43 protein-coding genes and 1 tRNA gene (1 of these 44 running past the window's edge) are annotated in these 57,671 nt (G+C 71.0%); 27 read left to right on the top strand and 17 right to left on the bottom strand.

All coding sequences use genetic code 11. The features are described from left to right. Nucleotides 1–602, bottom strand: partial view of a lysine N(6)-hydroxylase/L-ornithine N(5)-oxygenase family protein gene (locus EF387_RS27645; RefSeq protein ID WP_128379320.1) — the beginning only. The gene continues 754 nt to the left of window position 1, outside the view; the window shows 602 of its 1,356 coding nt (coding positions 1–602); it begins with the start codon at nt 600–602; its stop codon lies beyond the left edge, outside the window. Between the two features lie 123 nt (nt 603–725). On the opposite strand from EF387_RS27645, the gene argB reads away from it, so the two are divergent. Next, nucleotides 726–1,679: an acetylglutamate kinase gene (argB, locus tag EF387_RS27640; RefSeq protein ID WP_238431739.1), complete on the top strand. Its 954-nt coding sequence runs from the start codon at nt 726–728 to the stop codon at nt 1,677–1,679. A gap of 330 nt (nt 1,680–2,009) precedes the next feature. Here the strand turns inward: argB and EF387_RS27635 are convergent, their stop codons facing one another. Continuing rightward, a complete protein-coding gene (locus EF387_RS27635) occupies nt 2,010–2,909 on the bottom strand; it encodes a hypothetical protein (RefSeq protein WP_128379319.1) in 900 nt (299 codons plus the stop codon). A 476-nt stretch (nt 2,910–3,385) separates the two neighbouring features. Here EF387_RS27635 and EF387_RS27630 point away from each other — a divergent pair, with 476 nt between their 5' ends. From EF387_RS27630 to EF387_RS27605, 6 genes are all read left to right on the top strand, one after another. Continuing rightward, nucleotides 3,386–3,634 carry a CBS domain-containing protein gene (locus tag EF387_RS27630; RefSeq protein ID WP_128379318.1) on the top strand — a complete coding sequence of 83 codons (249 nt, stop codon included), beginning with the start codon at nt 3,386–3,388 and terminating at the stop codon, nt 3,632–3,634. 638 nt (nt 3,635–4,272) lie between these two features. Beyond that, nucleotides 4,273–4,965 (top strand): nucleotidyltransferase domain-containing protein, encoded by a 693-nt coding sequence (locus EF387_RS27625; RefSeq protein ID WP_128379317.1) that lies wholly within the window; start codon nt 4,273–4,275, stop codon nt 4,963–4,965. A 196-nt stretch (nt 4,966–5,161) separates the two neighbouring features. Continuing rightward, nucleotides 5,162–6,445 carry a protein phosphatase 2C domain-containing protein gene (locus EF387_RS27620; protein ID WP_128379316.1) on the top strand — a complete coding sequence of 428 codons (1,284 nt, stop codon included), beginning with the start codon at nt 5,162–5,164 and terminating at the stop codon, nt 6,443–6,445. 23 nt (nt 6,446–6,468) lie between these two features. After that, nucleotides 6,469–7,668, top strand: coding sequence for a hypothetical protein (locus EF387_RS27615; protein WP_128379315.1), 1,200 nt, complete (start codon nt 6,469–6,471; stop codon nt 7,666–7,668). Nucleotides 7,669–7,819: 151 nt separating this feature from the next. Further along, nucleotides 7,820–8,524 (top strand): vWA domain-containing protein, encoded by a 705-nt coding sequence (locus EF387_RS27610; protein ID WP_238431738.1) that lies wholly within the window; start codon nt 7,820–7,822, stop codon nt 8,522–8,524. Nucleotides 8,525–8,537: 13 nt separating this feature from the next. Further along, nucleotides 8,538–9,104: a hypothetical protein gene (locus tag EF387_RS27605; RefSeq protein ID WP_128379314.1), complete on the top strand. Its 567-nt coding sequence runs from the start codon at nt 8,538–8,540 to the stop codon at nt 9,102–9,104. A 31-nt stretch (nt 9,105–9,135) separates the two neighbouring features. On the opposite strand, the gene EF387_RS27600 is transcribed toward EF387_RS27605, so the two are convergent. Beyond that, nucleotides 9,136–11,124: an outer membrane protein assembly factor BamB family protein gene (locus EF387_RS27600; RefSeq protein WP_128379313.1), complete on the bottom strand. Its 1,989-nt coding sequence runs from the start codon at nt 11,122–11,124 to the stop codon at nt 9,136–9,138. Between the two features lie 366 nt (nt 11,125–11,490). Here EF387_RS27600 and EF387_RS27595 point away from each other — a divergent pair. The 3 genes from EF387_RS27595 to EF387_RS27585 all read left to right on the top strand — a co-directional run bounded on the left by EF387_RS27595 (nt 11,491) and on the right by EF387_RS27585 (nt 15,423). Then, nucleotides 11,491–11,564 (top strand) — tRNA-Pro (locus tag EF387_RS27595). Between the two features lie 151 nt (nt 11,565–11,715). Then, nucleotides 11,716–12,378 carry an NUDIX domain-containing protein gene (locus tag EF387_RS27590; RefSeq protein ID WP_128379312.1) on the top strand — a complete coding sequence of 221 codons (663 nt, stop codon included), beginning with the start codon at nt 11,716–11,718 and terminating at the stop codon, nt 12,376–12,378. A 231-nt stretch (nt 12,379–12,609) separates the two neighbouring features. Next, complete coding sequence (locus EF387_RS27585; protein WP_128379311.1) at nt 12,610–15,423, top strand: beta-L-arabinofuranosidase domain-containing protein; 2,814 nt, start codon at nt 12,610–12,612, stop codon at nt 15,421–15,423. Nucleotides 15,424–15,477: 54 nt separating this feature from the next. Here the strand turns inward: EF387_RS27585 and EF387_RS27580 are convergent, their stop codons facing one another. Together EF387_RS27580 and EF387_RS27575 are read right to left on the bottom strand one after the other, a co-directional pair. Then, nucleotides 15,478–16,116 carry a response regulator gene (locus tag EF387_RS27580; protein WP_128379310.1) on the bottom strand — a complete coding sequence of 213 codons (639 nt, stop codon included), beginning with the start codon at nt 16,114–16,116 and terminating at the stop codon, nt 15,478–15,480. Then, nucleotides 16,113–17,303: a sensor histidine kinase gene (locus EF387_RS27575; protein WP_128379482.1), complete on the bottom strand. Its 1,191-nt coding sequence runs from the start codon at nt 17,301–17,303 to the stop codon at nt 16,113–16,115. The genes EF387_RS27580 and EF387_RS27575 overlap by 4 nt, the downstream gene beginning before the upstream one ends. Nucleotides 17,304–17,610: 307 nt before the next feature. On the opposite strand from EF387_RS27575, the gene EF387_RS27570 reads away from it, so the two are divergent. The 3 genes from EF387_RS27570 (at nt 17,611) to EF387_RS27560 (ending at nt 21,434) form a co-directional block, all read left to right on the top strand. After that, on the top strand, nt 17,611–18,432 hold the full coding sequence (locus EF387_RS27570; RefSeq protein WP_128379309.1) for a class I SAM-dependent methyltransferase: 822 nt from the start codon (nt 17,611–17,613) through the stop codon (nt 18,430–18,432). A 113-nt stretch (nt 18,433–18,545) separates the two neighbouring features. Then, entirely contained in the window at nt 18,546–20,117 is a 1,572-nt protein-coding gene (gene murJ / locus EF387_RS27565; RefSeq protein ID WP_202918390.1) for a murein biosynthesis integral membrane protein MurJ, read from the top strand. 60 nt (nt 20,118–20,177) lie between these two features. After that, nucleotides 20,178–21,434 (top strand): glucarate dehydratase family protein, encoded by a 1,257-nt coding sequence (locus EF387_RS27560; RefSeq protein WP_128379307.1) that lies wholly within the window; start codon nt 20,178–20,180, stop codon nt 21,432–21,434. A gap of 64 nt (nt 21,435–21,498) precedes the next feature. Here EF387_RS27560 and EF387_RS27555 read toward each other — a convergent pair whose 3' ends face one another. After that, complete coding sequence (locus tag EF387_RS27555; RefSeq protein ID WP_128379306.1) at nt 21,499–22,722, bottom strand: cation:proton antiporter; 1,224 nt, start codon at nt 22,720–22,722, stop codon at nt 21,499–21,501. Between the two features lie 4 nt (nt 22,723–22,726). Then, on the bottom strand, nt 22,727–23,212 hold the full coding sequence (locus EF387_RS27550) for a cation:proton antiporter regulatory subunit (RefSeq protein ID WP_202918384.1): 486 nt from the start codon (nt 23,210–23,212) through the stop codon (nt 22,727–22,729). A 165-nt stretch (nt 23,213–23,377) separates the two neighbouring features. Between EF387_RS27550 and EF387_RS27545 the strand changes: the two genes are divergently transcribed. The 3 genes from EF387_RS27545 to EF387_RS27535 all read left to right on the top strand — a co-directional run bounded on the left by EF387_RS27545 (nt 23,378) and on the right by EF387_RS27535 (nt 26,380). Next, a complete protein-coding gene (locus EF387_RS27545) occupies nt 23,378–23,776 on the top strand; it encodes a hypothetical protein (protein WP_128379305.1) in 399 nt (132 codons plus the stop codon). A 262-nt stretch (nt 23,777–24,038) separates the two neighbouring features. After that, entirely contained in the window at nt 24,039–25,364 is a 1,326-nt protein-coding gene (locus EF387_RS27540; protein WP_128379480.1) for a hemolysin family protein, read from the top strand. Then, a complete protein-coding gene (locus EF387_RS27535; RefSeq protein ID WP_128379304.1) occupies nt 25,361–26,380 on the top strand; it encodes a hemolysin family protein in 1,020 nt (339 codons plus the stop codon). The genes EF387_RS27540 and EF387_RS27535 overlap by 4 nt, the downstream gene beginning before the upstream one ends. 251 nt (nt 26,381–26,631) lie before the next feature. Here EF387_RS27535 and EF387_RS27530 read toward each other — a convergent pair whose 3' ends face one another. Next, nucleotides 26,632–27,723: a mechanosensitive ion channel family protein gene (locus EF387_RS27530; protein WP_128379303.1), complete on the bottom strand. Its 1,092-nt coding sequence runs from the start codon at nt 27,721–27,723 to the stop codon at nt 26,632–26,634. Nucleotides 27,724–28,019: 296 nt separating this feature from the next. Next, complete coding sequence (locus EF387_RS27525; protein ID WP_238431754.1) at nt 28,020–28,925, bottom strand: lysylphosphatidylglycerol synthase transmembrane domain-containing protein; 906 nt, start codon at nt 28,923–28,925, stop codon at nt 28,020–28,022. A 246-nt stretch (nt 28,926–29,171) separates the two neighbouring features. Between EF387_RS27525 and EF387_RS27520 the strand changes: the two genes are divergently transcribed. Both EF387_RS27520 and EF387_RS27515 read left to right on the top strand, forming a co-directional pair. Further along, a complete protein-coding gene (locus EF387_RS27520; RefSeq protein ID WP_238431753.1) occupies nt 29,172–31,097 on the top strand; it encodes an ABC transporter ATP-binding protein in 1,926 nt (641 codons plus the stop codon). A 512-nt stretch (nt 31,098–31,609) separates the two neighbouring features. Beyond that, nucleotides 31,610–32,470, top strand: coding sequence for a helix-turn-helix transcriptional regulator (locus EF387_RS27515; RefSeq protein WP_128379302.1), 861 nt, complete (start codon nt 31,610–31,612; stop codon nt 32,468–32,470). Between the two features lie 2 nt (nt 32,471–32,472). Here EF387_RS27515 and EF387_RS27510 read toward each other — a convergent pair whose 3' ends face one another. Beyond that, nucleotides 32,473–33,894 (bottom strand): cytochrome P450, encoded by a 1,422-nt coding sequence (locus EF387_RS27510; RefSeq protein ID WP_128379301.1) that lies wholly within the window; start codon nt 33,892–33,894, stop codon nt 32,473–32,475. A 212-nt stretch (nt 33,895–34,106) separates the two neighbouring features. Here EF387_RS27510 and EF387_RS27505 point away from each other — a divergent pair, with 212 nt between their 5' ends. From EF387_RS27505 to EF387_RS27485, 5 genes are all read left to right on the top strand, one after another. After that, nucleotides 34,107–35,168 carry a 3-oxoacyl-ACP synthase III family protein gene (locus EF387_RS27505; protein ID WP_128379300.1) on the top strand — a complete coding sequence of 354 codons (1,062 nt, stop codon included), beginning with the start codon at nt 34,107–34,109 and terminating at the stop codon, nt 35,166–35,168. Between the two features lie 3 nt (nt 35,169–35,171). Next, nucleotides 35,172–36,086: a beta-ketoacyl-[acyl-carrier-protein] synthase family protein gene (locus EF387_RS27500; protein ID WP_128379299.1), complete on the top strand. Its 915-nt coding sequence runs from the start codon at nt 35,172–35,174 to the stop codon at nt 36,084–36,086. Between the two features lie 7 nt (nt 36,087–36,093). Continuing rightward, the gene (locus tag EF387_RS27495; RefSeq protein WP_128379298.1) at nt 36,094–38,085 is read left to right on the top strand and encodes a fatty acid CoA ligase family protein; all 1,992 of its coding nucleotides are present in this window, start codon (nt 36,094–36,096) and stop codon (nt 38,083–38,085) included. Further along, nucleotides 38,082–39,131 carry an NAD-dependent epimerase/dehydratase family protein gene (locus EF387_RS27490; protein ID WP_128379297.1) on the top strand — a complete coding sequence of 350 codons (1,050 nt, stop codon included), beginning with the start codon at nt 38,082–38,084 and terminating at the stop codon, nt 39,129–39,131. Before EF387_RS27495 ends, EF387_RS27490 begins: the two co-directional genes overlap by 4 nt. 298 nt (nt 39,132–39,429) lie before the next feature. Next, a complete protein-coding gene (locus tag EF387_RS27485) occupies nt 39,430–39,987 on the top strand; it encodes a PaaX family transcriptional regulator C-terminal domain-containing protein (RefSeq protein WP_238431737.1) in 558 nt (185 codons plus the stop codon). A 193-nt stretch (nt 39,988–40,180) separates the two neighbouring features. Here the strand turns inward: EF387_RS27485 and EF387_RS27480 are convergent, their stop codons facing one another. From EF387_RS27480 to EF387_RS27455, 6 genes are all read right to left on the bottom strand, one after another. After that, nucleotides 40,181–41,068: a M23 family metallopeptidase gene (locus tag EF387_RS27480; RefSeq protein ID WP_128379296.1), complete on the bottom strand. Its 888-nt coding sequence runs from the start codon at nt 41,066–41,068 to the stop codon at nt 40,181–40,183. Between the two features lie 263 nt (nt 41,069–41,331). Next, nucleotides 41,332–42,309, bottom strand: a complete 978-nt coding sequence (locus EF387_RS27475) for an NlpC/P60 family protein (protein WP_238431736.1) — start codon at nt 42,307–42,309, stop codon at nt 41,332–41,334. Continuing rightward, the gene (locus tag EF387_RS27470) at nt 42,297–43,028 is read right to left on the bottom strand and encodes an RNA polymerase sigma factor (RefSeq protein ID WP_128379295.1); all 732 of its coding nucleotides are present in this window, start codon (nt 43,026–43,028) and stop codon (nt 42,297–42,299) included. Before EF387_RS27470 ends, EF387_RS27475 begins: the two co-directional genes overlap by 13 nt. Before the next feature lie 54 nt (nt 43,029–43,082). Beyond that, nucleotides 43,083–43,736, bottom strand: coding sequence for a M15 family metallopeptidase (locus EF387_RS27465; protein WP_128379294.1), 654 nt, complete (start codon nt 43,734–43,736; stop codon nt 43,083–43,085). A 281-nt stretch (nt 43,737–44,017) separates the two neighbouring features. Then, entirely contained in the window at nt 44,018–47,485 is a 3,468-nt protein-coding gene (locus tag EF387_RS27460; RefSeq protein WP_128379293.1) for an AfsR/SARP family transcriptional regulator, read from the bottom strand. 514 nt (nt 47,486–47,999) lie between these two features. Continuing rightward, nucleotides 48,000–49,013 (bottom strand): TauD/TfdA dioxygenase family protein, encoded by a 1,014-nt coding sequence (locus EF387_RS27455; RefSeq protein WP_128379292.1) that lies wholly within the window; start codon nt 49,011–49,013, stop codon nt 48,000–48,002. A 242-nt stretch (nt 49,014–49,255) separates the two neighbouring features. Between EF387_RS27455 and EF387_RS27450 the strand changes: the two genes are divergently transcribed. From EF387_RS27450 to EF387_RS48630, 4 genes are read left to right on the top strand one after another with little or no spacing between them, the layout of a single operon-like run. Then, nucleotides 49,256–51,091: a flavin-containing monooxygenase gene (locus EF387_RS27450; protein ID WP_128379291.1), complete on the top strand. Its 1,836-nt coding sequence runs from the start codon at nt 49,256–49,258 to the stop codon at nt 51,089–51,091. Nucleotides 51,092–51,147: 56 nt separating this feature from the next. Beyond that, entirely contained in the window at nt 51,148–52,740 is a 1,593-nt protein-coding gene (locus EF387_RS27445) for an SMP-30/gluconolactonase/LRE family protein (RefSeq protein ID WP_128379477.1), read from the top strand. A gap of 27 nt (nt 52,741–52,767) precedes the next feature. Continuing rightward, nucleotides 52,768–54,222: an argininosuccinate synthase gene (argG, locus tag EF387_RS27440; protein WP_128379290.1), complete on the top strand. Its 1,455-nt coding sequence runs from the start codon at nt 52,768–52,770 to the stop codon at nt 54,220–54,222. Beyond that, the gene (locus EF387_RS48630; RefSeq protein ID WP_238431735.1) at nt 54,161–56,158 is read left to right on the top strand and encodes an ATP-binding protein; all 1,998 of its coding nucleotides are present in this window, start codon (nt 54,161–54,163) and stop codon (nt 56,156–56,158) included. The genes argG and EF387_RS48630 overlap by 62 nt, the downstream gene beginning before the upstream one ends. 31 nt (nt 56,159–56,189) lie before the next feature. On the opposite strand, the gene EF387_RS27425 is transcribed toward EF387_RS48630, so the two are convergent. Beyond that, the gene (locus EF387_RS27425) at nt 56,190–57,356 is read right to left on the bottom strand and encodes an AraC family transcriptional regulator (RefSeq protein WP_128379289.1); all 1,167 of its coding nucleotides are present in this window, start codon (nt 57,354–57,356) and stop codon (nt 56,190–56,192) included. Nucleotides 57,357–57,671 lie beyond the last annotated feature (315 nt).

Here is a 57,671-nt window from a genome sequence, read left to right as displayed (position 1 = left end):
ACACGCGGCACCAGTTCGCTGTTGTGCCAGATGCGGTCGGACAGCTCGGTGCCCGGCGGCAGATGCGGCTCCAGACCGACGGCGACCGAGATGTTGCGGGCTCGCCGGACGACGGTGCGCTCCGGAGCGCCGGGGACCCGGCTGGTCACGTCGAACCAGCGGACCTCCCCGTCCTCCGTCGTCACCGGTTCCACGGAGACGACCTCGGACGAGTACTCGACCAGGTGCCCGAGGCGGGCGGCGGCCCACTCGAAGTACTCGTGGAACTCGATCCGCAGGGGGAAGAGCGTCTTGGCGTTGAGGAAGTCGACCAGCCTGCCGCGCTCCTGCAGGAAGCACAGGAAGCTGAAGTCGCTCGTCGGGTTGCGCATGGTGACCAGGTCCTTGAGGAAGGACACCTGCATCGTCGCGTCGTCGATGAGCATTCCGCGGTGCCAGCCGAAGGCCGGCTGGCGCTCCAGGAACCGGGCCCGGATCCGGTCTTCGGGTGCGACACGGGCGTTGTGTTCGTCAACGGCAATGGCCAGAGCGAGATTTGACGGACCGAAACCGATGCCGAGCAGATCGTGGACGACGTCGGATTCGTAGTGCAGTGCGTTCACCGCGACTTCCCTTCCCTAGGCGCCCCACATGCTAAATAAGGTTAGGCTAACCTTGCAACGGTGTGTCCTGAGGAGAGGATCGACTATGCGGGTCGTCATGTTCGGCTACCTCAATGCGCGCCCGTGAGCGGGGAGTTCACGCTCACGGACCGGTCGGCCGCACTCGAACCCCTGCGGGGGAGCACGGTCGTCGTCAAGTACGGCGGCCATGCGATGACGGACGACTCGCTCCGGCGCGCCTTCGCCGAGGACGTGCACACGCTGCGCGGTGCCGGTGTGCGAACCGTCCTGGTGCACGGCGGTGGCCCGCAGATCGGCGCCCATCTGGACCGGCTGGGGCTCGAGTCCGCCTTCCTGGCCGGCCTTCGGGTCACCACGCCGGAAGCCATGAAGGCGGTCCGGATGGTGCTCACCGGCCAGGTCCAGAAGGAACTGGTGGGACTGCTCAACGAGCACGGCCCCTACGCCGTCGGGCTCAGCGGCGAGGACGCGCACACCCTGACCGCCGTCAAACGGTACGCCGAGGTGGCCGGTGAACGGGTGGACATCGGGCTGGTCGGAGACGTGGTCCGGGTGAACACCTCGGTCCTGAGCGTCCTGCTGGACCACGGTCACATTCCCGTCGTCTCCTCCGTGGGCCGCGGGTCGGACGGGCAGGTGTACAACGTCAACGCGGACGCTGCCGCAGGGGCGGTGGCCGCCGCCCTAGGAACCCGGACCCTCGTCGTGCTGACCGACGTGCCCGGCCTCTACGCGGACTGGCCGCGCGGCGACCGGATCGTCGAACGCATCGGGGCAGGCGAGTTGGAGCTGCTGCTGCCCGAACTGGACGGCGGTATGCGGCCCAAGATGGAGGCGTGCCTGACGGCCGTACGCGGTGGTGTGACAGCCGTCCGCGTGCTCGACGGGCGCGCGCCGCACGCTCTGCTGGACGGGTTGACCGGGACCGTGGGGACGACCGTGGTGCCGGACGCGCGGGAGGTCCCGGCCGGGCGTGACCTGCCGGCCGGGCGGGACGTTACGGCCGGGCGGCACGTCTCGGCCGTGCGGGAAGTGTCGGACGCGGAGTTCGTCTAGGACGCGCCCTGCCGGGGGCGGCCGGTCGGGGAACGGCCGGGGCTGCGTGGAACGGGCCGCGTGGCAGACGCGGCGGGGATCGGGCCGCGTGGCAGACGCGGCGGGGATCGGGCCGCGCGGCAGACGCGGCGTGGATCGGGCCGCGCGGCAGATGCGGAACGGATCGGGCCGGCGGGACCGCGGCCGTGCGCGGCAGGGCGCGGCTCGGATCGGGCAGCGTGGCAGGGCAGCGACGCGGATCGGGCCGTGCGGCGAGACCCCGCGCACGTGCCGCGTGACCACACCCCGTGGGTGTGGTCACGCGACCGCGAGTCGCCGGGAGGCGCCCTATCAGCTGCAGTCGGCCTCCGTCACCGGCCGGTCGTCCGCGCGGATCACACCCGAGGGGAACCCGTCGGCGTCCAGCGCGTCCGCGGTCGCCGAGATGGTGTACCCGCTGGAGGTGACCCGGATGCTGCCGTTGCCCTTCCAGCCGTCCTTCTCCTCGACCTTCTCCGGGGTGCTCGTCTGCCACCTCTCGATGACGAAGTTCGGCTGGGAGACCACGGTGCGCAGCTTCGGGACCCGCTCCAGGAATCCCACGGTCTGCGGCGGAACCGTGATGTCACGCGTCCTGGTCTTGCTCACCTCCTCGCCGAAGGACCAGGCGGTGGTCACCTCCGCCGAGCCACCGATCCCGAACACATCCTTGATGATCTTGAAGTCGAAGCTCGCGCCCACGCTGACGCTGTGGGTGATGCTGCTGGACGTGCTGATCGTGTGGGAAACCGATTCCCTCGTCTGGACAACGTCGCCGCAGTTGGGAATGTCCTCGGTGACCTTGACGGGCTTGCCGTTGGATTCCTTGACCTCGATCGAGGGGTACTCGCAGTGGCCGTCGAACCGGTGCACGAGGCCGTTCTCGATCTTGCCCAGATCCCCGGCCCCCTTGGCCGGGTCCACGGACAGTTCGCCGTTGTCGGACATGAAGAAGAAGCCGACGTCCCGGAAGGGCGTCTGGGAGGTGGGGCCGGGGCAGAGCTTGCCCATCAGGGCGTCGGTGTCGAAGCTCTCCGCGCCCTTGAGCTGGAACGGGGTGGATTCCGGGGCCGGCACCAGAGCCGCCATCGCGCCGGGCACCACCAGGGCCCCTCCGGTCAGGGCCAGGGCCGCCCCCAGGACGGTGACGATGGTGCGCTTGCGCCTCGAACTGCGGGCGTGCGCGCCTGGGTGGCGAGGTGATACAGACATGACAGGGTCCGTTTCATGGAGCGGAACTGTGGGGGAAACGCACCGGACAAGGCCTGAAGCCGGAAGGACGCCCGGTCGCGCGGTCCCGATTCTGTCCACCCGACGACGGCCCCGACAGAGTCAAACATCCCTACCCGTGGGTAGAGCGGACGGTTTCCGGTCCGGCACCACGGACGGCCGCGCTCGGCTCTCGCCGACGACGTGCTCGGCGTAGCGCCAGGCCTGGTTGAGGTCTGGAGCACCATCACGACTGTGTGGGTGCGGTCGCCCGTCCCCAGGCGCTCGGCCAGTTCCCTGGGGCTCCCCATCAAATCCCTTGTGCGGGGCATGCCTTGATCCCAGTGGCGAAAACCGCGACCGACGCAACGGGTTATGGTTAGGTAATCCTCACCTTAGTATGAGTGGGTCCTGTCGCGGAGCCGGATCGACGTGGTGATCACGATCGCGGGGGGACACGAGACGGAGGAGAACGCACTGTGAGCACGCGGACGGACGGCGACACCGAGCGTTACGCGTATCTGTGGCGGTGCTCGCCCCACGAGTGCCGATGGGTCCTCTGGCACACCGCCGGGGACACCCTGGTCTTCGACCGGGACACCAACTGCCCTGTGTTCATCGATGACGAGGTGACCCTGCGGGAGGTGGTGCGCCGGATGCGCACGGCGGGCGCACCCGAGAGCCACGATTATCCGGGGCGGCCCTGCGCGAGCGTGAGCGTGGGCTGACGCGGCGGCGAGCGCCCGGGTTCCGGCCCGGCCCCGGATGCCGTGGCGGCCGGACCGGGCGGCGAGGACGACCGGCGTGCCGAGGCCGACGGCGAGTTGGGGGCGTTCGGGTTCGGGAGCAGCCACAGGGAAACCCGGCCCGAGCCGGGGCCGTGTGCGTACGGGCGGTGGACGAACCGGAGCGTCAGGTATACACCGGAAACGTTCCGCTGAGTACGATCCTCGACGTCCGGCTCCGAGAGCCCCTCCCGGTCGTGCGGAGGGGACCGGGCGCGAGGGAGGCGACCGATGAGGTGTACCGGCCGGGCCCGCAGGGGGACCCGGCGTCCGCCGCGGATTCCGTGGACGACCCGCCCGCCGTCCCGTCCGCCCGATCGGACCGCACCGCCGACGGGCGCGTTCGGGCCGCGTTGAGCCGGGACCCCCACGGCACGTGCAGAACACCCCCCGAGGAAAGCACGGGACGTGCAGAACACCGCCCGGGGAAAACGCGATGACGGCAGGTGCCGTCGGTCTTCACAATGAAGCGCCGGGGCCTCAGGCCGGGCGGTGTGCGCCCGAGTCCGGCGGCGTACGCCCGAACGCCCGGATGGCGTACGCCCCGACGGGCCCGAACCGGAAGGAAGGCGGCGCCGACCGTGACTGTCACCAACGTCCTGCTGTCCGGCGTCGTCGGCTCGACGGCCTACGGACTGGCCCATAAGGACTCCGACGTGGACCGGCTCGGCATGTTTGCGGCCCCGACCGAGTCCCTGCACGGTCTCCACCCGCCCAGGGAGTCGCACGTCACCACCGCCCCGGACCGCACCCTGCACGAGGCCGCGAAATGGTGCCGGCTCGCCCTCGGGGGCAACCCCACCGTGATGGAACTCGTATGGCTGCCCGACGAGTTGTACGAGGTGCGGACCCCGCTCGGTGACGAACTGATCGGCCTCCGCACGTCGTTCCTGAGCGCGCGACGCGTCCGGGACGCCTATCTCGGCTACGCCACCCAGCAGTTCAAGCGCCTCACCGACCGCGGCGACGGCTCCGTCGCAGGGGGCTCTGCCGGCACCCGCAAACGGACTGCGAAGCACGCCCGCCACCTGCGTCGTCTCTGCCACCAGGGCTTCGAGCTGTACGCGACCGGCCGACTGAGCATCCGGCTCGAGGACCCCGAGAGCTACCGCAGCTTCGGAGAGCGGGTGGCGGCCGACTCCACCGCGGCACTTCCCCTCCTGCGGGAGTTCGAGGAGGCCTTCGCGACGACCCGGAGCGTTCTGCCCGACGAGCCGGACGAAGCGCCCGTGGAAGCGTGGCTCCGCCGTGTCCGGCGCCACCACTTCCACTGACCGGGCGGCAATAGAAACAACTTCATAGCCGTAATCGATCAACAATGAAATGAATTCGGAATAGAAAGCGATACCCCAACGGCGGTGCCCATCACGGCATTTCCAGTGACTCGCGCCCGTGCTAGCGTCAGGGCGCGAGTCAGGGGGGAAACACGTGTTGCGCTACGGGGTTGTTCTTGTTTTTTCGTTCGTCGCGTTGCTGATATTTCCCCCCGACCGGGCCATGCTGCTGTTCCTCACCGCGGCCGTCCTCCTCTCCGGAATAGGCGTGGGCGCGGAAATGGTGGGCGCCGCCCATGCGGACCGTGCCACAGGGCAGGAGTACCGGCCGCCGTCCGCGGAATGCGCCGGCCCGGCGGTCTGCTCCACCGGAGCCGACAGGCGTTCGGGCGCGGTCGCCCCGGGATCGGCCGCGTACCACCTGGCGAGCACACCGACGCTGGTCGCCAACGACGGCACCGGCGGGCCGGACCTGCGGACGCGGCCGATCGGCCCGCGGCACGCCGAGCCGGCCGACCGGACTCCCACCCGGGCCCAGGCAGGGGCCCCCGACCGCGCTCCCACCCGAAACCACGCCGGCGCGTCCGCCCGCGACGAACACCACCCGCGGCCACCGCTGTTCGGCGACCGGCACACCCCCGCTTACACCAGCCCCTGGAAGCTGCCCACCCGCCCGGTCCAGCCGGCCGTGGCCGCCGACGACGCCAACATCGGCGCCCTCGGTGTACTCGCCGCCTCCGTCGTGGGCACCGGCCACCGCTGTGCCGAGCCCGCCGAACCCCGGCAGGACGCCTACCGGCTCGCCCGCGACGAGACGGGCCGTCACCTCATCGTCGCCGTCGCCGACGGCATCTCCAGCTGCCGCTTCTCCGACCTGGGCGCCCAGGTTGCGGTCACCACCGCCGTCAACGCCGTACGTCAGACACTGGGCACGGCGCACGGACCGGACGCCCTGGACCGCCTCGACGCCATGGAGATGTTCCAGTCCGTCGCCCAGCGCATGCTGGCGACGGCCGAGGAACGCGGGGTACGGCCCCATGACGTGGGAGTCGTCCTGATCGTCGCGGTCGTCCCGACCCGGAGCGACGCCCCGGACGGCTCACGGCAGGTATGGATCGCCCACGTCGGGGACGTGTCCGCCTGGCGCCTGCGCCACGGCGCGTGGGAACCGTTCGTCGGGGGCGGCAAGGCCCAGCACGGCGGACTGGAGTCCGGGGAGATCGACGCCGCACTGCCCTGGGCACCGGGGGCCGTCGAGGCCGGCCGGCACACCGTACCGGCGCACAGCACGCTGGCCTTCGTCACCGACGGCATGGGCGACGCCTTCCACGGCAACCGGCCGCTCAACCGCCACTTCGCACGCCACTGGTCCGGCAAACCACCGATCACGTCCTTCCTCAACGACATGCATTTCGACGCGCCGAGCTGCCAGGACGACCGCACGGCCGTCGTCGTGTGGACCGACCGGGCCGACCGGTAGCCCCGAACCGCGGGACAGGAACAGTGGCACAGAAACACAACACCTCTCCGGCGGCCGCCTGGCCGCTGCCCGCGGTCGTCCCGCTCGGTGCGCTGGGGCCGCTCGGCACCCCCCTGAGCAGGGGCGACGGCCAGTCGAAGATGGTCTGCCGACTCGACCGGCACGAGGGCTGGCTGCTCAAGCTCTACCGTTCGCCCGCCGACGCCCAGGACAGCGCACGCCTCGACCGGCTCGTGTCCCTCCCGGGCGCCGTGCCCGAAGCCGACCGCACCCTGCTGCGGACCGCCACCTCCTGGCCGGTGGCCCGCGTCACCGACCAGAACGCGACCGTCGGCTGCGTGATCCCCGCCGCCCCGCCCAACTTCCGCGTCACCCTGCAGGCATCGGCCACCAGCAGCCTGGAGAAGTACCTCCTCGTCGACTGGCTCGCGATGCCCGACGCCACCCTGGTCGGGCGCGGTGTCCGGGTCCCCTCGGAGACCGAACGGCTCAAGGTCTGCCGGGACGTGGTGGCCGTGGCGGCTTGCCTCGAACGCCACCAGATCGTCTATTCGGACTGGTCCTACGCCAACACCTTCTGGGATCCGCTGGCCCACGTGGCGTTCGTCATCGACATCGACGGCTGCGGCAAGGGCAGCATGACCAACATCTTCCAGCCCAACTGGGAAGACCCCCTCACCGCCCGCTCCGCCGTGGCCGACGGCTGCACCGACCGTTTCCGCGTCGCCCTGCTCGTCGCCCGCTGCCTCACCGGACTGCGCGAGGCACGCGACGTACTGAAGGCGACAGGCCCCGCCTGCGAGCGCGCCGGAGTGGCCGAGCTGGCGGAGGTCCTGCTGGACATGCTGCTCGCCGCGGACCGCAGGCACCGCCCCACGCTGGACACACTGCACTCCGTGATGCAGGGCCGGCCCTACTTCCGGCTCAAGGTCGAGCGCGTCGCCCTCCCGCCCCTGCCCACCCCCGCGCCGGCCCCCGCCACCACCGGCGCGGCCACCCAGCCCGCGGGCCCGGCCTCCGGGGCCGCCACCGTACCCGCCGCACCGCAACCGGCCGCAGCGGGAACCGGGGCCGGGACACCCCCGCCCCCAGCCCAGGCACCCGGGGACCCCGGCGGCGACCCCCAGACCTCCGAACCACTCACCTCCTCCGGGGTCACCACCCTCCTCGTTCTCCTCGTGCTCGCCGTGATCACCGTCGTCGCGATCGCCAACTCGCGGTAGCCGGCCCGCAACAGTCCCGGTCCGGCACCCACCCTCCGCCCGGCCCGCACCTCCGGACCACTCCGCACAAGCCGGACCACCCCGTACTCCCAGACCACTTCACACGTTCCGACCACCCCATACCTCCCCTATCTCCCGAGAGGACCACCACGTGTCCGAAGCATGGTTCCCCGCCGGGGACGGCACCGCAGGCCAGGACGCGAGCATGCGTCAGAAGTGCCTGCCGGCCTACCTCGTCGTGGACGTCTCCGCGTCGATGGCGCCCTTCCAGGACGCGCTCAACCGCACCCTCGAGGACCTGCACCTCACGCTGTCCACCAGCCCGCGCGTCTCCGAGTTCGCCCATATGTCGATCGTCGTCTTCTCGCACGAGCCGATCATGGTCCTGGAGATGACCGACCTCGCGTACGTACCGTCGATGCCCTCCGTGGTGTGCGGCGGCGGCACCCACTACGGGAAGGCCTTCGACCTCGTACGGCAGCGCATCGACCTCGACATCCCGGCCCTCAGCGCCCAGGGCAAGGCCGTGCTGCGGCCGGCCGTGTTCTTCCTGACCGACGGCGAACCGATGGACTCCGACTGGCACGGCAGCTTCCGGGCGCTGGTCGCCCCCGGGTCCAAACGGCGTCCGCACGTCATCACCTACGGATTCGGCTCGGCCGACCCCGCCGTCCTCGGCAAGGTCGCCACCAAGGCCGCGTTCGTGGCGACCGGGGCGACCGATCAGAACGAGGCCCTGTCGCACGCCATCAGCAGCCTCGTCAACACACTGGTGGCCTCGGCGACGGCCGCCGAGATGCGTATCCCCGCGGAGGCGGACGGCTACCGCTCCATCCCCGTCGAATACGTCGACTGAGCCGGGAGCGATGGTGGCGCGACGACATTCGGCGGGGGGACGCCGCACCAACGTGCTGTGGGCGGTGGCGGTCATGGCCGTGACCCTCGCCTGGTGCTTCGGCATCGCCGAGGCGCTGGACACCCCCGAACCCCGCCCCCCGGCACCGACCCTCCCGGGCACGCCGAAACCGGCGTCGTCCTCGCCTTCCGCGAAGGTGGGCAACGCACCGGCGGATCTCTTCGAGTTCCGCAACACCCGGGTGCGGGCCTCCGAGGACGGGCTCCTGCTGAGCAGCACCGTCGAACTCACCGAGCTGGGGGAGCGTCGCGGTCTGTCGTTGAAGGACGCCCGCGTCCTCTTCACGCTCGACTCCGGAGGTGACGGAGGTAACGCAGGTGAGGGAGATGACGACCCGAAATGTGAGGGGAAACCGGGCGACGGCGGCCATGCCGAATGCACCCTGCAACTCCTCGGGAAGGATCCGGTGACCCATCGGCTCACCGTCTCGGTGACCTCGTCCGCGCCGGTGCAGGTCGAGGAGTATCCGGTGAAGGACATCTACTCCGACCTGAAGGGCCGCACCGACAGGACCCGCTGAGGGCGGGCGCCCCGCACAGGGGCGCCCGCCCTCAATGCTGCCGGGCCGGATCCGGCACCGGCCCCGCCCCGGTGAGCGCGTCCAGTGCGTACACGTGCTTGTCCTGGCTGCTCGCGTAGACGAAACCACCCGCGACCGACGGCGATGCCGCCAGCCAACCGCCCGTGCGGTAACGCCAGCGCAGCACGCCCGTATCGGCGTCCAGCGCGTAGAGCTGCTCGTCCAGGCTCCCCGCGTAGAGCACTCCGCCGGAGACGACCGGCGTGCACCGTATCGCTCCACCGGTGCGGTAGCGCCAGCGCACGCCTCCGTGCGCCGCGTCGAGCGCGTACACGCCCCCGTCGGTGCTGCCCACGAACACCGTGCCGTCGAGCACCGTCGGCGAGGATCTGACGGGTCCTCCGGTGTGGTGCCGCCAGAGCAGCCGGCCGGTCCGCTCGTCGAGGGCGTAGACGCAGGCGTCCGCGCTGCCCGCGTACACCACTCCGCCGGCCACCGTCGGCGCGGACTCCACGGCGCCCCCGGTCGCGTACCGCCACAGTCGCTCCCCGGTCGTGGCGCGCAGGGCGTGCAGCCGTCCGGCCTCGTCCCCCACATACAGCAGCCCCGGGACCGCACAGGAGTCCGAGGCCGCCCCACCGCCCGTGTCGTAGCGCCACAGCGGCTCGCCCGTCCCGGCGTCCAGCGCCCGCACGACTCCCGCCCGGCCGCTGACGTGGACCGTAGCGCCGGCCACCGTGGGACGGGCCGCGACCTGGCAGTCGATCGCATGCCGCCACCGCACCTCGCCGCGCGCGGCGTCCAGCGCGGTGACCTGCCCACGGCCGCCCACGATCACCAGGCCCGGCCTGCCCGCCGGCGCAGACAGCGCTCCCCGGCCGACGCTCCGGCGCCACAGCTCGCGGCCGGTGAGCGTGTCGGCGGCGTACACATGTCCGCTGGAGTCGGAGACGTACACCGCGCGGTCGATCACCAGCGGCGACGACGGCAGCAGCCCGTCGACGGCCAGCCGCCACGGTGTGCTGAGCCACCTGGTCCGCACCGCGTCCGGCAGTCGGAGCGTACCGGTCGGTCCGAATTCGGCCGTGGTGGGCGGGGTGACCCGACGCTCGTACCCGGAGATGTACGCCAGCACCTGGTCGGGAAGCACCCGCGGCTGTCCCCGCCGTGCCCCCGCGCCCGCGCCGGCCGTGCCGGGTCCGCCCGGCCCCGGACGGGCCTTCCGCCGGGCCACGGCCAGTACCTGGGGAGCCGACATACGGCTCTCCGGCGAGGCCTGCAGACAGCGCGGGACCAGCCCGGAGAACTCGGCGGGCAGTCCGCTCAGGTCCGGGGCGGCGTGGCTGATGAGCTTCTGGAAGACCTGATGCCAGTTGGCGCCCGTGTGCGGCGGGTGCCCCGAGGCCGCGTACAGCAGGGTGGCCGCCAGGGCATAGACGTCCCCGGGCGTGCCGACACCCCGGAGGTCCACCTGCTCCGGCGGCATGAACCCGGGGGTGCCCGCCGCCACGCCGGGACGGGTGTAGTTGGCGCTGTCCACGACCTTGGCGATCCCGAAGTCGATCACGCGCACGCCGTCCGGGGCCAACAGGACGTTCCCGGGCTTGAGATCGCGGTGCAGCAGTCCGGCACGGTGAATGGAGACCAGGGCCTCGGCTATGCCGCGGGCGATCCACCACAGTGCCGGCGGCGGCAGCGGGCCGCACGCGGCGACCACGTCGTGCAGTGTGGGCGCGGGGACGAACTCCGTGGCCAGCCACGGCTGCCGGGTCTCGGTGTCGGCGGCGACGAGCGCCGCCGTGAACCAGCCGCTCACCCGCCGGATCGCCGTGACCTCCCGCCGGAACCGCTCCCGGAAGTCCCGGTCCTGAGCGTGATGGCCGTGTGCCACTTTCACCGCGGCCAGCGAACCGGAGGGCGCTCGGCCGAGAAATACCCGGCCGAATCCCCCTTGCCCGAGACAGCCGAGCAGTCGGAATTCGCCAACTGTTCGAGGATCTTGGATTTCCAGTTCCTGCATCCGTCCCCCTGAATGTGCTCATCGCGTGGCCTGCGGCGACGCGGAGCAACAACATAGCCGAATTTCTGCCGTCCGCCCGACTTCCACCGGATTCGGGTATTGGGCGTACCGGAACGATCTGCCGCGGCGATCGGAACGGCCGGAGAAAGGGAATGCCGAACGCCGGACTCGATTCCCGGAAAGCGACCTTCCAGTTTCCTTTTCATTGTCCATCGAACATTCGTTGCCCGGTTTTCCGTTTGCCTTGGACACCGGGAATCCTCCCGGCCCGGCGCCGGCGCGCGGTCGTTTTCCCCGGCCCTCTGCTCATGCGGTAGGGTTTGGCTGCGAGATCACACGCGGGGACACCCCCGTGCCGATCCGTACCGGGACGTGGCGCAGCTTGGTAGCGCACTTGACTGGGGGTCAAGGGGTCGCAGGTTCAAATCCTGTCGTCCCGACTGGTGAAGCAGCAGGCCAGAGGCCGTATCGGGGAGTCCTCGATACGGCCTCTCGGTCATTCCCGGCAGGCGGCGGTGAAGTGACTCGGTGCGAGATGGTACAAGCGGGCATGACCAACTTCTCTGACCCCTCCCGCCGGGCCGGTGTTCGATGACCGCGGGTATCGACACCCCGGACCGCCGGGGCCGTACCGGACTCGACCGGACGGGCCGGGACCTGACCGGCAATCCCCGGGTGAAGGTACGGGACGTGAAACTGCTCTCCAGTCACTGGTATGTGGAGCGCACGACCGTCTTCGACCTCCAGCACGCCGACGGCAGCTGGAGCACCCAGGAGCGCGAGACGCACGACCGCGGCAACGGCGCCACCATGCTGCTGTACGACGCCGAACGTGAAACCGTCCTGCTCACACGGCAGTTCCGCTTTCCCGTGTACGTCAACGGTCACCCCGACGGAATGCTGATCGAGACCCCCGGCGGTTTGCTCGACGACGATGACGAGCACCCGGAGATCGCCGTACGACGCGAAGTGGTGGAGGAGACCGGGCACACCATCGGCGACGTCGAGCACGTCTTCGACGTCTATATGAGCCCGGGCTCGGTCACCGAACGCGTCAGCTTCTACGCCGCCGCGTACGGCCCGTCGACCCGCACCCATGAGGGCGGGGGCCTGGACGAGGAGGGCGAGGACATCGAGATCCTCGAACTGCCTTACCGCAGGGCCCTGGAGATGATCCGCACCGGCGAGATCGCCGACGCGAAGACCATCATGCTGCTGCAGTGGGCGGCGCTCGAGGGCCCCTTCAGCCGCTGACCGACTCGTCACCCGTCATCACGCGAAGGCCCTTGTGGCGGACAGCCGTTGGGGCCTTCGCGGCGTCACTCCCTACTCGTCAGTACCGTTGACGCTCACTCGCCCCATACCTATCTTCTGGTCGGACGTTCGTACGGCGTTCGAAATTGTGAACAGCCGTGAATTGTGGGCGCCCCCGACGCCCCCCCGACGCCCCTCCCGCCCCAAAGCACCGGCAGAGACGAGTAGCAGATGGCTTCCCCCCTCTCCAGACGCACCCTCCTGCAGTCCGCGATGCTCGCCTCGGCGACATCCGGCATGTCGTTCGCGGCGGGCGGCCGGGCGGCGGCTGCCACCGTGCCGGTACCGTCCGCCTGGACGACCCGGCCCTTCGCCCTCAAGGACGTCACGCTCGGGCAGGGCATCTTCTCCGCCAAGCGTCAGCTGATGCTCGACCACGGTCGCGGCTACGACGTGGACCGGCTGCTGCAGGTCTTCCGTGCCAACGCGGGACTCTCCACCCGCGGCGCGGTCGCCCCCGGCGGCTGGGAAGGCCTGGACGGCGAGGCCGACGGCAACCTCCGCGGCCACTACACCGGCCATTTCCTGACCATGCTCTCCCAGGCCTACGAGAGCACCGGCGAGCAGGCGTTCGCGGACAAGATCCGCTACATGGTCGGGGCGCTCACCGAGGTCCGGGCGGCCCTGCGGACGTCCCCGGCGGTGCTCGGCGTCAGCGGGAAGTTCGGCACCGCGGCGGAGAACGTCCGGGGCTCCTACCAGTACGTCGACCTGCCCGCGACCGTGCTCGGCGGCGCGTCCGCGATCACCCTGTCGGCCTGGGTCAAGCCCACCCACAACGCCAACTGGGGCCGCGTCTTCGACTTCGGCAACAACACCACCCGCTACATGTACCTGGCCACGCGCAACGCCGGCGGTGTACCGCGCTTCGCCATCACCACGAGCGGACCCGGCGGCGAGCAGGGACTCAACGGCACCGCCGCACTGCCCCTCAACCAGTGGAGCCACCTGGCGGTGACCATCTCGGGCAGCACCGGCACCCTATACGTCAACGGCACCGCCGTCGCCCAGAACACCTCGATGACCCTCAACCCGGCGAGCCTGGGCACCCTCGCCAACAACTGGCTGGGCCGCTCCAACTTCTCCGGCGACCCCGTGCTCGCCGGCGCCTTCGACGAGTTCAACGTCTGGTCGCGGGCCCTGACCGCCGCCGAGATCACCTCGCTGCAGAGCAACCCGGCCGCCGCCTCCACCGCCGGCCGCGGCACCCTCGCCTCGTACACCTTCGACGAGACCACCGGCGGAGCCTTCGCGGACACCTCCGGCCGAGGCCTGACCGCCACCCTGCGCCGCACCTGGGGCGGACCGAGCCACCCCGGGTTCCTCGCCGCCTACCCGGAGACACAGTTCATCCAGCTGGAGTCGATGACTACCGGCGACTACACCAAGGTGTGGGCGCCGTACTACACCGCCCACAAGATCCTCAAGGGCCTGCTGGACGCCTACCTCGCCACGGACGACAGCCGGGCCCTGGACCTGGCTTCCGGTATGTGCGACTGGATGTACTCCCGGCTGTCCAAGCTGCCCGCCGCCACCCTGCAGCGCATGTGGGGCATCTTCTCCAGCGGCGAGTTCGGCGGCATCGTCGAGGCCATCTGCGATCTGCACGCCTTCACCGGCAAGGCCGAACACCTCGCCCTGGCCAAGCTGTTCGACCTCAACAGCCTCATCGACGCCTGCGCCGCGAACAACGACATCCTCGACGGACTCCACGCCAACCAGCACATCCCCATCTTCACCGGCTACCTCCGGCTCCACGACGCGACCGGCGAGGCGCGCTACCTCACCGCCGCGAAGAACTTCTGGGGCATGGTCGTCCCGCACCGGATGTACGGCATCGGCGGCACCAGCACGGCCGAGTTCTGGAAGGCCCGGGGCGTCATCGCCGGGACGATCAGTGACACCAACGCCGAGACCTGCTGCGCCTACAACCTGCTCAAGCTGAGCCGGATGCTGTTCTTCCACGAGCAGGACCCGAAGTACATGGACTACTACGAACGCGCCCTGTACAACCAGGTCCTCGGCTCCAAGCAGGACAAGGCCGACGCGGAGAAACCGCTCGTCACCTACTTCATCGGCCTGAAGCCGGGCCATGTCCGCGACTACACCCCCAAGCAGGGCACGACCTGCTGCGAGGGCACCGGAATGGAGAGCGCCACCAAGTACCAGGACTCGGTGTACTTCAGGAAGGCCGAGACCACCGACAACGCGGCCCTGTACGTCAACCTCTACAGCCCGTCGACCCTGACCTGGTCCGCCAAGGGCGTCACCGTCACCCAGACCACGGACTATCCCGGGGAGCAGGGCTCCACCATCACGGTCGCGGGCGCCGACGCATCCTTCGAGCTGAAGCTCCGCGTGCCGTCCTGGGCCACCAGTGGCTTCCGGGTGACCGTCAACGGCACGGCGGTCAGCGGCACGCCGACCGCCGGCAGCTACTTCACCGTCTCCCGGACCTGGCGCAGCGGCGACACCGTGCGGGTCACCATCCCGTTCAGGCTCCGCGTCGAGAAGGCCCTCGACGACCCGTCCCTGCAGACGCTGTTCTACGGGCCGGTCAACCTGGTCGGCCGCAACTCCGCCACCAGTCACCTGCAGTTGGGGCTCTACCGCAACGCGGCACTGTCCGGGGACCTGTTGCCGACGCTCACCCCCGTGACGGGCAAACCGCTCCACTACACCCTGGACGGCACCGAGTTCGCGCCCTTCCACGAAGGCACCGAGGACCCCACGCACGCCTACATCAGGCGCTCGGAACCCAAGGTGTTCTTCGGCGGCACCGACTCCGGCGTCACCAACCCCGCGAAGAGCGACGGCACCACCCTGCTCGACGAGATCTGGGCGGGCGCACCCTTCGCGGACAAGAGCGCCCTGGTGGCGCGGGTGCAGTCCACGGTCAACTCCTGGGTGTCGGCGGGACTCCTGAGCCAGGCCGACGGGACCAAGGTGGTGAGCACCGCGCAGAACGCCACCTACGCCGCGTGACGACGATCCGTCGGTTCGGCCTCGGGACGCGTCCGTCCGCGTCCCGAGCGGGGACTACGGCAGCAGTCGTCGCTCCTTCGCGACGGCCACCGCGCCCGCCCGGGTCTCGACCCCGAGCTTGGTGTAGATCCGCCCGAGGTGGGTCTTGACCGTCGCCTCGCTGATGAACAGGGTCCGGGCGATCTCCCGGTTGCCCAGGCCGCGCGCCAGCTGACCGAGGATGTCCAGCTCGCGCCCGGACAGCGTGGGACGCGGGCTGCGCATCCGGGCGAGCAGCCGGTCCGCCACCGGTGCGGACAGCGCGCTGCGGCCCGAGGCGGCGTCACGGATCGCCGCGAACAACTCCTCCGGCCGTTCGGCCTTGAGGAGATAGCCGGTGGCGCCGGCCTCGATGGCCCGGGCGATGTCGGCGTCGGTGTCGAACATGGTGAGCACCAGCACGCGCGGCCCCCCGTCCGAGGTCAGCTCCCGGGTGGCCGTCACCCCGTCCATTCCGTCACCGAGCTGAAGGTCCATCAGCACCACGTCGGGCCGGACGCGTTCGGCCACCGCGAGCGCCTCCTCACCGCTGCCCGCCTCACCGACCACCTCGATGCCGTCGGTGCTGGACAGCAACGCGCGCAGTCCCGCCCGCACGACGGCGTGGTCGTCGCACAGCAGCAGCCGGACCGGGCCGGCAGAGGCCGGAGTCATGAGGCGAGCTCCTTTTCCGTCCCGGGCGCACCGGGAGCCAGGGGGAGGGCCACGGACACGACCGTGCCCTCGCCCGGTGTGGACTCCACGGTGAACGTGCCGCCCGACTGCCGGGCCCGGATGCGCATGGCCGGCAGTCCGTGTCCCCGGGGCGGCTGCCGTTCGCCGGTGGGCGCGGGCCGCGGGGCGGTCACGTCGAAGCCCCGGCCGTTGTCGGCGACGTCCAGCGAGATCTGGTCGTCGAGGCAGGTAAGGGTCAGCGCGGCCCGGGTCGCCGCGGCGTGCTCGCGGACGTTGGCCAGCGCGCCCTGGGCGATGCGCAACAACGCCGCCTCGGTCCGCTCCGGCAGCCGGGCCGGTGTGCCGTCGAGCCGGAAGTCCACCCGCAGACCCGGGCCGCTCTCGCGTTCCGCGAGCGCGCCCAGAGCCTCCGGGAGGCTGCGCTCCGCGAGATCGGCCGGGGCCAGGTCGTGCACGAAACGGCGGGCCTCGGCGAGACTGTGGGAGGTGATCGCGACCGCGTCCCGGACATGCCCGCGGGCCGCCTCCGGGTCCGTGCGCCAGACACGCTCGGCGGCCTGCAGCAGCATCCGCTGACTGGACAGACCCTGTGCGAGGGTGTCGTGGATCTCCGCGGACAGCCGCTGCCGTTCCGCCAGGACCCCCGCCCGCCGTTCGGTGGCGGCGAGATCGCGGCGGGTGCGGACCAGATCGTCGATGAGGAGGCGCTGCCGGGCCGCCTGGCGCTGCAGATGGACCAGTACCGCGGTGGCGACGGCGGCGATCGCCGGCGGGGCGACCACCATATTGGGGTTGATCGATCCCTGGGACACCCGGATCTGGGAGGCGACGACCAGCGCGGTGAGCACGCCGACCAGCGGCACCGCGATACGCGCCGGCAGCGTGTGCAGCCCGGCGAAGAGCACCGGCATGGCGCACCACGTGGCACTCGGCGCGAGCACCAGCAGCACCACCCAGACGGCCGACACCGCGCCCAGCCAGACCAGATGGCGGACCCGCGGCCGGACACCCGGCGGCGGGGCCGGGGCGAGGAACTGTCCCAGGACGTAGAGCAGCCAGAAGACGACGAACAACCCCACGACCCACGCGGTACGCGACCCGCCCGGGTCCCGGGTCAGGAACCGGACCAGCGAGGACCCCAGCAGCAGGAAGAACGCACCGTGCATCACCCCGGCCAGCCACCGCCGGTCGGGGTCGCCGGACCCGGGCACACCCTCCAGCACCCCTGGCCTCCTCCCGCACTCGAGTCCCGCTTGCCGTGCCACGCACCGCAGCTTGCCCTACCGTGTCTAACGCGCCCGGACCGGGCGCGCATCAACCGATCGGCTGACACGGGTATCGCCCGGACCGTCCCCGGAACGGAGCCGGTGGACCGAACCGGAACCCCGCCCCCGCGGCCAGGCTGGGACCGAGCATCGCGGGGCCAGGCGGCATTGCCGCCCCCGCCCCGCCCATCCGGGAAGGAAGAACCGCGTGCCTGCCAAGAACGTCACCGTCAACCGAGCCGCCCTCGGGCACCGCATCGGCTACGCACTGCGCCACCCCGAGCGGGTGCCGCGCCACCTGGTCCGCGTCGCCCGGGACGCCTGGCTGCGCCACCGGTACCCGGACCACATCGCCTACTACCGTGCCGTGATGCGCTCGGACACCCGCGTCGATCCGGACGCCGCCGTCGGCAGCCGCAACCGCGAACGGTGGCTGGCACTGGGGGCCATGCAGTTCGACTACCTGATCGAGCACGGTCTGCGCCCGGAGCACCGGATGCTGGAGATCGGGTGCGGGAACCTGCGGGGAGGCTGGCGCTTCATCCGGCACCTGGAGCCGGGGCACTACTACGGCGTCGACATCTCGCCGGACATCCTCGCCGCGGCCCAGGACACGATCGTCGAGATGGGGCTGCAGAAGCGGGTCCCGACCCTGACCCCGGTGCGTGATCTGAAGCTGCGGTTCCTGCCCGACGCCTACTTCGACGTGGTGCACGCGCACAGCGTCTTCTCGCACTCCCCGCTGCCGGTCATCGAGGAGTGCCTGGCCGGCATCGGCCGGGTGCTGGCGCCCGGCGGCTGGTTCGACTTCACCTTCGACCGCACCGAGGGCGAGGAGCACCAGGTCCTGCGGGAGGACTTCTACTACCGCACCGAGACGCTCATCGCGCTGGCCGAGAAGCACGGTCTCGCCGCCCGGTTCATGGAGGACTGGGAGCGGCTCCCGCACGGCCAGTCGAAGATCCGTGTCACCCACCGCCCGGACACCGGCCGGACCCATGAGTCCGGAGATCGTCAACTGCGTACATGACATAGATTGACGGGATGACGGAGGGGACCGGAAGCACGACAGCGACCACGACCGATCGCGGGGGGCGGAGCGCGGAGACGTCCGGAGGAGGGACGGCCCGCGCGTCGCTGCTGATGGCGCTGGGCACGGTGGTCTCCCGCGCGACCGGACTGATCCGTCAGGTACTGCAGGCCGCCGCCCTGGGCACGGGGCTGCTGGCGAGCACGTACAACACGGCCAACAACGTTCCGACGAGCCTGTACACGCTGCTGATCGGCGGTGCGCTGAACGCAGTGCTCGTACCCCAGCTCGTACGGGCCAGGGCCACCCGGCCCGACGGCGGGGTGGCCTACGAACAGCGTCTGGTGACCCTGGTGGTGACCGTGCTGGCGGTCGGCACGGCACTCGCGGTGTGGGCGGCGCCGGGGATCGTGGGCATCTATATGCGCGACACCCCGGAGAAGCACCAGGAGTTCGAGCTGACGGTGACGTTCGCCCGGTTCCTGCTGCCGCAGATCTTCTTCTACGGGTTGTTCGGCATCTACGGTCAGGTCCTCAACGCCCGTGAGAAGTTCGGCGCGATGATGTGGACGCCGGTCCTCAACAACGTCGTGCTGATCGGTATGTTCGGCGTCTACCTGGGGATGATGACCATCCCTGAAGGGGTCGAGGACATCACCGACACCCAGGTGCGGCTGCTGGGCATCGGCACCACGGCGGGCATCGCCGTACAGGCCCTGGCCCTGATCCCGTTCGCGCGGGCGGCCGGGTTCCGGCTCAGGCCCCGGTTCGACTGGCGCGGCACGGGTCTGGGCGCGAGCGTCCGCGCGGCGAAGTGGACGCTGCTGTTCGTCCTGGTCAACCAGGTCGCCCTGGCCGTGGTCACCAACTTCGCCAACACCGTCGACCAGGAACTCCCGAACTCCGGCGCGGGCTACACCGCCTACGTCTACGCGCACACCATCTGGATGCTGCCCCAGTCCATCGTCACCGTCTCCCTGGTGACCGCGTTGCTGCCCCGCATGAGCAAGGCCGCCGCCGAAGGCCGCGTACCGGACCTGCGCGCGGACCTCTCGCGCGCCCTGCGCGTCAGTGGCGTCGTCATCGTGCCCGCCGGATTCCTCTTCCTCGCGCTCGGACCGCAGATCTCCGCGCTGCTGTTCGCCCACGGCGCGGCGGACCCCGCATCCGCCGAGCCGCTCGGACACATGCTGCAGGCGTTCGGCCCCGGACTCATCCCGTTCTCCGCCCAGTACCTGCTCCTGAGAGGCTTCTACGCCCACGAGGACACCCGCACCCCCTTCCTCATGGCCACCTGGATCGCCGGGGTGAACATCGCCCTGGCCACCGCATGCCATCTGCTGCTGCCCGCGCGATGGGCGGTGACCGGTATGGCGGGCGCCTACACCCTGTCCTACCTCGCCGGACTCCTCCTCACCGCACGGCTGCTGCGCCGCAGGCTCGGTGGCCGCATCGGCGACGGAACACTGGGCCGCGCGCACACCAAACTGCTGTGTGCCGCGGCCCCCGCCGCGGCGCTGGGCTGGAGTGCCGCCCGCGCCTGCACCGCCGCAGCGGGCTCCGGCACCTGGCCCACCGCACTCGCCCTGACCGCGGGAACGATCACCCTGGCCCTGACCTACCTCGTCCTCGCCCGGCTGTTGAAGATTGACGAACTGCGCCTGCTGTTCCGCAAGCCGAGCTGATCCACGGTTCGGTGACGCGCCGCCCGAACGCCCTGCCGACCTTTTGGAGGAGCTTCACGCATGGCCACGACCGCCACCCGGATCCGGGAACTGATCGTCACCCCCATCGCCTTCCGTGACCCGCCGCTCCTCAACGCAAGCGGCGTGCATGAGCCGCTCGCGCTGCGCTGTGTCCTCCAACTCGTCCTGGAGGACGGCACGGTGGGCCTCGGCGAGACCCCGGGCGGCACCGCCCGGCTGGCCCGGCTGCAAGCCGCCGCCAAGGCCGTCGTAGGTATGGACGTCTTCCAGGCCACCGCGGTCTCGGCCGCCGTCGACGCGACCCTGCGGTCCACCGAGCCCAGTTCCCACGAACGCGGCTGGATCACCTCGGCCATCGAGGTGGCCTGTCTGGATGCCCAGGGCCGGCTCACCGGGCGCCCGGTGAGCGACCTGCTGGGCGGCAGGGTCCGTGACGCGGTGCCCTTCGCCGCGTACCTGTTCTACAAGTGGGCCGAACACCCGGCGCTCGACGGCGACCCCGCCGTCGGCGACGACTGGGGTGCGGCGCTGGACCCGGCCGGCATCGTGGAGCAGGCACGGGTGATGCAACAGCGGTACGGGTTCAGGTCGTTCAAGCTCAAGGGCGGAGTGTTCCCGCCCGACGAGGAGATCGCCGCGATCCGGGCCCTGGCGGAGGCCTTCCCGGGGCAGCCGCTGCGACTCGACCCCAACACGGCGTGGACGGTGTCCACCTCACAGTACGTCGCCAATGAACTGGACGGTGTCCTCGAGTACCTGGAGGATCCGACGGCCGGCATCGAGGGCATGGCGGAGGTGGCGAGGACGGCTCCGATGCCGCTGGCCACCAACATGTGCGTGATCGCCTGGGAACACCTCCGCCCGGCACTCGAGCAGAACGCGATACAAGTGCTTCTGACGGACCATCACTACTGGGGAGGGCTGCGGCGTACCCGGGAACTGGCCGCCGTGTGCGAAGCCTTCGGCATCGCACTGTCCATGCATTCCAACTCGCACCTGGGCATCAGCCTGGCCGCCATGACCCATGTCGCGGCGACGCTCCCGGGACTCGACCACTCCTGCGACACCCACTACCCGTGGAACTCCGCCGACGAGGTGATCGTCCCGGGTGCCCTGGAACTGCGGGACGGCGCGGTCGCGGTCCCCACCGGCCCCGGCCTCGGCGTCGAGCTCGACCCCGAGGCCCTGGACCGCCTCCACCGCCTGTACCTGACCTCGGGCATCCGCGACCGCGACGACAGCGGTTACATGCGGAGCGTCCGCCCGGAGTACGAGCCCGGGCTACCGCGCTGGTGAGTCCGGGCCCGACGGCCCCGAGCCGGGCGCGACGCCAGTGAGCCAGGCCCGGCGGTGCCGAGGGTCAGGCCCGGCGGTCCGCGGTCTCGTACGGCTCCTCCTCGGGTACGTACGAGACCTTGGACGCCCGGCGGCGCGCGCCGAGCCGGCTCGCGAGCGGCTCGGTGTAACGCGCCGTCAGCGGGCCGACGATCACCAGGATCAGGACGTAGGCGGTGGCCAGCGGGCCGAGGGACGGTTCGATGCCGGCGGTGACCGCGAGGCCGGCGATCACGATCGAGAACTCGCCCCGGGCGACCAGGGTGCCGCCCGCCCGCCAGCGGCCCTTCTCCGAGATCCCGGCGCGGCGCGCGGCCCAGTACCCGGTGGCGATCTTCGTGGCGGCGGTGACCACCGACAGGGCCAGCGCGGGCAGCAGCACCGGCGGGATGCTGGCCGGATCGGTGTGCAGTCCGAAGAAGACGAAGAACACCGCGGCGAACAGGTCGCGCAGCGGGGCGAGCAGGCTGTGCGCGCCCTCCGCGACCTCCCCGGACAGCGCGATGCCCACCAGGAACGCGCCCACCGCCGCCGACACCTGCAGTTGCTGGGCGAGCCCGGCGACCACCAGGGTCAGCCCCAGGACGACCAGCAGCAGTTTCTCCGGGTCGTCGCTGGAGACGAAGCGGGAGATGTGCCGTCCGTAGCGCAGCGCGAGCAGCAGCACCAGCCCGGCCACGCCCAGCGCTATCGCCAGGGTCAGGCTGCCCGCCGCGAGCCCGGCACCGGCCAGCAGCGCGGTGACGATCGGCAGATAGACCGCCATCGACAGGTCTTCGAGGACGAGGATGCTCAGCACCACGGGCGTCTCGCGATTGCCGAGGCGGCCGAGGTCGCCGAGGACCTTGGCGATCACCCCGGACGACGAGATCCAGGTGACACCGGCGAGCACCACCGCGGCTACGGGCCCCCAGCCGAGCAGCAGTGCCATCGCCGCGCCGGGCAGCGCGTTGAGGGCGGCGTCCACCAGACCGGCCGGGTACTGCGTCTTGAGGTTGGAGACCAGATCGCTCGCCGTGTACTCCAGGCCCAGCATGAGCAGCAGCAGGATCACGCCGATCTCGGCGCCGATCGCCACGAACTCCTCGCTGGCGCCCAGCGGCAGCAGTCCTCCCTCGCCGAAGGCGAGCCCCGCCAGCAGATACAGCGGGATGGGGGAGAACCGGAAGCGGGCGGCGAACCGGCCGAGCAGTCCGAGGCCGAGGATGATGGCCCCGAACTCGATGAGGAAGACCGCGGAGGAGTGCATCGAATCACTCCCGTCCGAGTATCGCCGCGGCCGTCTCCACGCCCTCCCGGGTGCCGATGACGATCAGCGTGTCCCCGCCGGCCAGCCGGAAGTCCGGCGCGGGGGAGGGGATCGCCCCGGCCCGCCGGAGCACGGCCACGACGGAGGCCCCCGTCTCGGTCCGCAGCCGGGTCTCGCCGAGCACCCGTCCGTTCCAGTGCGAGACCGACGACAGCTCGATGCGCTCGGCCACCAGTCCGAGCTCGGTGGTGGACAGCAGGTTCGGGCTGTGGTGGGCGGGCATCAGGGCGTCGATGAGCGCCTCCGTCTCACCCGGTGTCAGCCGCACGGACAGGGCGCACGCGTCCGGGTCGTCCACGCGGTACGCGCTGAGCGTCCGCCCTCCCTCCCGGTGCGCGACCACCGACAGCCTGCGTTGCTCGCGCGTCGTCAGGTCGTAACGGACACCGATTCCGGGCAACGGCGTACTGCTCAGGCGGGGTGCACCCACGATCGTCCTCTCCGTCGTGCTCTGTCTCGAATGATGGTTTCCGCGGGCCGCGGGCGGGCCCGGCGATCCCGGCAGTCGCAGCGAACACCTGCTTTCCGGTGGGAGAATCCTCCTCCGGAGAGCGCGCACCGGGCCCCAGCCGGCGCGCGGGGAAGGAGTATCGGGATGATCGAGTGGAGGCAGGTCACCAGTGAGGCACGTGCCGTGCCCAGTCCGGTCGCCACCCCACTCGTCTGGTCCGCGGCCTTCGGTGGGGCGCTGCTGCTGGTTGCGGTCCTCAGCCCGGCCGGTCCGACCCTCGCGCTCGTGGGGCTCTCGCTCTTCGCCGGTCTGCTGGGGCTGTGTGCGCGGTTCGTCGCGGCCCCCGGCACGGCCGTGCTCTGCTGGCTGTTCCTCAACGGCTTCGGCATTCCGCCCGCGGGCCGGCTGACCTGGGCCGGGCACCGGGACACCCTGTGGCTCGGCTGCCTGCTGGCGGCCGCGATCGCGGGTACCGTGCTGGCCAGGATCGTCAACGCCCGCGCCGCGTACCGGCGGATCACCCCGGATGCCGCGGACCGCTGACGAGCGAGCCGGGCGGCCGTCCGAACACCATGGTGGCGTCCGCTCCTTCCTGTGCGGCGACAACGTCTGCGAGCACGTGGAAGGTTAGGGTACTACGCTCCGCTTTGCCATTCCTTTACTATGGTGGCGTACTGCTCTCCGCACGTCTCCCACACGAAGAGCAGATCCGCCCCACGAACCGAAGGAGTGGCAGTCCCGCAATGGGTGAGCCTCCCAGTACCAGCCGTCCATGGCCCTCGAACCACCGCCCGGCGGTGGCCCGGTGACCGAGATCCTGCTTCTCCTGCTCGCCCTCCTGCTCACTGTGACCTGCGCGCTCTTCGTCGCGGCCGAGTTCTCGCTGACCACCGTCGAGCGAGCGGATCTGGAGCGGGCCGCGGCGGCGGGCGAGCGCGGTGCGGACAGCGCACTGCAGGCCGTTCGCCGGCTCACCTTCCAGCTCTCCGGCGCCCAGCTCGGGATCACCGTCACCTCCCTGGTGATCGGCATGCTCGCCGAGCCGTCCCTCGCCGCCCTGCTCGCCGGCCCGCTCGAGACGGCCGGTCTGGGCGGTGCGGCCTCCGCGGTCGCCACCGTGCTCGGCGTCGTCGTGTCCACCGTGGTCCTGATGGTCGTGGGCGAACTGGTGCCCAAGAACTGGGCCATCTCCCGTCCGCTGGCCGTGGCCAAGGTGGTCGCCGGACCGCAGCGCGGCTTCACCGCCGTGTTCGGGCCGTTCATCCGGCATCTGAACGACACCGCAAACCGCGTCGTACGGCGCTTCGGCCTGGAGCCCGCCGAGGAACTGGCGTCCGCGCGCACCCCCGAGGAACTGGTGGCGCTGGCGCGGCACTCGGCGGCCGAGGGCGCCCTCGAGGCGGACTCGGCGGAACTGTTCGTCCGCACCCTGCACCTGGGGGAGCTGACGGCAGAGAACGTGATGACACCGCGGGTGGACGTCCGCGCGCTTCAGGCGCACGCCACGGCCGCCGACGCCGCCAACCTCAGCCACGCCACCGGCCTGTCCCGCTTCCCGGTCTACCGCGACAGCCTGGACGACGTCATCGGCACCGTCCACATCCGCGACGTTCTCGCCCTGCGCCCGGAGGAGCGGAGGCAGAAACCCGTCACCGAACTGGCCACCGCACCGCTGCTGGTGCCCGACAGCCTGCCCGCCGACCGTCTCCTGGAGCGGCTGCGGGAGAGGCGGACCATGGCCGTCGTCATCGACGAGTACGGCGGCACGGCCGGCGTGGCGACGGTGGAGGACATCGTCGAGGAGGTCGTCGGCGAGGTGCGCGACGAGCACGACCCAGACGAGACCCCCGATCTGCTGCCCGCCTCCGGTGTGACCGATGGCCGCCCGGTGTGGGAAGTCGACGGTGGCGTCCGCATCGACCAGCTGGCCGACATCGGCCTCACGGCGCCCGAGGGCCCCTACGAGACGGTCGCCGGACTCGTCGCCACCCGGCTCGGCCGGATACCCGCCAAGGGCGACGGCGTCACGTTCGAGGGCTGGGAGCTCGCCGTCCTTGAGGTCGCACACCGCCGCGCGGACCGCGTCCGCATCACCGCCGCGCCCCGGCAGGAAAGCAAGGAGGCCCGATGACCGCGCTCCAACTCCTCGTCGGGGCCCTGACCCTGCTCACCAACGCCTTCTTCGTGGGCGCCGAGTTCGCGCTGATCTCGGTACGCCGCAGCCAGATCGAGCCGCGTGCCCGCGAGGGCGACACCCGCGCCCGGATCACCCTGTGGGGCCTTGAACACCTGTCCGCCATGATGGCCACCGCTCAACTCGGGATCACCGTCTCCTCGCTGGTCCTCGGCGCGGTCGCGGAACCCGCCATCGCGCATCTGCTGGAGCCGGTCTTCGCGGCGGTCCGCATGCCGGACGCGCTGGTGCACCCGATCGCCTTCGTCATCGCCCTGACCCTGGCGACCTACCTTCACATGCTGATCGGCGAGATGGTGCCGAAGAACATCGCGCTCGCCGCCCCCGCGCCGACCGCGCTGCTCCTCGGACCGGCGCTGGTCGCCCTCACCCGGGCGCTCCGGCCGGTCGTATTCGGCGTCAACGCCTTCGCCAACGTCCTGCTGAGGCTGCTGCGGGTCGACCCGAAGGACGAGGTCGAATCGGTGTTCACGGACGACCAGTTGGCCCAGATGGTCCTCGACTCCAGCGAGGCGGGACTGCTGAGCCCCGCCGACGGGGAGAGGCTGCGGGACGCGCTGGAGCTGGGCTCGCGCCCGGTCGGCGAGATCCTCGTACCGGCGCGCAGGATGCGGACGGTGGACCACACGATCACTCCCGCCGGTCTGGAACGCGTCGCCGCGGAGGCGGGCTACTCCCGCTTCCCGGTGATCGGCCCCGACGACACGCTGCTCGGCTATCTGCACATCAAGGACACCCTCGGCGCCACGGACCGCGACCGGCCGTTCCCGCGCGCCGCGCTGCACCCGGTCACCCGGGTCCGTATCGACACACCGCTCGACGACACCCTCACCGCACTGCGCGCGGCGGGCGGCCACCTCGCCGCCGTGACGGGCGCGACGGGCAAGGTCCTCGGCTTCGTGACGATGGAGGACGTCCTGTCGGAGCTGGTGGGGCCCGCTGCGGCGCGGTGACGCGAGGTCTCTGGCACGGGCCTGCACGGCGACCGGCCGGGTGCCGTTCCGCCTTCCGAGACCGCCCTGACGGATCGTCGGTGGAGCCGCTGCGCATGGGTGCACCGTAACCCGCGCGTGCGGCGCCGGTGGCAGTGCACGGTCGTCGCATCCGGCAGCGGCACCCGCCGCTGTCCGGCGGAATAACAGGTCCTGAACCACAGGGGGCGGCGGACGGATGCCCGTCCGCCGCCCCCTCGGGACGACCGGTGTCACACCAGCGGCGTCGACGACTCCCGCTGCATCGGGATCTCCATCTCCGGCGGCAGCGCCGCCCCGCCCGGGTGCAGCGCCACCGTACGGGTCGGGGCCGGGATGCGAATGCCCTCGACCTGGTAGCGCTTGTGCAGCCGCTTGATGAACTCGTGCTTGATCCGGTACTGGTCGCTGAACTCACCGACGCCCAGGATGACGGTGAAGCTGATCCGCGAGTCCCCGAACGTATGGAACCGCACGAGCGGTTCATGCTCCGGCAGCGCGCCCTCCACGTTCTTCATCACCTCGGAGACGACCTCCATGGTCACCCGCTCCACGTGCTCCAGGTCACTGTCGTAGCCGACGCCCACCTGGACCAGCAGGGTCATCTCCTGCTCAGGGCGGTTGAAGTTGGTCATGTTGGTGCCGGCCAGCTGGCCGTTGGGGATGATGACCAGGTTGTTGGAGAGCTCCTTGATCGTCGTGTTGCGCCAGTTGATGTCGACGACATAGCCCTCCTCACCGCTGCTGAGCCGGATGTAGTCACCGGGCTGGACCGTGTTGGACGCCAGGATGTGGACGCCCGCGAAGAGGTTGGCGAGCGTGTCCTGGAGCGCCAGCGCGACCGCCAGACCACCCACGCCCAGCGCGGTGAGCAGGGGCGTGATGGAGATCCCGAGGCTCTGCAGCATGACCAGGAAACCGATCGCCAGCACCACGACGCGCGTGATGTTGACGAATATGGTGGCCGACCCGGCGACGCCCGAGCGGGACTGCGCCAGTTCGCGGACCAGACCGGTGATCAGCCGGGCCGCGGTCACGGTCGTGGCCAGGATGAGAAGCACCGTCAGGGACCGGTTCACCGTACGGCCCACCCCCGCGGTGAGCGGCAGCACCGCGGCGGCCGAGGCAAGGCCGGCGGCGACCGCGCTCAGCGGCACCAGGGCCCGCAACGCGTCCACGAGGACGTCGTCACCGGCCCACCGGGTTCTGGTGGCATGCCTGCCGAGCCAGCGCAGCAGCATACGCAGGAGCACGGCCGCCACGACACCGGCGACCACCGCGATCCCGGCGACGATGAAGTCGTGCAGCGTGAGCGCCCGGGTCACCGGTCACCTCCCGCGGGACCAGGCCCTGTCGTCGTACTCCGGATGTGAAGAGTCGTCACCTTGCCACCTGCTCGAATCTGGAACGCGCGATCGGGCCGGGGACCTCGTCGTCCTCCGGCACGATCGTTCATCCTGCCGCATGTGGACGGGCGCCTCTCACCAGGGCATGGGATCTCGGCCGGTCCGTCCACCCCCTCCGCGAACACCTTTGTGAGACACGCCACCCACCCAAGCTAGCCGTCAACGCCGGTGCTCCACAGCGGAGTTCATGCATTGCACGCTGTGATGGCGGCGGTTCAGATCACCTTCAGCCGCACCAGCGCGCCCAGCGTCAGCGCCCCCGGCAGCAACGGCAGCCACACGGTGATGATCCGGTACGCCAGTACCACCGCCGTCGCCACGGCCGCCGCGCCGCCCGCCGCCACCAGGGCGATGATCAGCGCGGCCTCCACCGAGCCGATCCCGCCCGGGGTCGGCACCATCGCGACCGCGACGGTCGCGGCGAGATACGCGACGATCATGTGCATCACGGGCACGTCCAGGCCGAGCGCCAGCCCCACCGCGGCCAGGCCGGACGCCTGCAGCACGGGGAAGGCGAGCGAACCGCCCCACAGGGCCATCGCCCGGGCCGGTTTGGTGTGCACCGAGCGTGCCTCGCCGAGCGCGGTGCGCAGGAACGAGAGCACGGCCGTCCGCAGCCTCCGCACTAGGAACAGGGCCGCCACCGCGACGCACGCGGCAGCGCCCAGGGCGATCAGCAGCGGGCCGATCGCGGCGTCCGGCACCAGCGAGCCGACGCGCAGGGCGTTCGGGAACACCAGCAGCAGCGTCAGCAGCAGGGCGACGCGCATGATCGACTCCGCGAGCAGATACAGCGCGAGGGCGGCCGAGGAGCGCGCGAGCGTCAGACCGCACACGGTCATGAACCGCAGGTTCACCGCACTCGCGCCGAGCCCGGTGGGCAGCAGATGGTTGGCCGCGCCCGCCGCGAACTGGGTGGCCAGCAGCCGCCGTGCGGGCAGTCGTTCCACCACCGCCCCCTGCCGGGTCACGGCGGCGGCGACCCACGTCAGACAGGTCGCGCAGCCGGCGGCCAGCAGCCAGGGCCACTCGGCCGACCGCAGATGGCCGATTCCCTCCGCCAGCACGGACCAGTGGCGCACGGCCACCACGAGGACGAGGGCGAGCGGCAGCAGGCACAGGACCTGTCGTACGTAGCGTGCGGCAAAGCGCCGGGGAGTGCGCTTGCCGAGCTCCTCGGGGAGTTCGGGGAGCTCTGGGGGAATTCGGAGCACCGTCACATCAGCAGAGGTTCCCCATGCCGCACCAACATCGGGTTGCGAGCGGGCGGCCACGGGCTGACACGCCGGGCAAGGGAGGGACGCGGGGTTTCCCGGACGGTCCTTGACCTCAACATTGGTCGAGGTCCTACCGTCTCCCTCATGAGCATGGAGACCACCGCATGGATGCAACTGCACAGCGTCATGAACGCTCAAAAGCAGAACCGTCCTTTCGCCCGCGCGACCCTGCGTCGCATCGCCGCCTTCGCCCGCCCGCACCGCCGCCGGATCATCCAGTTCGTCCTGCTGAGCGTGGTGGGCGCACTGCTCGCCGTGGCGACGCCCGTACTCGCCGGCCACGTCGTCGACGCGATCGTGCACGGCAAGGACGAGGGTACGGTCGTGGGGATCGCCGCGCTCATCGCGGTGATCGCGCTCGCCGAGGCCGCCCTCGGCCTGCTCGGCCGCCTGCTGTCGGCGACCCTCGGGGAGAGCCTCATCCTCGACCTGCGGACGGCCGTCTTCGACCACGTACAGCGGATGCCGGTCGCGTTCTTCACACGTACCCGTACGGGAGCGCTCGTCAGCCGACTCAACAACGACGTGATCGGCGCCCAGCGCGCCTTCAGCAACACCCTGTCCGGGGTGGTGGGCAACCTGGTCACGCTGCTGCTGACGCTCGGTGTGATGCTCACCCTGTCCTGGCAGATCACCCTGCTCGCACTGGCCCTGCTGCCGGTGTTCGTCGTGCCGGCGCGGCGCATGGGCAGCCGGATGGCGCGGCTCCAGCGGGAGGCCGCCGACCTCAACGCCGCCATGGGCACCCGGATGACCGAGCGGTTCTCCGCACCCGGCGCCACGCTGGTGAAACTGTTCGGCCGCCCGGACGACGAGTCCGCGGAGTTCGCGGCCCGCGCCTCCCGTGTCCGGGACATCGGCGTGCGCACCGCCATGGCGCAGTCGGCGTTCATCACCGCGCTCACCCTGGTCTCCGCGCTCGCCCTGGCGCTGGTCTACGGCCTCGGCGGCTGGTTCGCGCTGCGCGGCAGCCTCGAACCGGGCGCCGTGGTCTCCCTCGCCCTGCTGCTCACCCGCCTCTACGCCCCGCTGACCTCCCTCGCGGGTGCCCGCGTCGAGGTGATGAGCGCACTCGTCAGCTTCGAGCGGGTCTTCGAGGTCCTCGACCTGAAGCCCCTGATCGAGGAGAAGCCGGACGCCCGGTCGGTCCCCGACGGCCCGGTCTCCGTAGAGTTCGACGACGTCCGCTTCGGCTACCCGTCCGCCGACAAGGTGTCCCTGGCCTCCCTGGAGGAGGTCGCCGCCCTCGATACCCGCGGCGGCTCCGAGGTCCTGCACGGCGTGTCGTTCCGCGCCGAACCCGGACAGACCGTGGCCCTCGTCGGCTCCTCAGGCGCCGGCAAGTCCACCATCGCCCAGCTGCTGCCGCGGCTGTACGACACCGACGAGGGAGCCGTCCGCATCGGCGGCGTCGACGTACGCGACCTGAGCGCCGAGTCCCTGCGCGGCACCCTCGGCATGGTCACTCAGGACGGCCACCTCTTCCACGACACCGTCCGCGCCAACCTGCTGCTCGCCCGCCCCGACGCCACCGACGACGACCTCTGGGAAGCCCTGCGTCGGGCCCGCCTCGCCGACCTCGTGCTCTCCCTGCCCGACGGCCTCGACACCGTGGTCGGCGAACGCGGCTACCGCCTGTCCGGCGGCGAACGCCAACGCATGACCATCGCCCGGCTGCTGCTGGCCCGCCAGCGTGTGGTCATCCTCGACGAGGCGACGGCTCACCTGGACAACACCTCGGAGGCGGCCGTCCAGGAGGCTCTCGCCGAGGCACTGCACGAGCGCACGGCGGTGGTGATCGCTCACCGGCTGTCGACCGTACGCGCCGCCGACCTGATCCTGGTCGTCGAGGCCGGCCGGATCGTGGAACGCGGCACGCACGAGGAACTCCTGGCGGCCGAAGGCCGCTACGCGGAGCTGTACCGCACGCAGTTCGACGAGCCGGCGGACGTGGCGGTGTGCGCGGAGCCCGGGTGCGGAGCGACCCCGGTCGCGGCGGAGGAGGCCGCGGTCTAGGCGGCCGGCGGGCGGATACACGCCTGGGTCTCGCCGGTCGGAGGTCGGCGGGTCACCGGCCGGAGGTCGCCGGGTCACCGGCCGGAGGTCGCCGGGTCACCGGCCGGAGGTCGCCGGGTCACCGGTCGGAGGTTGGCGGGTCACCGGTCGGAGGTTGGCGGGTCACCGGTCGGAGGTTGGCGGGTCACCGGTCGGAGGTCGCCCGGTTCACCGGTCGGAGGCCGCCCGGGTAACCGGCCGGAGGACGCCGGGTCGGGCGCCTGGTCGCGGTTGGCAGCCCCGTCGTCGCTCTGGTGACCGACCTTCCAGCGTCAGTCAGGCACCTGATGCTGAGCTGCCGCAGGTCATGCGACCCATCTTGGAACAGGCCCTGGCGATGGAGCCATTGCTTGACCCTAGAGAATTCACTAGCGAAGGAGGCGCGGCCGTGATGTGGAGCGACGAGTCGGGCTACAGTTCAGTTGTATTCAGGAGAACTGGATCGCAATCTGTAAGGGGAATTTCTCATCGCCATGAGCAATGGAAAATTCGCGCCTTCCGTTCTGGCTGTCGCCGCCTTACGCCGAGGCGATCTGGTGTCTGCGGCACGACATATCGAGACCGTCGACGACGGAAGCCTCGACTCCTCCTCGCCCGATGAACTGGCTCATTACCACTGGCTGGTGCTCCAGCTCGCAGCAGCGTCGATAGGGTCACGACGCGCCGTCGAGCGGTTCATGGCGGAGCAACCCGGCACCCTGATGGACGGAACCATGCTCTCGGTGGAGCCAGGCTCCGCGGCATGGCTGGTCAGAGTCCTGCTGAGAGCCGATGACCGACCGGCCGCAGAGTCGGTCGTCCGGGCGGCCGGCACCGAACCGCAGCCCGGCACATTGCATGCGCGCAGCCTGCTGGACAAGAACGCCATGCGCCTCGGCCACGTCATCGGTCACTACCGGGACCCATGGGCCCGCGCATCGGCCATCGAGGACCTGGGGGTGCTGCTCATGACCGGCCCGGAGCGCCGGTACAGGGAATCGGAAGGCCGTCTCCGTGAAGCGGCCGATATATATCAGGAGATCGGCTCCGTCCGTGACGAGAGGCGTGTCGTCCGGCGATTACGGGAATTCCCCGTCCGGGCCACCGGCGGTTTGGCTGCCCGCCCTGCCGCAGATACCTCCTGGTCCTGCCTGACCAAGTCCGAACGGGCCGTCGCGCGTCTGGTTCGGCAAGGACTGAGCAATCACCAGACAGCGAGTCGGCTCTATATTTCTCCCCACACCGTTGATTTTCACCTGCGCCGGATCTACCAGAAGCTGGGAGTTCGGTCGCGTGTGCAACTCGCGAGCGTCCTGAACGGCTTTCTGGAGGATCAGCTCACTCCGTCTGAATAGGGTCAGCCGGCGGCGTTCGCTGTGGAGAGGACCGGTGCGCGCGAGGTGACACGGCACATGATCGGGCCGAATTCCTGGAGAGTCAGCCTGGTGCCGAGTGGGACTTCCGTGTCCACGGGTGCGAGTTCATAACGCTGGAGCAGCACGGCAAGACAAAGTACCGACTCCAGCATAGAGAAGTGCTGCCCGATACAGGCTCGTGGACCACCGCCGAAGGGATACCACGCATAGCGCGGGCGGCTTGCCTCGGCCTCCGGTGAAAAGCGCTCGGGGTCGAATCGCTCCGGGTCCGGCCAGTATTCGGGCTTGCGGTGAGTCACCCCAGGGCAGATGAGCACATCGGCTCCGGCCGGGATACGGTACCCGTCGACCACCGCGTCGGCGACGGCCCGGCGGCCGACGAACATGACAGGCGCGTGGACACGCATGGCTTCCTTCAACACCATGGTGAGGTAGGGCAGCGAGTCCAGGTCGGCGGCTCCCGGCCGACGGCCTGCGAGCACCTGGTCGACCTCCGCACGGGCACGGGCCTGAACCTCGGGATGCCCGGCGAGCAGGTGCAGCGTGACGGCCAGCGAGGTCGCGGTGGTCTCATGGCCGGCGAGCAGGAAGATCAGCACCTGGTCGCGGAGTTCGTCCCCGTCGAGCGCCTCGCCGTGCTCACCGCGGGCGCGGATGAGCACGCTCAGCAGGTCGTCGCCCTCCTCGTCCCCGCCGGCACTCCAGGCCGCGGCCCCTGCCTTGGTCCGCCCGGTCCGGCGCTCGGCGATGATGCGGTCGCAGAGCGCGTACAGCTCACGCTGGGCGGCAGCGCCGCGGCGGTTGCCCGGAGTGGGCCAGTGGCGGGGCAGTCTGAGCAGGGAGTAGCCGCGCTGCAGGGTGTAGTCCAGGAGTGTGGGCCAGCAGCGGCGCATCACCTCGACGGCCGCGTCGGCGTCGGCTCCGAACAGGATGCGGGACAAGGCGTGGAGTGAGAACGACGGCATCTCGCTGCTCAGGTCGACGGTGCCGCCAGAAGCGCTCTGCCACCGCTCGGCGAGCAACTCCGCCTCGGTGCACGCGGCTTCGGCGTAGCCGTCGACCCGGCGACGGGTGAAGAGCGGCTGGATCAGTCGCCTTTGCCTCCGGTACTCGTCGTCCTGGCTGGTGACCAGACCGTTGCCGATGGACTCCCGGACCTCGCCGTACAAGACGTTGTCCTTGCGGAAGTTCGCCGCCTGGGTGCCCAGCACCTGCTGGGCGCCTTCGGCGGAGAAGACCAGGTAGAGCTTCTGCCGCAGGCCCGGCGGTCCGGCGGTGAGCCGGACGACATCCCCGTAATCACGTTGGGCACGCAGGAAGGCGGTCATCGGATTCCTGCGCAGTTCCAGTAAGGACCCGATCAGCGGCAGACCGGCCGGCCCGGGGATATGAGTGTCAGTCATGCGCTTCCGCTTCCCATCCGTGGTCTCTGGTTGCTGTCGAGAATGGCAGAGACGTCCTCCCCGCGGGACTACGTGAATACGTAGTCCCGGTCCTACGTATCCACGCGGTGTCCGTGCGGCGGAACCCGCGAACAATTAGGCATGGCCGGGTGCCAGACCGTATCGCAATGCCAGGGAAGAGCAGGAGCAAGAGAAAGAGGAAGAAGGACATCATGACGACGATTTCGCGATACAGCCGCTTCGAAGCACTGGGGGCTTACTTACCTGCCGCGGTGCAGCCGACATCCGAACTGGTCGCCCAGGTCACCGGAGTGTCGAACCTGCCCGTGGAGCGCATCACCGGGGTCGCGGAGCGCCGGGTCGCCGACCCGGACCCGGAGGCCGGAGAGGACTCCTTCGGCCTGGCCTTGCGGGCTGCCCGGGACGCACTGAGCAACTCCACATACGAACCCGCCCAGTTGGACGTGGTGATCTGCACCTCGATCAGCCGTGACAAGGGCGGCGGCCGCTACCACTTCGAGCCGTCGTTCGCTCGCATGCTCGTCGAGGAACTGGGCGCCCACTCGGCGATCCACTTCGACGTGTCCAACGCCTGCGCCGGGATGATCACCGGTGTCTACATCCTGGACCGGATGATCCGGCAGGGCATCGTCCGCAACGGCATGGTGGTCAGCGGCGAGCGCATCACTCCGGTGTCGCGGACGGCGGCGGCCGAGATGGACAGTATCCGCGACCCTCAGTTCGCCTCGCTCACCGTGGGCGACTCCGGCGCCGCGGTGATCCTCGACGAGTCCGCGGACGAGGCGGACCGCATCCACTACGTCGAGCTGATGACCGCTTCCGCATACTCCCACCTGTGCCTGGCCATGCCCAGTGACCGTACGGGAGGCCTCGCCATGTACGCGGACCAGAAGCGCATGCACGCCAAGGAGCGGCGCAGGCTCTGGTCAAGCTTCTACGGCGACTTCCTGGCCAAGAACGGCGCAGACTTCGCCGACGAGAAGTTCGACTACATCATCCTTCACCAGGTCGCCACGCGCTTCATAGAGTCCTCGATCGAGCACGCGGAGGCGGCGTTCGGCACCGCCATGCCCGAGTCCCTGTCCGTGGTGGAGCAGCTGGGGAACACCGCCAGTACCTCGCACTTCATGGCGCTCAGCCAGCATCTGCGGGCCGGAACCGCCCGCCAGGGAGCCAAGTTCCTTCTGGTCCCCGCCGCCTCCGGCATGGTCCTCGGCGCCCTGTCCGCGACGATCTCCAATCTGGGAGTCTGACCCATGAGTACGGTGATCACAGCCGCCTCGACCACCGCGCCGCAGGCCGCCCGCGATTCCGACACCTCCGTGCGGCTCGCCGCCCAGGCCGCCCAGGACTGCCTGGCACAGGCCGGGCTGCCGCCCCACGCGGTGGGCGTTCTGGTGAACGTCGGCGTCTACCGGGAGAACAACGTCATAGAACCCGCCCTCGCGGCGATGGTGCAGAAGGAGGTGGGCATCGGCCTGGACTACCTGGTCGAGCCGGTGGCCGGCTTCTCCTTCGACTTGATGAACGGCGCCTGCGGCGTGCTCAACGCCGTCCAGGTCGCCCAGGCGCTGCTGGGCAGCGGCAGCACCGACCGGGTGCTGGTCACCGCTGCCGACGTGCACCCCGGCGGGCACGCCGGCGCGGACCCCGGGTACCCGTACGCCGACCTCGGCGCGGCCCTGCTGCTGGAGCGCTGCGCCGACGACGACAGCGGTTTCGGCCCGGTACGGACCTACAGCGCGCGGGGGACCGAAGGGACGGTCGGCTACGCGGACCTGTCCGGCGCGAGCGGCGACGAACGGAGGCTGATCACCGTACGCCGTGACGGGGACTGGGCAGACCGGCTGCTGGACCTCACCACGGACAGTGTCCTCGGGTACGTGCTGGAGGAGGGGCTGGCACTGGACCGTACGCTTCTGGTCTGCAACCGGCCCACCACCGGCTTCGCCGCCCAGATGGCCCGCCGGCTGGACCTGGACGCGGCGGCCGTCGTGGCTTCCGGGGCGCCGGCCACGCAAGACGGCGAGCCGCACACCGCCGCGCCGGTGCTCAGCTACCTCCAGGCGGTCCGGGACGGACTCCCCGAGGGGTACGACCAGTTGCTGTTCGTGGCCGCCGGCGCCGGTCCGAGCGTCGTCTGCACGAGCTACCGTCCAGTGGACCGGTGACGGAGCGATGTCACCGACAGTGCTCTCCGTCGGCCTCGAGGAAGGCCCGGCCGGCATCCTAGAGCGCAATGCCCGCACCTTCCCCGCCAAGGCCGCGATCATTCACCCGGACGGTCACCAGGCCGGTGGGGCGGTCCGCTACGGCGAGCTGACCTACGGCGAACTCCAGGACCGGGTGGAGCGACTGGCAGCCGGCTTCCACCGGGCCGGCATCACCCGGGGGACCAGGACCATCCTGATGACGCCGCCGGGCCCCGACCTGTTCGCCATCGCCTTCGCCCTGTTCCGGATCGGCGCGATCCCGGTCGTGGTGGACCCGGGCATGGGCGTCAAGCGGATGCTGCACTGCTACCGGACGGTGGGCGCGGAGGCGTTCATCGGGCCACCCATCGCCCATGTCGTACGGGTCCTCGGCCGCCGTACCTTCCGGGGTGTCCGCACCCGGATCACCCTGGGCCGCCGCTGGTTCTGGGGCGGCGAGACGCTGGAGCGGCTGGGCGACGGCCCCCGTGCCGAAGACCTCCCCCGGCCCTCCGGCGACGACCTGCTGATGATCGCCTTCACCACGGGCAGCACCGGCCCTGCCAAGGGGGTGAAGTACACCCAGCGGATGACCGCGCCCATGGTCCGGCAGATGCTCGCGCTCCACGACCGCGACCGCGACGCCGTGTCCCTGGTCACTCTGCCGGTGTACGGCATTCTCGATCTGCTCTGCGGCTCCACTCTGGTGCTCGCGCCGCTGTCGCCGGCAAAGGTCGCGAACGCCCGGCCCGAACTGCTGACCGAGGCCCTGACCCGCTTCAAGGTGACGAGCATGATCGCCTCCCCGGCCCTGCTGCGGGTGCTGGGGCGGTACCTGACGCAGCATCGGACCACGCTGCCGGAGCTGAGGTTCGTCGCTTCCGGCGGGGCTCCCGTTCCACCGGACGTCGTCGACACCGTACGCGGCGTACTCAGCGAGAAGGCGGAGCTCCATGTGACCTACGGGGCCACGGAGGCACTGCCGATCTCCTCCATCGAGTCGGCCGAGGTACTGCTCGAAACAGCCGCGCTCTCCGCGTCCGGCGCGGGCACGTGCGTCGGACGCCCGCTGGAGGGCGTGACAGCAAGGATCATCCAGGTGTCCGACGCGCCGCTGGCCCGGTGGGACCCGGAGCTGGCCGTACCGGAGGGTGAGGTCGGCGAAATCGTGCTGGCAGGCGAGTCGGTGAGCCCGGGCTACTACGCCGACCCCGTCGCCGACGCCCAGCACAAGATCCGTGAGGAGACCGGCGACGGCACCACCCGGCTGTGGCATCGCACCGGTGACCTCGGCTACCTGGACGCATCGGGACGGCTGTGGTTCTGTGGCCGACGCACCCAGCGGGTGCGCACCGCCGACGGGGATCTGTACACGGTGCAGTGCGAGGGCGTGTTCAACGCTCACCCGGCGGTCCGGCGCACTGCCCTCGTCGGGGTCGGAGAGCCCGCCGCCCAGCGGCCGGTGGTCTGTGTGGAGACCGAACCGGGCGCCGGTGATGTCGAGTGGCGGCAGCTCGTCTCCGAACTGCGGCACTTGGCGGCCGGTCAACCGGTGACCCAGGGCCTGGGGGAATTCCTCCGGCATCCGGCCTTTCCGGTGGACATCCGGCACAACGCGAAGATCGGAAGAGAACAGCTCGCCCGCTGGGCCACCCGCCGGCTCGCATCGGGTGGTGCCGCGGCCACGCGGCGCGTCCGGGCGCTGCGCGCGATACCGCTGCTCGGCTGGGCCTACGTGGCGGCCGGGCCGGCCCTCCCCGCGGACCAGCCGGTACTGCGGGCCCTGTGGTGGGTCGACGTCTTCCTCAGCGTCGTGGTCCACGCCGCCCAGATCCCCAGGGCCCTGCCGCGTGGCCGCGCCGCCGGGTACAGCGGCGCGGCGACCGTCGGCCTGACCATGCTCTACGGCGCTACCTGGTGGCGCACCCTGCCCCCGGCCACCGCCCCGGTACGGCACGAGAGCCCGGGAGCGTCATGAAGGTCCTGATCACCGGCGCGTCCGGATTCCTCGGCGGACATCTCGTGGACGGCGCACTGAGTGAGGGCCACGACGTCCGGGTGCTCGTCCGCGGGAGCAGTGACATCACGCGACTGCGCGGCATCTCCGGCCTCGAACTGGCTTACGGCGACCTCGGCGACGCCGCCTCGCTGCGGCGCGCTGTCGAGGGCGTCGACGTCGTCCACCACAGCGCCGCGCGGGTCGTCGAGCACGGGACCCGAAAACAGTTCTGGAACGCCAACGTCCTCGGCACCGAGCGGCTGATGAACGCCGCTCGTGACGCCGGAGCCGAGCGTTTCGTGTTCATCAGCAGCCCCAGCGCCCTGATGCAGGTGGGGGAGGGAGACGGCCTGGGCATGGATGAGAGCACCCCCTACCCCACCCGCTACCACAACCTCTACTGCGAGACGAAGGCCGCCTCCGAACGCATGGTGCTGGCCGCGAACCGCCCGGGCTTCACCACGGTCGCGCTGCGCCCGCGCGGCATCTGGGGACCACGGGACCACTCCGGGTTCCTGCCCCGGCTGGTCGCGAAGATGGCCCGGAGAAAGCTGCCTGATCTGCTGGGCGGCCGGAAGGTACTGGTCTCGCTGTGCCACTGCGACAACGCGGTCGCCGCGTCGCTGCTGGCCGCGAAGGCCCCGGCGGAACGGATCGGCGGCAAGGCCTACTTCGTCGCCGACCGGGAGCACACCGACCTCCAGGTCCTGATCGTACGGCTGGCGGAGCTGTTCGGCCTGCGGCCGCCGACCCGTCGGATCCCTCCGCTCCTCCTGGACGCCCTCGTCGAGGCCGTCGAGCTGGTGTGGCGGGTGCCCGCGCTCGCCGCCCGCCGCGAACCACCGCTCAGCCGCTACGCGGTGGCACTTCTCACCCGCTCCACCACGTACAACACGGACGCCGCCGCACGGGACTTCGGCTACCTGCCCGTGATCAGCCAGGAGGACGGGCTGAAGCAGCTCGTCACCTGGGTCGAATCGATCGGCGGTGTCCAGCAGTTCGTCCGTGCCGTGCTCCGACCGTGAAAGAGGAAGCCGTCGTACTTCTCGGGCACGAACAAGGCCGGCTGGAGCATGCCGACTGGCGGTATCAGTCGGGGCCGTGCAGCCAACACCTCTGCGCCGACCAACCTGGTCCATGCGCCTTGTCGAACGGTTGGGCGGGGAAGGCGGACCTGTTGGTGGGGAATCACGCGGAGTCCCACACCAGGGCGGGCGTTTGGGCCCGGCCCCGCCCAGTCGGACCCGATCGTGTGTAGCCCTACGCCTACTCTGAACAGGCCCGGCCTGCAGCGACCGAGCGGCCAAGGACGCACCGACAGCCTTGGCCGTCCAGCGGCTGACGATCCGGGGGATCGTACGCATGGTCGGGGGCCAGTGGCCGGGAGACATCGAACGACTCGCACTACAGTTCATCCAAGCCGAGGCGGCCGACGCCCGCGTGGACGGCTCGCCGGAGCCCGGGGTGTGGATCACACCCCGTACCGATCGTGAGGCCGAGGCGCTCGGCGTCCTGAAGGAGCTGGGGCTCGCCGACGACGCGATGTTCTTCACCGCCGCCTACGGTGCCGTGGGCAGCGAGGCGGCCATGGTGTCCCGCGCCTGGGACCTCAGCGAGGTGGAGGAGCGTTACGAGGCGTTCATCGACGAGTTCACCGGACTGCGCCCGGCCGACGGCGACGCCGTACTGCAGGCTCAGACCATGCTGGTGCACGAGTGGCGCCGCTTCCCCTTCCTGGACCCGAGACTCCCGCTGAAGCTGCTGCCCGCCAACTGGAGCGGGGCGCAAGCGGCGGACCTCTTCCACGGCCGGCACGCCGAGTGGGGGCCGGTGGCGTTGCGGCGGTGGGAGGAACTGGTCGACGGGCGCAGCGGGGGGTGAACTCTGCACGGCGGCGGGCTTCTCGGCCCCTCCGTGGTCACAACCCCTCCGTGGTCACACCGCCTCCGTCGTCACGCTTCGAGCCCGGTGGGCCAAGCATCGGCCCGCGGAGGGCACGGCTGAGCGGACGCGGATCGCCGCGGCGGCCCGAACGGCCCGCCGCGGCGATCCTCATACCCGGCTCACGAGCTGGTCAGCACTCGCGCACCCCCGGCAGCCAGGCGGCCTCGTGGTCGATGTAGATGTTGGAGATGTATCCACCGAGGGCCGGGATCCGGGACCAGGCGTTGTTGCGGTACCCCTCGGCCTCGACCATGTCGCCGACCTTCTGGCACTCCACGTACACGGGCGTCGGCCCGGACAGGGTGCGGACCACTGCGGTGTTCAGGCGGGCGTCCTCGCGGACCCGGACGCCCGTGCCCCACGTGTTGAAGTTGGGCGCCGGAGTGCCAGGGGGAGGGGTGCCCGGGGTGCCCGGGGTGCACGGCAGCCTCACCCCCCGGTCGGCGAGGTAGGCGACGGGGTCCATGCCCCGGGTGCTGGATGTCGAGGAGTGCGCCTCGAAGTGGAGGTGGGGGCCGGTGGACTGGCCCTCGGAACCCATCCGGGCGATCAACTGGCCGCCGCTGACCCGCTGGTTCGTGGACACGAGCCGCTCGTACATGTGGCCGTACTCGGTGACGGTGCCGTCGTCGTGCCGGATCCGGATCCACTGGCCGTAACCGCTCGCGGGGCCGGAGACGATGACGGTGCCGGGGCCGGACGCGTAGATCGGGGTGCCGCGGGTGTTGGCGATGTCCACACCGTCGTGGCCGGAGTGGTAACCCTGCGTCACTCTGCCGGCGGTAGGACAGGAACCGGCGTACCCCGCTGCGGCGTTGGGGACCGCTCCGGCTGCTGTCCCGGCCGGAGCCGCACCGGCCGGGGCGGCCGACAGCGGGACCAGCGCGGCCGCCGCCGCGGTGGTGGCCAGCAGGGCCACGGACTTGGCGCGCCTCGGCGACCTCGATGACGCGGAGGACCTGGATGACGCGGAGGCCCTGGACGACGGTGACGACTTCAGTGAGCGGTTCGAGAACATGTGGAAGCCTCCTGGGGGACGCGCTCAGGTACGGGCGGCAGCCCGTGCTCGGGACCGAACGTGCCTGCGCGCATGGGTGATTGGGTGCATGCGTGGTGGAGTCATGACGCCTCGCCCTCGAAGAGCTGCGCGGCTGGGCTCATGACGCTCGCCTCGAAGAACTGGGCGGCTGGGCTCATGACGCTCGCCTCGAAGAACTGGGCGGCTGGGCTTGTGACGCCTCGCCCTCACAGAGCCAAGCCAATTGGGCTTATGACGCCTCGTCAGGAGTTGCAGGTCGGGACGTCCAGCCACGCCTTCGGGTCGTCGATGAAGATGTTGGAGATCCAGGCGTCGTACTTCGGCAGGTACGACCACGCGTCGTTGCGGTACCCCTCGGCCTCGACCATCTCGGCGTGCACCTGGCACAGCACGTCCACGGGCGTCGGCCCGCTCAACCTCGCCTTGACCGGAGCCTTGGTGCTCGGCTGGGCCCGCAGGTTCACGTTCGTGCCCCAGGTGACGTACCGCTTGGTGCCCGCGGGAGGCTGTTCACCGCCGCTGATACGGATGGCGCCCGCGTACTCCGCGTTCAGCCGGACGTCGCTGACCATCACCAGCGTCCCGGACTCGCGGGCCTCGACCATCTTGCCGTTGCCGAGGTAGATGGCGATGTGGTGGACGGAGCCGAGGTTGGCGGGGTTCTTGGACCAGAAGAGCAGGTCGCCGGGCTGCAACGGGGCGAGGCCCTGGCCACGGTCGAAGCGGGCGGTGGCCCCGCCCCACTGCGCCTGATTCCAGGAACCCTCGGGCAGCAGGATCCCCGCACCCTGCCAGGCCGCGTACTGCACCAGGTGCGAGCAGTCGAACCCCTTCACCTGGCTGTCGTGCGATCCGGGCCCGCCACCGGGGTAGTCCTGCCCGTACGTCGGCCCGTGGATGGAGCCGCCGCCCCAGGAGTAGGGCACTCCGAGCTGGCTGCAGGCGGCGTTGACGATGGCCCGGGCCGCGGCCGAGGCGTCCGCGAGCGGCCGGCAGTCGGCCGCCGCCCTCGCCCGGGCTTCCGCCCGCGGCTCCGCCGCGACCGCTCCCTCGGCCGCGACCGCTCCCCGCGCCGCGGCCGTCGCCTTCGCCGCTGCCGTCGCCGCGCTCTGCCGCGGTGCCTGTGGTGCCGCGGCGGCGACCCCCGCGCTCGCGGTGCTCAGCAGCGCGGCGAGCAGGACGCCTCCTGTGGCCGTCATCGCGCGGTTCATGCGGCGCATGTGCCCTCCGTCAGTTTCCTGTTGTTCTGGTGTGGGGTGGTTCGGCCGGACGCGGTCCGGGCCGGTGCGACCGGGTCGGAGCCGCCGTGGGCGCCGCCCTCGGCCTTCGTGGAAGCGACGGTTCCCGGGGGCGGTCCGTATGCGCCCAGAGCAGTACGAATCTTGGCGAGTCCGCGCATCCGGTTTCGCTGTACGGTTCCGCGGTGCGCGCCGAGCCGCTCACCGGCCGTGTCGTGGCTGAGGCCTTCGAGGTCGACGAGGATGACGGCGGCCGCTTCCTTCGGAGACAGGCTCCGCAGCAGGTCGAGCACGGTCGACTCCGCTTCACGCAGGGCGAGTCCGCCGTCCCAGCCCTGTTCGGGCAACCGGTCGGAGCACTGTTCCCGACGGGAGGAGTGCTGCCAGGAGTCGCGCAGCAGATTGAGGGCGGCGACGCAGGTGTAGGCGTACGTGTGCCGCTGCCGGGCGAGCCTGCGGGTGTGCGCCCGGTGAGCGAGCCGCACGTACGTCTCCTGGAGCAGGTCGTCGGCGTCGTGCGGATCTCCGGTCATGGCCAGCAGCCGACGGCGCAGCCTCGGCATCGCGGCCGTGAACACCGTGTCGAACTCCTCCGGAGTCATCCAATCCCCGGTCTCCGGGACGACGGTGTGCGTGTTGGTGGTGCTGGGGTTGGTCCCGCAGTCGGAAATGGTGCTGGTGCTGGTGGTGCTCGTGTCCATGTGTGTCCCCCGGGGTGCGTGGGCGGTCATCCCGCGCACCGGTCCGTGTGTCGTTCACTCCAGCTCGGTCGGGCCGTACCGGGCGGCCGGCTGCCCGGAGACGAGGGCCCAGTAGCGGTCCCCGTACGACCAGTGCCACCACTCGGTCGGGTAGTTGACGAACCCGGCCGAGGCGAGGGCCTTGCCCATCAGTTCCCGGCGGGTGCGGGCCTCGGCACTGATGTCGGGTGCCGCCGTGCGGCAGGCGCCTCCGCTCTCCTCCGGCGTGGCGTTGACCTCTGTGCCGAGCGGCAGTTCGGTGCCGTCCTCGGTGCACAGGGTCAGGTCCACCGCGCCCCCGCTGACGTGCGGCGCGACCTCGGGCGGCGAGATGTACGCGCTGGCGAGTTCGCGTATCCGCGCTTCCGATGCCCCCGGATGCGCGGCCCGCATGGTGGCCGCGTACTCCTCGTAGTAGCGCCGTTGCAACGCAGGCGGCCGGAAGCCCTCCACCACCATGAAGCGGACGCCTGCGGGCAGTTCTCGCTGTGCCTGAAGCAGCCGCCGCACCACACCGGTGCGCAGATGGGCGTACGAACCGTCGCCGTCGGCCTGCCGCGCATCCATGCGCAGCGTGCCGGTGTAGCGAACGTCGGTCAGTGGTTCGCCGCACTCCACGACAGGGGTCCGGGCGACCCGTTGGTCCGAGAGCAGGATGATCTCTGTCACGCCTACAGCGTCGCCGAGGGCGATGCAGAAGTGATGCAGATCTTCTGCATGCCGCCGCAGATCGTTCTGCAGGTCGTTCTGCAGGTCCTTCTCAGGGTCCTTGTGCAGGTCCCTCTGCAGGTCCTTGTGCAGGTCCCTCTGCAGGTCCTTTGCGCAGGTGCCCCTGTAGGCGCTTCTCCAGCCATTCGCGGGTTCTCGCGCGGGTCGTTCCGCGCGTGCCCCTCAGGTTGTCTCTCAGGTTGTCCAGCAGGACTTCGGCAGGTGACGCGTGGCCGCGGCTATCACTCCGCGGCCTCCCGGCTCCCCAGCCGGCGGAAGACCTCCAGGGCCTCGGCACGGGCCGCCTCAGCCGCCGTCAGGTCGCCGCGGCCCTCGGCGACGGCACCCAGGTCGCGTAGGGTGCGCGCCCGCCACAGTGGCAGTTCGAGCTTCTCCCAGAGGGCGAGGGCCTGCCGCAGGGACTCCTCGGCCGCGTCCCAGTCCTGTCCGGCCAGTCGGCACTCGCCCAGTGTCCGCATCACCAGGGCTTCCCCGAACAGGTCCTGACGTTCCCGGGTGACCTCCAGGCAGTGCTCGAGCCGCTCGCGCGCCTGGGTGAGCCGGCCCTGCCGGAGCTCTGCCTTGGCCAGCGACTGGCCCGCGTACATGGCGCCGAAGGCGTCGTCGTCCTCCTCGAAGAGACGCAGCGACTCCCTGAACAGCTCTTCCGCCTCGGCGAGCCGGCCCCGCGCCCGGTGGCACAGGCCCAGCGAACGCAGGGACAGTGCCTCGCCGTGCCGGTCCGCCGCCTCCCGGTAGAGCTCCAGTGCGCGCGTCAGTTCCCCCCACGCCTCGTCGTGCCGGCCCTGCTCGCGGTGGACGTAGCCGATGCCGTACCGGACGTGGGCGCAGGCGACCTGGGTACCGAGCCGCTCGTACCGGTCGAGCGCGGGCCGCAGCAGCTCCAGCGCCTCGCCGTACCGCGCCTGTTCGCGGCGCGCCGATCCCATCCCGGTCAGCGCGACGGCCTGCCCGCGCAAGAACGCGGCAGCGCCGGTCGCGTCGGCACCCTCACCTCGACCGAGCCGCTCGAACAGCCGCAGCGCGTCCCTGAAGTACGCGTACGACTCGTCGAACCGGTCCTGTTCGTACCGGAGTTGACCGAGCCCGCTCAGCAGCCAGGCCTCACCCTCCCGGTCCCCGCCCCGGCGTACGGCCTCCAGGGCCACGGTGTGCGAGCGGGACCAGGCGTCGAAGTGGTTGTAGAGCGCCGCGGAACTCGCTATCAGTACGCCCGCCAGGTCACGTGCGGCCCGGGTCTGACCGTGGGCCGAGCAGTGGACGACGGCGGCGATCAGGCACCCTTCCTCGGACGCGAACCAGTCGGCCGGCCGGGCGAGCAGTTCCTCAGCGACGGCCGGGTCCAGCGCCAACTCGCTGTGCGGTTCGGGCAACAGCCGCGACGCCCCGCCCGGCGCCCGGGCCGCGGCACCGCGGGCCAGCGACATCCAGCAGGCCACCAGCCGCCCCACGGCGGCCTCGCGCTCCTCGGGGCCCTCCTCGGACAGACAGCGTTCCCGGGCGTGTTCGCGGGCGAGGTCGTGGATGCGGTACCGGGTCTGCCCGACCCCGTCCACCCCGACCAACTCGATGAGGTGGCAGTCCACCAGCCGCTCGACGGCCTCCTCCGCCTCATCGAGGCCCACGTCCAGCAGCGGGGCCGCGATCCACGCGGGGAAGTCCGGCAGGTCCATCAGGGCGAGCCGGCGCAGCGCCCGCCGCTCCTGCGGGCCGAGGTCGGCGTACCCCAGCTCCAGGCTGGTGCGCAACTCCAGATCACCTACCTGCAGTTCGTCGAGCCGGCGGCGCCCGTCCCGCAACCGTGCCGTGAGCCGGGCGGGCGTCCAGTGCGGGCGTGCGGCGAGCCGCGCGCCGGCGATCCGCACGGCGAGCGGCAGCCGCCCGCACAGCGCAACGATCTCGGCGACCTTGTCGCCTTCGGCGCCGGTGCGTCCGGGCCCGGCGACCCGGCCGAACAGGGCCAGCGCCTCCTCCTCCGCGAGCGCGGGCAGATCCAGGTGGGCGGCCCCCTCGAGTGCGACCAGCCGTCTGCGGCTGGTGATCAGTACACCGGAGCTGGGACTCGGTGGCAGCAGCGGCCGCAGATGCGCCTCACCGACGGCGTTGTCGAGGATCAGCAGGACCCGGCGGCCGGCGATGTGCGTGCGGTAGAGGGCGACCAGGTCCTCCGTGTCACCGGGCAGCGCGTCGGCGCCCACGCCGAGCGTGCGCAGCAGCCGGGCGAGGGCGTCGGCGGTGTGCAGGGGAGTGGAGTCGGAGGCCCGCAGGTCGAGGAAGAGCCGGCCGTCGGGGAAGAGGTCGGCGATGCGGTGGCCCACGTGCACGGCCAGCGAAGTCTTCCCCGTGCCCGAACGCCCCGAGATCACACCGATCGGCGGTGCGGTCCTCGTCGGGTCGTTGATGCCGCCGAGCACCTCGGCCGCCCAGGCGATCTGCTCCTCCCTGCCGACGAAGTCGGCCACGTCGGGCGGGAGTTGGGACGGGACGCGGGGTGCGGACGGCACGGGTGCGTACGCCGTCCGGTCGGGCACAAGGGCCGGTTCGTGCGTTCCGGGTTCGTGCGTTCCGGGTTCGCGCATTCCGGGGAGCGTGTCCCGGAGCGGGCCGACCGTGCGGGGAGAGGCGCCGGTCGCGGCGCCGGTCGCGGCGCTGGTCGCGCCACCGGCAGTGGCACCGGACTTCGCCGGGGAGGCCGACCGGCCCTGGCGGGCGTCGGCGCCGGACGGGACGGAAGCCGGGCCGGTACTCGCGGACGGACCGGGGACCGGCGCGGGGGCGTGACCAACAGGTGCACCAGGGACCGGCGCGGCAACGTGACCTGCGGGTGCCCCGATGGGGGAGACAGGGGAGGCGCCGGCCGGCGCACCAGGAGCGGGCCCAGTGTCGAAAGCGGCGGCCGGCGCGGAGGCGGTGAGCGCCACGGTCTGCGGGCGGCCGAGCATCTCCGTGTTCCCGGTCAGCAGCGCCTGGTGCAGGGTGCGCAACTCGTTTCCCGGGTCGATCCCCAGCTCCGTACGGAGGATCCGGCGCCCCTCCTGGAACACGCGCAGGGCGTCCGGTACCCGCCCGGTACGGAAGAGCGCGGTCATCAACTGCCCCCGCGGACGCTCCCGCAGGGGATGGGCGGAGACATGGGCGAGCAGCCCGGGGATCACATCGTCCGCCCGGCCGAGCGCCAGTTCCAGCGTGTACGTCTCCTCCTGGGCGACCAGCCGGAGTTCGGCGAGCCGGGCCGCCTCGATCCGGGCGAACGACTGCCCGAGTCCTTCGAGTGCGTCCCGTCCGCGCCAGAGCCCCAGGGCGTCCCGCAGGATGCCCGCCGCCTCGGCGATGTGTCCCTGAGCCGCCGTACGACGCCCCAGCGCGAGCGCGTCCTCGAACCGCCGGGCGTCGATCCGGTCGGCCGAGAAGGCGGCGAGGTAGCCGGGCGAGCGGGTCTGGATCGCGCCCGCGCCGTCCGCCCGGGCGAGGGCCCGGCGGAGGCCGGCCACGTGCGAGGCCACGAGGGCGCTGGCCGTCGCGGGCGCGTGTTCCTCCCAGACCAGGTCCACCAGCCGGTCCGTGGACAGAACTTCACCGAGTCGGGTGACGAGGGCGACCAGGATGGCGGTCGGTTTGGGTCCGCCCAGTGGCAGGCGCCGGTCCTCGTACCACACCTCGGCCGGCCCGAGAATGCGCACTTCCAGCATCGTTCCCCCGTCCGCCGGGCGCGTGTCGCAGCCACGATACCGGCGGTAGCGATCACGGCACGCCAAAAACCGGACGGTGTGCGTCACGGCGGCGGTGTTGCCGCGGCCGGCGTCGGCCGTCCGGTGGCCGGGACCCGCGCCGCAGGTCAGGCAGCCGGGGCGGCGGGGGGCGGAGCGGGCTTCGGGGTCGTCTCGTCTCCTTCGTGCGGCGTTCGCGGCAGCATTCGCGCGGGCAACTGCCCGGTGGGCGGGGCACCAGCGGATACGGCGGGGCACCAGCGGATACAAAAGGGGACGGGAAACGAGCGCCTCCCGTATGAGGGAAGGCGAGAAGACTTTCCCCGCCCGAACACCCTCCTCCGACTACCGGCCCTCCGGGTCCTGTCGGCCCTACGGAACCTTCCCTCGACTACCGGCCCTCCGGGTCCTGCCGGCCCTACGGAACCTTCCCTCGACTACCGGCCCTCCGGGTCCTGCCGGCCCTCCGCACGGCGGGCCGGTTGAGCGCCGCCACCTACCGGCCCTCCGCCACCCCGTGCAGGGGTGCCCCGGTGATCGACTCCGAGGGGGTGCCGTCCACGCTGACTGGGATGTCCCCGGCGGTCATCACCCGGTGCATGATCCGTGGGGAGCCCAGGTGGGCGGTGTCGCTGGGGGCGAGGTGGATCGTCGCGCGGTTGTCCCACATGGCGACGCTGCCGGGCTCCCAGCGGAAGCGGACGGTGTACTCGGGCCGTGTCACCTGCTCCACGAACATCTCCAGCAGCAGCCTGTTCTCGGCCCGGGAGACACCGGTGATGTTCTCCACGTAGTACGGGTTGACGTACAGCACGCGTTCGCCCGTCTCCGGGTGGACGCGGACCAGCGGGTGCACCGAGGCCACCTGGTGGTCCTGGAGGTGGCGGAGGTAGGCGTCGGGGCCGGAGCGGGGGAGGTAGCCGACGCCCAGCCGGTGCTCCGCGCGCAGTCCGTCCGCGAAGCTCCGCACGGTCTCGGACAGCCCCGCGTAGGCCGTGGCCAGATTGGCCCAGGTGGTGTCACCGCCGTACGGCGGCACGCGTTCGGCGCGCAGGATGGTGAGGGCGGGCGGGTCGATCCGCGCGGTGTGGTCCGCGTGCCAGCCGCGCAGTGTGGAGTGGCGCCGGCGCTCCAGCCATTCCGCGTGCGTCATCCCGTGCCTTCCGGCGAGCTCCAGCCGGTCGGCCGTCGTCTCGACCTCCGGGTGGTCCGCGGGCGAGGCCGTACCGCGGGAGCGCAGCATGATCGGCTCACCGAAGCGGCGGGCGAACGCGACATGGCCGTCGTGGTCGAGCTTCTGGTCCCGGAAGAACACCACCTTCCAGCGGAGCATGGCCGCGCGGATCCCCGCGACGACCTCGTCGGGGAGGGGGCCCGACAGGTCGACGCCGTGGATGTCCGCACCTATGTACCCGGCGACGGGCCGTACGTCGAGCCCGCCGGCGGGCCCTTGCCACACGGCCCCGGAGAGCTCGTCCGACGTGACCGGCCCGGTCGAGGACGTCGTCATTCCCATTCACTCCTCGTGTGTTCGTCCGCCGTTCGCTGTCGGTCCCGAGCCCCGACCTTCCCCCACCACGGCGGACGCAATCACCCCGAGCCGCGTCGGCCAGGTGGTCCGACCCGGCCGGACGGCAGCGCGTCACGGTGACCGGGGTGCGTAAACGATCAAAATCGGCGGGAACACCGCTCACGTGGTTGCCGGGCGGAGCGTCACGATCAGAGGGGTACACAGAAAGGACGAGGACAACGATGTCAACCCCCCACATCTCCTCCACCTCCCCCCAACTCGACCCGCAGGAACTCGACTTCGACCCGGACGTGCTGCGGGACCGCTACCGGGCCGAACGCGACCGCCGTATCCGTCCCGACGGCAACGCCCAGTACGGGCGCGTGACCGGCGAGTTCGGCTACTACGCGGAAGACCCCCACGCGGACCCGGACTTCAGCCGGGAGCCCTTGCACGACCGGGTGGAGGTGGTGGTCGTCGGCGGCGGGTTCGGTGGTCTGCTCGCCGGCGCCCGGTTGCGGCAGGCGGGCGTGGAGTCGATCCGGGTGATCGACAAGGGCGGTGACTTCGGCGGCACCTGGTACTGGAACCGCTACCCGGGCATCCACTGCGACATCGAGTCGTACATCTACATGCCGCTGCTGGAGGAGGTCGGCTACGTCCCGAAGTGGCGGTACGCGCCGGGGGAGGAGATCCGGCAGCACGCACAGGCCATCGCGCGGCACTTCGGTCTCTACGACGACGCCAGTTTCCAGACACAGGCGACCGAACTGCGCTGGGACGAGGCCGAGTCGGAGTGGATCGTCTCCACCGACCGCGGTGACCGTATGCGGGCGCGTTACGTGGTGGCGTCCACGGGCACGCTCAGCGAGGCCAAACTCCCCGGGATCCCCGGCATCGAGACCTTCCGGGGCCATACCTTCCACACCAGCCGCTGGGACTACGCCTACACCGGCGGTGACGCCAACGGCGGTCTCACCAAGCTCGCCGACAAGCGGGTGGCCCTCATCGGCACCGGCGCCACCGCCATCCAGGTGGTGCCGCACCTCGGGAACGACGCCGGGCACCTGTACGTCTTCCAGCGCACGCCCTCCTCCGTCGACGTACGAGACAACCGCCCCACCGACGCGCAATGGGCCATGTCGCTGAAGCCCGGCTGGCAGCGGCAGCGCATGGAGAACTTCCTCAAGGTCGTCACCGGCATCCGCACGGACGAGGACCTGGTGAACGACGCCTGGACGTCCAGCGCCCGGCTCCAGGAGAAGCTCATCCCGACCAACGCCTACGCGGACGTCCCGGCCGAGGAACGCGAACGGGCCTATGAGATCGCCGACTTCCAGAAGATGAACGAGATCCGCGCCCGCGTGGAACGCATCGTCGAGGACCCGGAGACGGCCGAGAAGCTCAAGCCCTGGTACCGCTACATGTGCAAGCGGCCGACGTTCAGCGACAACTACCTCCAGACGTTCAACCGGCCCAACGTCACCCTCGTCGACACGGCCGACACCCACGGCGTGGAGCGGATCACCGAGAACGCCGTCGTGGTCGGCGGCGTGGAGTACGAAGTCGACTGCATCATCTTCGCGACCGGGTTCGAGGTGGGCGTCTCGGGGATCCTCTCCGGACGGCTCCCGGTGTACGGCCGGGGAGGCACCCATCTCTTCGAGGCCTGGGCGAAGGGCCCGAAGACGCTCCACGGCTTCTACAGCCACGGCTTTCCCAACCTCTTCCAGCTCGGCCCCCTGCAGAACGCCAGCTCCGTGAACTACGTCCACGTCCTCGACGAACAGGCCCTGCACGTCGCCGAGGTGGTCGCTCAGGCCCACAAGCGGCGGGCCCGGTACGTCGAGCCGACCCCCGAGGCCCAGGACACCTGGGTTGCCACCCTCCGGGCGAAGGCACCCGACCTCCACAAGTTCCAGGCGGAGTGCACCCCTGGTTACTACAACAACGAGGGCATGCCCCGGGAGCGCAGCGAGGCGTACGCGGACGGCCCGGTCGCCTTCCACGAACTGCTCGGGCGCTGGCGCGCGAACGGCGGCATGGACGAGGTCCTCGTAGCGGGGGAGGAGGCGTGAGCACCGCGCACACCACCCCGTACCCCAGCCGGTTCGACGAGTCCGGCAACGGACCTATGCGGAGCGCCCGTTGGGGGGCGAAGCGGCTCAACCCGCCCAATCGGCTGTGGGGTTCCAACGGTGTCGCCTTCGGACCGGACGGACGGCTGTACGTCGCCCAGTTCCTCGCCGGCCAGATCAGCGCCGTCGACCCGGCCACCGGGGACGTGGAGGTGGTCGTGCCGATGGACGGCCCGGTCCAGTCGCCGGACGACCTGTCCTTCGGCGCGGACGGCTCGATGTACATCGCCGACCTGGTCCCCGGCCGGGTCTGGCGGCGCAGCCCGGCGGGCGAGTACACGCTGGTCTCCGACGAGGTGAAGTTGCCCAACGGCATCACCTGTGTCGGTGACCGCCTCTTCGTCAACGAGATGCGGCCGGGCGGCCGTCTGCTGGAGCTGTTCCCGGACGGCGGCGACCCGCTGGTGCTCACCGAGGGACTCGCCCTCGGCAACGCCATGCAACTGGGCCCGGACGGCCACCTGTACTACCCGCACATGCTGACCGGACAGGTCTGGCGGATCCCGCCGGACGGAGGCGTTCCCGAGGTGGTCGCCGAGGACGTCCACGAGCCGGTCGCGGTCCGCTTCGACCAGGGCGGCGTCCTGCACGTCCTCTCCCGCGGCGTGGAAGGCATCGTCACCCGTATCGACCTGCACGGCACCGGCACCCGCACCCTCGTCACCAGTGGCCTGATGGGCCTGGACAACGCGGCGTTCGACACGGAGAACCGCATGTTCGTCTCCAGCTACGCCACCGGCGGTGTCACCGAGCTGCACCCGGACGGCCGCACCCGCGAGCTCGTCCCCCGGGGCCTCGACGGCCCCTACGGCGTGACCGTCGACCTCGGCGGCACCGTGTACGCGGCCGACCACTACCGGCTGACGAGCACGGCACCTTCCGGCGCGGACAACCCCACCTCCCTGACGCTGACTCCGCCGTTCGTCCACGGCGTCACCCACGCGGGCGGGCTCGTGCACCTGACATCGCAGTACGGCGACGTCCATACCTACGACCCGGAGTCGGGGACGACGCGGCCACGAGCGGCGGGACTCGACCAGCCATTCGGGATCGCCGTCGGACCGGACGGCTCGCTGGTGGTGGCGGAGGCGGGCGCGGGCCGGATCGTGTCCGTCGATGACACCGGCACCGTCACCGTGCTCGCCGAAGGGCTCGACCACCCGGTGGATGTGGCCTTCGACACCGCAGGGCGCTGCTACGTCAGCGACGACCGGCTCGGGGCTGTGCTCCGGCTCGCGGACGACGGGAACACGGAGATCGTCGCGGACGGGCTCGGCGCACCCCAGGGGCTGGTGGTTGAGGGCGAGGAGCTGTACACGGTGGATACCGGTCGGCGCCGGCTCCTGGCGGTCTCCCTCAGCACGGGGGAGATCCGGACCGAGGCGGAGGACCTGCCGGTCGGGCCGCCGGTTCCGCGCACCGACCCCGCGCTGTTCACCCACGGCATGGTCGGGGCGCCCCGCCTGTTCGCCGGCCTCGCCGTCGCCGCGGACGGCAGCCTCCTCCTCTCGGCCAACGGTGAGGGAACGGTGTGGCGCCTGGAGGCGGGGCGGCCGTCGTTGAACGACGTACCGCACCACTTTGCATGACCATGCGCGATACTGCATACTCTTTCCATGTCCAAGGTCCTCACCTCCCTGCCCACCGGCGAGCGCGTCGGCATAGCCTTCTCGGGCGGCCTCGACACCTCCGTCGCGGTCGCGTGGATGCGCGACAAGGGCGCCGTCCCGTGCACCTACACCGCCGACATCGGCCAGTACGACGAGCCCGACATCGCCTCGGTGCCCGGCCGTGCGAAGACCTACGGGGCCGAGATCGCGCGCCTGGTCGACTGCCGTGCGGCGCTCGTCGAGGAGGGCCTGGCCGCGCTCACCTGCGGGGCGTTCCACATCCGCTCGGGCGGGCGGGCCTACTTCAACACCACGCCGCTCGGCCGTGCCGTCACGGGCACCCTGCTGGTCCGGGCGATGCTCGAGGACGACGTACAGATCTGGGGCGACGGCTCGACCTTCAAGGGCAACGACATCGAGCGGTTCTATCGCTACGGCCTGCTCGCCAACCCGCACCTCAGGATCTACAAGCCCTGGCTCGACGCGGACTTCGTGACCGAGCTCGGCGGCCGCAAGGAGATGTCGGAGTGGCTGCTCGCGCACGGCCTGCCCTACCGCGACAGCGCCGAGAAGGCATACTCCACCGACGCCAATATCTGGGGCGCCACCCATGAGGCGAAGACCCTGGAGCACCTGGACACCGGGGTGGAGACCGTGGAGCCGATCATGGGCGTGCGGTTCTGGGACCCCGAGGTCGAGATCGTTGCCGAGGACGTGACGATCGGCTTCGACCAGGGCCGCCCGGTGACGATCAACGGCAAGGAGTTCGCCTCCCCGGTCGACCTGGTGATGGAGGCGAACGCCATCGGCGGCCGCCACGGTCTCGGCATGTCGGACCAGATCGAGAACCGGATCATCGAGGCCAAGAGCCGCGGCATCTACGAGGCGCCCGGCATGGCCCTGCTGCACGCGGCCTACGAACGCCTCGTCAACGCCATCCACAACGAGGACACCCTCGCCCAGTACCACAACGAGGGACGGCGCCTGGGCCGGCTGATGTACGAGGGCCGCTGGCTCGACCCGCAGGCATTGATGATCCGGGAGTCGTTGCAGCGCTGGGTCGGCTCGGCGGTCACCGGCGCCGTCACCCTGCGGCTGCGGCGCGGTGAGGACTACTCGATCCTCGACACCACGGGACCCGCGTTCAGCTACCACCCGGACAAGCTGTCCATGGAGCGCACCGAGGACTCGGCGTTCGGCCCGGTGGACAGGATCGGCCAGCTCACCATGCGCAACCTCGACATCGCGGACTCGCGCGCCAAGCTCGAGCAGTACGTCGGACTCGGTCTGATCGGCACCGGCAGCCCCGCCATCGGTGCCGCCCAGGCCGCCGCGACCGGGCTGATCGGCACCATGCCGGAGATGCCCGAAGGCGGCGCCGAGGCCATCGCCTCCCGCGGTGAGATCTCCGCCGACGACGAACTGCTGGACCGCGCCGCGATGGAGTTCGGCACGGACTGACCGGTACCGCGGACCGCGGGGCTCGGACCCCCGGGCCGCACACGCCGGAACCAGCCACCGGAAAGGGCCGCCCCGACGCCAATGGCGTCCGGGCGGCCCTTTCCGCTACGCCGTATCGTCGCGAACGAACGCGCCAATCACCTCACGCGCCAGGGCCGCGCGGATCGGCTTTCCCCTGCTCATCAAGGCGGTCGGCGGCGGTGGCGGCCGGGGCATGAAACAGGTGCACGACCCGGCCGCCCCGGCCGCCACCATCGACCTGGCCGTGGCCGAGGCGGCCGCCGCCTTCGGCGACCCCCGCGTCTACCTGGAACGCTTCGTCGCGACCGGACGGCACGTCGAGGTCCAGCTCCTCGGGGACGGCGAGAACATCGTCCACCTCGGCACCCGGGACTGCTCCGTGCAGCGCCGCTATCAGAAGCTCATCGAGGAGGCGCCCGCGCCGGCCCTCGATCCCGCCCTGCGCGAGGAGATGCACCGCGCAACGGTCGCCCTCGGCAAGCATCTGGAGTACCGCGGCCTGGGCACGGTGGAGTTCCTCGTGGACGTGGACCGCGGCACCTTCTACTTCCTGGAGATGAACGCCCGCATCCAGGTCGAGCACCCCGTCACCGAGGCCATCACCGGCCTGGACCTGGTCGCCGAACAGTTCGCCGTCGCCGAAGGCCGATCGCTGACCTTCGGCCAGGCGGACGTCTCGTTCACCGGCCACGCCATCGAGTGCCGGCTCAACGCCGAGGACTGGGCACGGGACTTCCAGCCGAGCCCGGGCACCGTGACCGACGCCGTGTGGCCGCTCGACGAAGGCATCCGGATCGACACCCACCTCCAGGACGGCGCCGCGGTGCCGCCCTACTACGACTCGCTGCTCGCGAAGCTGATCGTGCACGGCCAGGACCGCGCCGAGGCGCTGGCCCGGCTGCGACGGCCGGCCCGGCCCGGCGGCACTACAACCCCGACGTCAAACCGGTGCTCGACCTGCTCCAAGGGCTACGGACGCGCCCCGCCACCACCGAACTGGCCCTGGAACGACCCGACTTCCGACTGGAGCTGCACCGTGACCGCCGACCCGACTGACGCCGTCGCCGCTTCCCTCACCGACCGTCTCCGAACCGTCCGCGGCATCGTCTTCGACCTGGACGGCACCGTCGTCCTGGGCGACCGGCGCAACCGCGGGCTCGCCCCGCTGCCCGGAGCCCTGGAAGCCACCGCCTGGCTCACCGCACAGGGCCTTCCCTGGCTCACCTTCACCAATGGCACCACCCGCACCCCCGAGGCATACGCGGACACCCTGCGCCGGATCGGCTTCGACGTGGCCGACACCGCCATGCTCACTCCCGCCACCAGCGCCGTCGACCACTTCCTGACGGTGGGCCACCGACGCGTCCTGGTGCTCGGCGGCGAAGGGCTCAAGGAACCGCTCCGCCAGGCAGGTATCGAAGTCGTCACGCCCATGGACGCCCCCAGGAAGAAGGACGCACCGGACGCGGTACTCGTCGGCTGGTACCGCGAGTTCACCATCGACGACCTCGAAGCCGCCTGCCACGCCGTCTTCGGCGGCGCCACGCTCTACAGCTCCTCGCAGTCGGTGTTCTTCGCCAGCACCGACGGCCGCACACTGGGAACGTCGCGGGCCATCTGCGCCATGATCAGCGCTGTCACGGGCGTGGCCGAACACGTGGTGGGCAAACCCTCGCTGTACGCCCTGCACTGCGCATCGCGCCGCCTGAGGGTCACACCCGAGGAGCTAGCCGTCGTCGGGGACGACCCGGAGCTGGAGATGGCGATGGCCCGCCGCGGCGACGCCCTCGCCATCGCGGTGGCCACCGGCATCCACGCGACGGACCGCTTCACCGCACTGCCGCCGGAGCAGAGCCCGCACATCACCATCGACGGCGTCGGCAGGCTCCCCGATCTGCTCACCCCACGCACCTGAGCCGCGGACCGCGCGCAGGCCGGTGGGTGTCTCAACCGCTGGGTGCCCCGTCCCCGGGTGCCTTGTCGGCGGGTGCCTCTTCGGTGGGCGACTCGTCGGTGGGTGCCGCGCCGATGGGTGCCCCGCCGATTGGTGCCTCCCGTCTCAGCAGCCTGGTGCGCACCTCGAGCGGGGTCGCCCCGTGCCACCGGCGAACCGCCCGTCTGAGTGCGCTCACATCGGCGAAGCCCGCCTGACGTGTGATGTCACGGAGCGTCACTTCCGGTCGCCTCAGCAGTAGTTCGACCCGTTCGCGGCGTACTCCGTCGACGATCGCGTCGTACGTGGTGCCGCACTCGGCCAGACGGCGGCGCAGGGTGCGTTCGCTGGACGCGTGCCTGCGGGCCTGCTCGAGGAACGAGGGGACGGCCGGGAGGCTCTGCGCGATGGAGATCTCCAGCACCTCGAGGAGGTCCTGCTGGCCGCGTCGTGACTCCAGCTGCGCGTCCAGCAACTCCAGCACCGTCGCGTAGGTGATGGGGTCCCGCCCCGGCATCGCGCTACGGACCCACCGGGCGGGGAAGACCATACGGTTGCCGGCGGCGCCGAAGCGCAGTGGGCAGCGGAACAGTTCGTCGAACGGGCCCGTGTCGCGCGGGGCGGGGAAGGCGAACTCGACCGCCTGCGGCGCGAAGGCGGCGCCGGAGTTCAGACGGGTGAGGGTGACGACACTGGAGTACGCCTCCTCGATCAGGAAGACGGCGACCGTCGGATCCAGTGCGGGGTCCGGCAGATCGGCGCGCAGCACATAGCCGGTGTCCTCCCAGCCGGCCGACCACACCGTCATCGCCCCGGAGAGGTTCTGATAGCGCACCCCCGTCTCGATGGCGTCCTGCTGGGTGTCGGCGGCCATCATGGCGAAACCGAGCAGTCCCCATGCGGTCAGGTGCTGCGCGGCGCCCACGCGCAGCCCCAGATGTTCGTCCCCGGTCAGTTCCAGCGCCTGGCGGATGACGTCACTGCCCTGCCGGTAGGAGACCCGCAGTGCCGCGGAGCCCATCACCGTCGGGTCCAGCCCGACCCGGGTCAGCAGCGGCTGCAGGTCGACGCCGTACTCGTCGGCGACCCGGGCTAGGTAGCGCAGGATGTTCGGCGCGATGGTGGCCGAGGTGCTGCGACTGGTCCCCGGGGACTCGGCCGGGGCGGGGGCATCGGGCATCGCGTTCCCTCTCACCAGGGCGTTCTCGCTTCACTGTAGGCAGTGGGGCCCCGCCTGTCGCGGGCGTGGCCGCCGGAGCCCCCATTCCGGCCTCCGCCGCACTGCCCGCGGCCTTCGCGCCTCTCTACGTTTGCGGAAATCCGCCCGCCCGTGCCGTCCGTGACCCATGGAGCACCCGAGCTCTAGGCCCTGTCGTCAAATTCCCGTCGTCCGCCCGGAGGGCGGGCCGCGCGGCGCTCAGGTGCGTGCTCTGGGGTCCCCCAGCCGGAGGCTGGGGGGAGTGCCGGGTGGAAGCCGTCGTACTGGATGTACTTG

Origin of the sequence: Streptomyces cavernae (assembly GCF_004023625.1) — a bacterium.
GTDB classification, from domain to species: Bacteria; Actinomycetota; Actinomycetes; order Streptomycetales; family Streptomycetaceae; genus Streptomyces; species Streptomyces cavernae.
This window is presented reverse-complemented; position numbering and strand designations above follow the sequence as displayed.

What these genes read in the sequence shown, in the direction of transcription:
- EF387_RS27635 (WP_128379319.1), bottom strand. Translation starts at nt 2,909, where the DNA reads ATGTCTGTATCACCTCGCCACCCAGGCGCGCACGCCCGCAGTTCGAGG.
- EF387_RS27600 (WP_128379313.1), bottom strand. Translation starts at nt 11,124, where the DNA reads ATGCAGGAACTGGAAATCCAAGATCCTCGAACAGTTGGCGAATTCCGA.
- EF387_RS27590 (WP_128379312.1), top strand. Translation starts at nt 11,716, where the DNA reads ATGACCGCGGGTATCGACACCCCGGACCGCCGGGGCCGTACCGGACTC.
- EF387_RS27585 (WP_128379311.1), top strand. Translation starts at nt 12,610, where the DNA reads ATGGCTTCCCCCCTCTCCAGACGCACCCTCCTGCAGTCCGCGATGCTC.
- EF387_RS27580 (WP_128379310.1), bottom strand. Translation starts at nt 16,116, where the DNA reads ATGACTCCGGCCTCTGCCGGCCCGGTCCGGCTGCTGCTGTGCGACGAC.
- EF387_RS27575 (WP_128379482.1), bottom strand. Translation starts at nt 17,303, where the DNA reads ATGCACGGTGCGTTCTTCCTGCTGCTGGGGTCCTCGCTGGTCCGGTTC.
- murJ (WP_202918390.1), top strand. Translation starts at nt 18,546, where the DNA reads ATGGCGCTGGGCACGGTGGTCTCCCGCGCGACCGGACTGATCCGTCAG.
- EF387_RS27560 (WP_128379307.1), top strand. Translation starts at nt 20,178, where the DNA reads ATGGCCACGACCGCCACCCGGATCCGGGAACTGATCGTCACCCCCATC.
- EF387_RS27555 (WP_128379306.1), bottom strand. Translation starts at nt 22,722, where the DNA reads ATGCACTCCTCCGCGGTCTTCCTCATCGAGTTCGGGGCCATCATCCTC.
- EF387_RS27545 (WP_128379305.1), top strand. Translation starts at nt 23,378, where the DNA reads ATGATCGAGTGGAGGCAGGTCACCAGTGAGGCACGTGCCGTGCCCAGT.
- EF387_RS27535 (WP_128379304.1), top strand. Translation starts at nt 25,361, where the DNA reads ATGACCGCGCTCCAACTCCTCGTCGGGGCCCTGACCCTGCTCACCAAC.
- EF387_RS27520 (WP_238431753.1), top strand. Translation starts at nt 29,172, where the DNA reads ATGGAGACCACCGCATGGATGCAACTGCACAGCGTCATGAACGCTCAA.
- EF387_RS27515 (WP_128379302.1), top strand. Translation starts at nt 31,610, where the DNA reads ATGAGCAATGGAAAATTCGCGCCTTCCGTTCTGGCTGTCGCCGCCTTA.
- EF387_RS27510 (WP_128379301.1), bottom strand. Translation starts at nt 33,894, where the DNA reads ATGACTGACACTCATATCCCCGGGCCGGCCGGTCTGCCGCTGATCGGG.
- EF387_RS27505 (WP_128379300.1), top strand. Translation starts at nt 34,107, where the DNA reads ATGACGACGATTTCGCGATACAGCCGCTTCGAAGCACTGGGGGCTTAC.
- EF387_RS27500 (WP_128379299.1), top strand. Translation starts at nt 35,172, where the DNA reads ATGAGTACGGTGATCACAGCCGCCTCGACCACCGCGCCGCAGGCCGCC.
- EF387_RS27495 (WP_128379298.1), top strand. Translation starts at nt 36,094, where the DNA reads ATGTCACCGACAGTGCTCTCCGTCGGCCTCGAGGAAGGCCCGGCCGGC.
- EF387_RS27490 (WP_128379297.1), top strand. Translation starts at nt 38,082, where the DNA reads ATGAAGGTCCTGATCACCGGCGCGTCCGGATTCCTCGGCGGACATCTC.
- EF387_RS27480 (WP_128379296.1), bottom strand. Translation starts at nt 41,068, where the DNA reads ATGTTCTCGAACCGCTCACTGAAGTCGTCACCGTCGTCCAGGGCCTCC.
- EF387_RS27475 (WP_238431736.1), bottom strand. Translation starts at nt 42,309, where the DNA reads ATGCGCCGCATGAACCGCGCGATGACGGCCACAGGAGGCGTCCTGCTC.
- EF387_RS27470 (WP_128379295.1), bottom strand. Translation starts at nt 43,028, where the DNA reads ATGGACACGAGCACCACCAGCACCAGCACCATTTCCGACTGCGGGACC.
- EF387_RS27460 (WP_128379293.1), bottom strand. Translation starts at nt 47,485, where the DNA reads ATGCTGGAAGTGCGCATTCTCGGGCCGGCCGAGGTGTGGTACGAGGAC.
- EF387_RS27455 (WP_128379292.1), bottom strand. Translation starts at nt 49,013, where the DNA reads ATGACGACGTCCTCGACCGGGCCGGTCACGTCGGACGAGCTCTCCGGG.
- EF387_RS27450 (WP_128379291.1), top strand. Translation starts at nt 49,256, where the DNA reads ATGTCAACCCCCCACATCTCCTCCACCTCCCCCCAACTCGACCCGCAG.
- EF387_RS27445 (WP_128379477.1), top strand. Translation starts at nt 51,148, where the DNA reads ATGCGGAGCGCCCGTTGGGGGGCGAAGCGGCTCAACCCGCCCAATCGG.
- argG (WP_128379290.1), top strand. Translation starts at nt 52,768, where the DNA reads ATGTCCAAGGTCCTCACCTCCCTGCCCACCGGCGAGCGCGTCGGCATA.
- EF387_RS27425 (WP_128379289.1), bottom strand. Translation starts at nt 57,356, where the DNA reads ATGCCCGATGCCCCCGCCCCGGCCGAGTCCCCGGGGACCAGTCGCAGC.